This is a genomic window from Nocardia mikamii NBRC 108933, from assembly GCF_001613505.1.
GTDB lineage: Bacteria > Actinomycetota > Actinomycetes > Mycobacteriales > Mycobacteriaceae > Nocardia > Nocardia mikamii.
In genome coordinates, this window is sequence record NZ_BDCM01000007.1 from 56036 (window position 1) to 113706 (window position 57671).

At 68.9% G+C, this 57671-nt stretch carries 47 protein-coding genes (2 of these 47 running past the window's edge); 16 read left to right on the forward strand and 31 right to left on the reverse strand.

Going from position 1 to position 57671, the window contains the following annotated elements; all coding sequences use genetic code 11:
* From NMI01S_RS09750 to NMI01S_RS09810, 13 genes are all read right to left on the reverse strand, one after another.
* Positions 1-2632: the 5' end (the start) of a type I polyketide synthase gene (locus NMI01S_RS09750; protein ID WP_062995800.1), read on the reverse strand. The gene continues 3650 nt to the left of window position 1, outside the view; 2632 of the gene's 6282 nt are visible here — the first part of the coding sequence; its start codon is at positions 2630-2632; its stop codon lies beyond the left edge, outside the window.
* A complete protein-coding gene (locus NMI01S_RS09755; protein ID WP_062995802.1) occupies positions 2629-5934 on the reverse strand; it encodes a type I polyketide synthase in 3306 nt (1101 codons plus the stop codon). Before NMI01S_RS09755 ends, NMI01S_RS09750 begins: the two co-directional genes overlap by 4 nt.
* Positions 5935-5939: 5 nt before the next feature.
* Positions 5940-13580, reverse strand: a complete 7641-nt coding sequence (locus NMI01S_RS09760; RefSeq protein ID WP_062995804.1) for an amino acid adenylation domain-containing protein — start codon at positions 13578-13580, stop codon at positions 5940-5942.
* A gap of 16 nt (positions 13581-13596) precedes the next feature.
* Positions 13597-15393 carry a carbamoyltransferase family protein gene (locus NMI01S_RS09765; protein ID WP_062995806.1) on the reverse strand — a complete coding sequence of 599 codons (1797 nt, stop codon included), beginning with the start codon at positions 15391-15393 and terminating at the stop codon, positions 13597-13599.
* 9 nt (positions 15394-15402) lie between these two features.
* Positions 15403-16227 (reverse strand): class I SAM-dependent methyltransferase, encoded by an 825-nt coding sequence (locus tag NMI01S_RS09770; RefSeq protein ID WP_084512832.1) that lies wholly within the window; start codon positions 16225-16227, stop codon positions 15403-15405.
* A gap of 15 nt (positions 16228-16242) precedes the next feature.
* Positions 16243-17388 carry an acyltransferase gene (locus tag NMI01S_RS09775; protein ID WP_062995810.1) on the reverse strand — a complete coding sequence of 382 codons (1146 nt, stop codon included), beginning with the start codon at positions 17386-17388 and terminating at the stop codon, positions 16243-16245.
* A 2-nt stretch (positions 17389-17390) separates the two neighbouring features.
* On the reverse strand, positions 17391-19049 hold the full coding sequence (locus tag NMI01S_RS09780) for an AMP-binding protein (protein WP_084512833.1): 1659 nt from the start codon (positions 19047-19049) through the stop codon (positions 17391-17393).
* Positions 19019-19276: an acyl carrier protein gene (locus NMI01S_RS09785; RefSeq protein ID WP_030515113.1), complete on the reverse strand. Its 258-nt coding sequence runs from the start codon at positions 19274-19276 to the stop codon at positions 19019-19021. Before NMI01S_RS09785 ends, NMI01S_RS09780 begins: the two co-directional genes overlap by 31 nt.
* 24 nt (positions 19277-19300) lie before the next feature.
* Positions 19301-20266: a ferritin family protein gene (locus NMI01S_RS09790; protein ID WP_062995814.1), complete on the reverse strand. Its 966-nt coding sequence runs from the start codon at positions 20264-20266 to the stop codon at positions 19301-19303.
* Between the two features lie 499 nt (positions 20267-20765).
* Positions 20766-22022 carry a divisome protein SepX/GlpR gene (gene sepX / locus NMI01S_RS09795; protein WP_062995816.1) on the reverse strand — a complete coding sequence of 419 codons (1257 nt, stop codon included), beginning with the start codon at positions 22020-22022 and terminating at the stop codon, positions 20766-20768.
* A 229-nt stretch (positions 22023-22251) separates the two neighbouring features.
* Positions 22252-22902 (reverse strand): GNAT family N-acetyltransferase, encoded by a 651-nt coding sequence (locus NMI01S_RS09800; protein WP_062995818.1) that lies wholly within the window; start codon positions 22900-22902, stop codon positions 22252-22254.
* Positions 22903-22911: 9 nt separating this feature from the next.
* The gene (gene glp, locus NMI01S_RS09805) at positions 22912-24165 is read right to left on the reverse strand and encodes a molybdotransferase-like divisome protein Glp (protein ID WP_036505452.1); all 1254 of its coding nucleotides are present in this window, start codon (positions 24163-24165) and stop codon (positions 22912-22914) included.
* A gap of 68 nt (positions 24166-24233) precedes the next feature.
* The gene (locus NMI01S_RS09810) at positions 24234-25187 is read right to left on the reverse strand and encodes a UTP--glucose-1-phosphate uridylyltransferase (RefSeq protein WP_062995820.1); all 954 of its coding nucleotides are present in this window, start codon (positions 25185-25187) and stop codon (positions 24234-24236) included.
* A gap of 294 nt (positions 25188-25481) precedes the next feature.
* Between NMI01S_RS09810 and NMI01S_RS09815 the strand changes: the two genes are divergently transcribed.
* From NMI01S_RS09815 to mscL, 4 genes are all read left to right on the forward strand, one after another.
* Complete coding sequence (locus tag NMI01S_RS09815; protein ID WP_062995822.1) at positions 25482-26159, forward strand: 5-formyltetrahydrofolate cyclo-ligase; 678 nt, start codon at positions 25482-25484, stop codon at positions 26157-26159.
* 142 nt (positions 26160-26301) lie between these two features.
* Positions 26302-26622 (forward strand): FmdB family zinc ribbon protein, encoded by a 321-nt coding sequence (locus NMI01S_RS34040; protein ID WP_084512834.1) that lies wholly within the window; start codon positions 26302-26304, stop codon positions 26620-26622.
* Positions 26623-26775: 153 nt separating this feature from the next.
* Positions 26776-27510, forward strand: coding sequence for a Flp pilus assembly protein CpaB (cpaB, locus tag NMI01S_RS09820; RefSeq protein WP_084512835.1), 735 nt, complete (start codon positions 26776-26778; stop codon positions 27508-27510).
* Positions 27511-27654: 144 nt separating this feature from the next.
* Entirely contained in the window at positions 27655-28110 is a 456-nt protein-coding gene (gene mscL / locus NMI01S_RS09825; protein WP_062995823.1) for a large conductance mechanosensitive channel protein MscL, read from the forward strand.
* A 33-nt stretch (positions 28111-28143) separates the two neighbouring features.
* Here mscL and NMI01S_RS09830 read toward each other — a convergent pair whose 3' ends face one another.
* From NMI01S_RS09830 to NMI01S_RS09855, 6 genes are all read right to left on the reverse strand, one after another.
* Positions 28144-28839 carry an MspA family porin gene (locus NMI01S_RS09830; protein WP_062995825.1) on the reverse strand — a complete coding sequence of 232 codons (696 nt, stop codon included), beginning with the start codon at positions 28837-28839 and terminating at the stop codon, positions 28144-28146.
* A gap of 210 nt (positions 28840-29049) precedes the next feature.
* Positions 29050-29271 (reverse strand): hypothetical protein, encoded by a 222-nt coding sequence (locus tag NMI01S_RS09835; RefSeq protein WP_062995827.1) that lies wholly within the window; start codon positions 29269-29271, stop codon positions 29050-29052.
* Positions 29272-29278: 7 nt separating this feature from the next.
* A complete protein-coding gene (locus tag NMI01S_RS09840; RefSeq protein WP_081879443.1) occupies positions 29279-29773 on the reverse strand; it encodes a MogA/MoaB family molybdenum cofactor biosynthesis protein in 495 nt (164 codons plus the stop codon).
* 98 nt (positions 29774-29871) lie between these two features.
* Positions 29872-31530 (reverse strand): S1C family serine protease, encoded by a 1659-nt coding sequence (locus tag NMI01S_RS09845; protein ID WP_084512836.1) that lies wholly within the window; start codon positions 31528-31530, stop codon positions 29872-29874.
* Between the two features lie 208 nt (positions 31531-31738).
* A complete protein-coding gene (locus tag NMI01S_RS09850; protein WP_084512845.1) occupies positions 31739-33136 on the reverse strand; it encodes a sensor histidine kinase in 1398 nt (465 codons plus the stop codon).
* Between the two features lie 89 nt (positions 33137-33225).
* Positions 33226-33915, reverse strand: a complete 690-nt coding sequence (locus tag NMI01S_RS09855; protein ID WP_036505531.1) for a response regulator transcription factor — start codon at positions 33913-33915, stop codon at positions 33226-33228.
* A gap of 368 nt (positions 33916-34283) precedes the next feature.
* Between NMI01S_RS09855 and NMI01S_RS09860 the strand changes: the two genes are divergently transcribed.
* The 5 genes from NMI01S_RS09860 to NMI01S_RS09880 all read left to right on the forward strand — a co-directional run bounded on the left by NMI01S_RS09860 (position 34284) and on the right by NMI01S_RS09880 (position 39591).
* Positions 34284-37175: an ATP-binding protein gene (locus NMI01S_RS09860; RefSeq protein ID WP_245716803.1), complete on the forward strand. Its 2892-nt coding sequence runs from the start codon at positions 34284-34286 to the stop codon at positions 37173-37175.
* Entirely contained in the window at positions 37172-37582 is a 411-nt protein-coding gene (locus tag NMI01S_RS09865; RefSeq protein WP_030515097.1) for a roadblock/LC7 domain-containing protein, read from the forward strand. The genes NMI01S_RS09860 and NMI01S_RS09865 overlap by 4 nt, the downstream gene beginning before the upstream one ends.
* An 8-nt stretch (positions 37583-37590) precedes the next feature.
* Positions 37591-37965 carry a DUF742 domain-containing protein gene (locus NMI01S_RS09870; RefSeq protein ID WP_051025076.1) on the forward strand — a complete coding sequence of 125 codons (375 nt, stop codon included), beginning with the start codon at positions 37591-37593 and terminating at the stop codon, positions 37963-37965.
* Positions 37966-38116: 151 nt separating this feature from the next.
* Positions 38117-38740 carry a GTP-binding protein gene (locus tag NMI01S_RS09875; RefSeq protein WP_439956250.1) on the forward strand — a complete coding sequence of 208 codons (624 nt, stop codon included), beginning with the start codon at positions 38117-38119 and terminating at the stop codon, positions 38738-38740.
* 23 nt (positions 38741-38763) lie between these two features.
* On the forward strand, positions 38764-39591 hold the full coding sequence (locus tag NMI01S_RS09880; protein ID WP_062995830.1) for an MHYT domain-containing protein: 828 nt from the start codon (positions 38764-38766) through the stop codon (positions 39589-39591).
* 85 nt (positions 39592-39676) lie between these two features.
* Here the strand turns inward: NMI01S_RS09880 and NMI01S_RS09885 are convergent, their stop codons facing one another.
* Positions 39677-40327, reverse strand: coding sequence for a DUF8020 domain-containing protein (locus NMI01S_RS09885; RefSeq protein WP_062995832.1), 651 nt, complete (start codon positions 40325-40327; stop codon positions 39677-39679).
* Between the two features lie 374 nt (positions 40328-40701).
* On the opposite strand from NMI01S_RS09885, the gene NMI01S_RS09890 reads away from it, so the two are divergent.
* The gene (locus NMI01S_RS09890; protein ID WP_157126116.1) at positions 40702-41145 is read left to right on the forward strand and encodes a hypothetical protein; all 444 of its coding nucleotides are present in this window, start codon (positions 40702-40704) and stop codon (positions 41143-41145) included.
* A 262-nt stretch (positions 41146-41407) separates the two neighbouring features.
* Here NMI01S_RS09890 and rpmF read toward each other — a convergent pair whose 3' ends face one another.
* From rpmF to mrf, 3 genes are read right to left on the reverse strand one after another with little or no spacing between them, the layout of a single operon-like run.
* Positions 41408-41581, reverse strand: a complete 174-nt coding sequence (gene rpmF, locus NMI01S_RS09895; RefSeq protein ID WP_062995836.1) for a 50S ribosomal protein L32 — start codon at positions 41579-41581, stop codon at positions 41408-41410.
* Position 41582: 1 nt separating this feature from the next.
* Positions 41583-41861 carry a type B 50S ribosomal protein L31 gene (locus NMI01S_RS09900; protein WP_062995838.1) on the reverse strand — a complete coding sequence of 93 codons (279 nt, stop codon included), beginning with the start codon at positions 41859-41861 and terminating at the stop codon, positions 41583-41585.
* A 4-nt stretch (positions 41862-41865) separates the two neighbouring features.
* A complete protein-coding gene (gene mrf, locus NMI01S_RS09905) occupies positions 41866-43170 on the reverse strand; it encodes a ribosome hibernation factor-recruiting GTPase MRF (RefSeq protein ID WP_439956251.1) in 1305 nt (434 codons plus the stop codon).
* Between the two features lie 94 nt (positions 43171-43264).
* Here mrf and rpmB point away from each other — a divergent pair, with 94 nt between their 5' ends.
* From rpmB to rpsR, 4 genes are all read left to right on the forward strand, one after another.
* A complete protein-coding gene (gene rpmB / locus NMI01S_RS09910; RefSeq protein WP_062995840.1) occupies positions 43265-43501 on the forward strand; it encodes a 50S ribosomal protein L28 in 237 nt (78 codons plus the stop codon).
* Positions 43501-43668, forward strand: a complete 168-nt coding sequence (gene rpmG / locus NMI01S_RS09915) for a 50S ribosomal protein L33 (protein WP_036505471.1) — start codon at positions 43501-43503, stop codon at positions 43666-43668. Before rpmB ends, rpmG begins: the two co-directional genes overlap by 1 nt.
* Positions 43668-43973, forward strand: coding sequence for a 30S ribosomal protein S14 (rpsN, locus tag NMI01S_RS09920; protein WP_062995842.1), 306 nt, complete (start codon positions 43668-43670; stop codon positions 43971-43973). The genes rpmG and rpsN overlap by 1 nt, the downstream gene beginning before the upstream one ends.
* Positions 43974-44070: 97 nt before the next feature.
* Positions 44071-44325, forward strand: coding sequence for a 30S ribosomal protein S18 (gene rpsR / locus NMI01S_RS09925; RefSeq protein ID WP_062995843.1), 255 nt, complete (start codon positions 44071-44073; stop codon positions 44323-44325).
* A gap of 57 nt (positions 44326-44382) precedes the next feature.
* On the opposite strand, the gene NMI01S_RS09930 is transcribed toward rpsR, so the two are convergent.
* Positions 44383-44946, reverse strand: a complete 564-nt coding sequence (locus NMI01S_RS09930; RefSeq protein ID WP_062995845.1) for a LysM peptidoglycan-binding domain-containing protein — start codon at positions 44944-44946, stop codon at positions 44383-44385.
* Positions 44947-45134: 188 nt separating this feature from the next.
* Here NMI01S_RS09930 and NMI01S_RS09935 point away from each other — a divergent pair, with 188 nt between their 5' ends.
* A complete protein-coding gene (locus NMI01S_RS09935) occupies positions 45135-45596 on the forward strand; it encodes a hypothetical protein (protein WP_062995847.1) in 462 nt (153 codons plus the stop codon).
* Positions 45597-45679: 83 nt separating this feature from the next.
* On the opposite strand, the gene purH is transcribed toward NMI01S_RS09935, so the two are convergent.
* The 6 genes from purH to sucC form a co-directional block, all read right to left on the reverse strand.
* Positions 45680-47299 carry a bifunctional phosphoribosylaminoimidazolecarboxamide formyltransferase/IMP cyclohydrolase gene (gene purH, locus NMI01S_RS09940; protein WP_062995849.1) on the reverse strand — a complete coding sequence of 540 codons (1620 nt, stop codon included), beginning with the start codon at positions 47297-47299 and terminating at the stop codon, positions 45680-45682.
* The gene (purN, locus tag NMI01S_RS09945) at positions 47292-47915 is read right to left on the reverse strand and encodes a phosphoribosylglycinamide formyltransferase (protein WP_062995851.1); all 624 of its coding nucleotides are present in this window, start codon (positions 47913-47915) and stop codon (positions 47292-47294) included. Before purN ends, purH begins: the two co-directional genes overlap by 8 nt.
* 86 nt (positions 47916-48001) lie before the next feature.
* On the reverse strand, positions 48002-49708 hold the full coding sequence (locus NMI01S_RS09950) for a cell division protein PerM (protein WP_062995853.1): 1707 nt from the start codon (positions 49706-49708) through the stop codon (positions 48002-48004).
* A 154-nt stretch (positions 49709-49862) separates the two neighbouring features.
* The gene (locus NMI01S_RS09955) at positions 49863-50978 is read right to left on the reverse strand and encodes a DUF5336 domain-containing protein (RefSeq protein WP_062995854.1); all 1116 of its coding nucleotides are present in this window, start codon (positions 50976-50978) and stop codon (positions 49863-49865) included.
* A 448-nt stretch (positions 50979-51426) separates the two neighbouring features.
* Positions 51427-52341 (reverse strand): succinate--CoA ligase subunit alpha, encoded by a 915-nt coding sequence (sucD, locus tag NMI01S_RS09960; RefSeq protein WP_062995856.1) that lies wholly within the window; start codon positions 52339-52341, stop codon positions 51427-51429.
* 13 nt (positions 52342-52354) lie between these two features.
* Positions 52355-53521 carry an ADP-forming succinate--CoA ligase subunit beta gene (sucC, locus tag NMI01S_RS09965; RefSeq protein ID WP_062995858.1) on the reverse strand — a complete coding sequence of 389 codons (1167 nt, stop codon included), beginning with the start codon at positions 53519-53521 and terminating at the stop codon, positions 52355-52357.
* A gap of 810 nt (positions 53522-54331) precedes the next feature.
* On the opposite strand from sucC, the gene NMI01S_RS09970 reads away from it, so the two are divergent.
* Positions 54332-55450 carry a M23 family metallopeptidase gene (locus NMI01S_RS09970; protein ID WP_084512846.1) on the forward strand — a complete coding sequence of 373 codons (1119 nt, stop codon included), beginning with the start codon at positions 54332-54334 and terminating at the stop codon, positions 55448-55450.
* A 241-nt stretch (positions 55451-55691) separates the two neighbouring features.
* Here the strand turns inward: NMI01S_RS09970 and pcrA are convergent, their stop codons facing one another.
* Positions 55692-57671, reverse strand: partial view of a DNA helicase PcrA gene (gene pcrA, locus NMI01S_RS09975; protein ID WP_084512838.1) — the 3' portion only. 570 nt of this gene lie beyond the right edge of the window; 1980 of the gene's 2550 nt are visible here — the last part of the coding sequence; the start codon falls outside the window, past its right edge; it ends in the stop codon at positions 55692-55694.

The window sequence follows — 57671 nt, forward strand, 5'->3', positions numbered from 1 at the left end:
CGTGCACGTACAACCGGGCGATCAGCTCCAGGATGTCGCGGCGCGCATAGCCGTTGCGTTTCAGGGAACCGGCCACCGCGCCCCGGTCGTTCGAGGCATCGATGCGGGCGCGGATACCGTCGACCAGGACCGGATTCGGCCCGATCTCGACGAAGGTCGCCGGGCCCTCCGCGAGCACCCGCTCGACCGTCTCGTCGAGTCGGACCGTGCTGCGCAGATTGCGGGCCCAGTAGTCGGCGGTCAGCGCACCGGTGGGGACGTAGTCGGACTCGACGGTGGACAGGAATGCGGCCCGGCCGCCCGGGATCGCGGTGATGCCGGCGATCCGTTCGATGAAGGCGTCCAGGTGCGGATCCAGCTGGCGACTGTGCGCCGCCGACTCGATCTTCACCCGGCGAGGGTCGTATCCCGCTGCGGCAAGCGCCTTTTCGAGCCGGTCGAGATCGGCGACCGTACCGGAGACGACGACCTGCGCGGGACCGTTCACCGCGGCGAGGTCGAATTCCCCCTCGATCCGTTCCAGCCAGCCGTCGAGCTCGCCGACGCTCATCGGCACCGACAACATGCCGCCGGTTCCCTCGATCGCCCGCAACGCCCGGTTGCGGTGGACGATGACCGCGGCCGCGTCCGCGAGGCTCAGCGCCCCCGCGACCCGGGCGGCCGCGATCTCACCGACACTGTGGCCGATGACGGCATCGGGGCGGAATCCGTTCGCCGCCAGCAGCTCCGCCACTCCGATCTGCACGGCGAAGGACATGGGCTGGGCGAGATCGATACGGCCGCCGTCGGATTCGCCGGCGGCCAGCAGTTCCGCGATATCGATGCCCAGATGCGGTTCGAACGCGGCCGCGCATCGCCGTACCGCCTCCGCGAAGACCGGATGATCGGCCATGAGCTGGGCGCCCATCCCGGCCCAGTGCCCACCGAAGCCGGCGAAGACGAAGACCAGGGCGCCCGGTTCGCCGCGGCGTCCGCGAATCACGCCCGCGCGGTCACGGTCCTCGGCGATGGCGGTGAGGCCGCGTTGCAGTGCGGCGGCGGTTTCCCCGATCACCACGGCACGATGGTCGAGCGCGGCGCGGCGCGACGCGGTGAAGCACAGGTCGCGCGCCGGAGTACCGGCCGCCGATTCGTCGCGTAGCCGAAGTGCCGTCTCTCGCAGGGCCTGACCGGTCGCCGCCGACAGCGGTAGGACCAGCAGTTCCCGCGCCGTTTCGGCGGCATCCTCTGGTGCCGGTCCGGTTCCGGGCGCCGCGGTGATGATCGTATGCGCGTTGGTCCCGCTGAATCCGAACGCGCTGACCCCCGCGTACACCGCTTCGTCGCCGGGGATCTCCTGCGCGTCGGCGGGGACCACGATCGGCGTGGCATCCCAGTCGATGAGCGGATTCGGTGCGTCGAAATGCAGTGTGGGCGGCACGATCCGGTCGCGGACGACGGTGATGGCCTTGAGCAGTCCGGCGATCCCGGCGGCCGGTTCCAGATGCCCCAGATTGCCCTTGGCCGATCCGACGAGCAGCGGACGGTCACGTTCGGTGCCGAAAACCGCGGACAGCGCGCGTAATTCGATGGGATCGCCGAGCGGGGTGCCGGTGCCGTGCGCCTCGATGTAGTCGATGCGGCCGGCCTCCACCTTGGCCTCGCGCAACGCATCCCGCAGCACCTGTTCCTGGGCGCGGCCGTTGGGGGCGGTGAGGCCGTTGCTGCGGCCGTCCTGATCGACGGCGGTGGCCACGATCGAGGCCAGCACGCGGTCGCCGGCGGCGTGGGCGGCGGATTCGCGTTTCAGCACGACGACACCGCACCCCTCGCCGCGCACCAGTCCGTCGGCGGCCGCAGAGAAGGGTGCGCAGCGATTGCTCGGCGAGGGCGCCCGCAGTTTCGACATCGAGATCATCGACTGCGGGGAGACGATCAGATTCACCCCGGCCACCACGGCCAGATCGCACTCCCCCGAACGCAGGCTCTGCACCGCCAGATGCAGCGCGACCAGCGCGGACGAACACGCGGTGTCGACGACCAGGGCGGGGCCCTGCAGTCCGAGGTGATAGGCGATCCGCCCGGCCGCCACCGACGGCGCCAGACCGGTCGCGGAGTAGATGTCGATCGCCGCCGGGTCGGTGGCCGCGGCGCCGTAATCGTTGGGGCACATGCCGACGAAGACGCCGGTTCGGCTCTCGCGCAGGGTTTCCGGTGGGACAGCGGCGTGTTCGAGCGCCTCCCAGGTGACCTCGAGCAACAGTCGCTGTTGCGGGTCCATGGCCTCGGCCTCGCGCGGTGAGATACCGAAGAAGGCGGCATCGAAATCGCCGATATCGGTGAGGGCGCCCATCTTCGCGATGAAGGACCGGCCGGGTGCGTCGGCATCGGCGTCGTAGTAGTGCTCGACATCCCAGCGGTCCGGCGGGATGTCGACCACACCGTCGCCGCCCGCGCGCAGGAATTCGGCGAATCCGTCCAGCGAATCGACCCCGCCGGGCAGGCGGCAGCCCGCACCGATCACGGCGACCGGCTCACTGCGCTGCGCCAGCGCCCCGCGGGCGGTACGCAAGGCGGCGATGGCGCCGCGTAAGGCCTCGCTGCTGTCGCCGCCCTCGGGCAGCGCACTCGGATTCGTCGCGGTCGGGGTCAACGCAGCACCTCTTCCAGGGCGGCCACTTCCGCGCGAGCCAGCGCGATGAGATCGGATTCGCTCAGCCCGTCGAGCGGAATTCGGGTCGTGCTGACGGGGATGTCGAACGGCGCGGGGTGCGGGTCGGCCGCGTCGTCGTGGTGCTCCGGCTCGGTCGTCGTCGGTGCCGCCGCCGGTGCCGACATCGCCGGTTCCGCAACCGGTGCGGGCGCAATCGTCGGCGCGACGGCCAATCGGGCGGTGAGTTCGGTGATCTGCGCTGTCGCCGTGGGGAATTCGAAGGCGAAGGCCGCCTCGATCGGCAGCGCGAGGGCGCGGCCCAGGACGGTGCGCAATTCGATCGCCATCAATGAGTCGAAACCGAGTTCCTGCAGCGGGGTGTGCAGATCGACGGGATCGGACTCCGGCATCTGGAACACCTGCCGGATACTCGCCACGACGACGGCGCTCACCCGGCGGCGCAGCAGGAACAGGTCCGCGTCCGACCGCGCGAATTCTGCCGCCGCGTCCGGCACGGTCGCACCTACTTCAGCGCGCGCGGGCAATTCGGGGACGGTTGAATCGGAGGCAGCTCCCCCGACTTCGCCCGATGCTGTCGTGGCCGGACGCGACGCGGCGGGCGCACTCGGTTCACCGAGGGCCGAGCCCGCTTCCACCCAGTACCGGCGGCGTTGGAACGGATAGGTGGGCAGCGTGATCCGGGTGTAGTGGGTGCCGTGCAGGTCACGCAGGTCGTCGACGGCTCCGGCCGCGAACAGTCCGGCCGTGCACCGGGTCAGTTCGCCGCGGGTGGTACCCGTGGTGAGCCGGCGGTTCTCCGATTCGGTCAGGCGGTTGCCGCCGAGGTCGGTGAGCGTCGCCCCCGCGACTTCGGCGACGACGGTGCAGTCGAGTTCCCGCAGCGTGCCGAAGGCTCGGTCCAGGTGTGCGGGCCACAGCGGGCGGCTCGACCAGTAGGCGGGATCGGCTGCTTCGCCGCCGAGGCGCATCCCGGTGTGCGCGGAGACGACGGTGAGTTCGGGATCGCCCGGCTGCCCCGGGTCGGGCACGGCCGTTCCCAGGTGATCGCGCAGTTCGGCATGGGTCGTGACGGCGATACCGGCGGCGCGCAGGCGGTGCAGCAGCGGCTCGCGGCCGCCGGGACCGGCCTCCAGCAGGTAGCGGTCGCCGGTCTGACCGCACCGGCGCGCACCGGTTTCGCGCAGCACCGCCTCGAGCAGGACGCCGTCGCCGGTACGTGCCACCGCACGCTCACCGAGCAGGGCCGCGGTCGACACCGAAGCACGCAGTGCCACAGCGGGTTCCAGAATTCCGGTGATCGCGGCGACGACGTACTCGCCCACCCCGACGCCCAGGACGGCAGCCGGGCGCAGTCCGAATGCCAGCAGTTGGCGAGTGATGGCGTAGCGGTGTACGAAGGCCAGCGCATCCGCCAGGCCGGGGACCCGCTGCGCCTGATGGGGTGCGAGCCCCGTGAACAGGGCGGTGCGGAAACTGTCCCGGGACGAGGTCGCGTCCAGGCATTCGTCGACCGCGGCGCGGAAAACGTCGGAGCCGGTGTAGTTCTCGCGGTCGAGCGGCTCCACACCGGGTTCTCGGTGGCCGATCAGCAGGGCGGTGCGCACGGTGCGGCCGCGCGGCACATGGCCGGTCACGACCGCCGGCTGCCACTGCCCTGCGGCACGGGCGTCCAGGGCGGCCGCCATCGCGGTGGTACTCCCGGCCACCACGGCGAGCCGGTGGTCGAACGTATTCCGTCCGAGATTCGCTGTCGCGCAGACCGATTCGAGCTGCTGCGGCTCGGCGGTGCGCAGCGCCAGCGCGAACCGCCGCGCCTGCGCACGCAACGCTTCATCGGTCCGCGCGGACAGCGTCAGCAGGCCCGAGGGCACGGCGGTGCCCGATACCGCGGCCACCGGCGGTTGTTCGACCACCACGTGCGCATTGGTCCCGCTGAACCCGAACGAACTGACACCCGCGATCCGCGACCCCGCCGGCCACGGTGTGGTCTCGGTGACCACCCGCGCCGAACCGGACGCCCAATCGATGCGCGGATTCGGTTCCCGCACATGCAGGGTCGGCGGCATCACGCCGCGTTGTACGGCCAGGGCCGCCTTGATCAGGCCGGCGATCCCCGCGGCCGTCTCGGCGTGCCCGAAATTCGATTTGATCGACCCGACCCACAGCGGCGCGCGCGCGACGCCGAAGACGGAATTCAGCGCGCCGATTTCGATCGGATCGCCCAGGGCGGTGCCCGTGCCGTGCGCCTCGATGTAGTTCACCTGCGCCGGTTCGACATTCGCCGTCCGCAGCGCGGCCCGCACCACCGCCTCCTGGGCACGGGCACTCGGCACGGTGAGCCCGCCGGTGCGGCCGTCGTGATTGACCGCGGAGCCGCGGATCACCGCGTAGATCCGGTCGCCGTCGCGCTGTGCCCGCGACAACCGCTTGAGCACCACCAGACCGGCTCCCTCGGCGCGGCCGTACCCGTCGGCGGAGGCATCGAAGGTTTTGCAACGGCCGTCCGGCGACAACGCGCGGATGCGGCAGCAGAACATCGTCGAGAACGGCGAGAGGATCAGATTCACACCACCGGCCAGCGCGGTCGAACAGTCGCCGTTGCGCAGGCTCTGCACCGCCTGATGCACCGCCACCAGCGACGACGAGCACGCGGTGTCGACCAGCGACACCGGCCCGTGCAGATCCAGCGTGTACGCCACCCGGCCCACCGCGATACTCGGTGTATTGCCCAGTCCCGCATAGGCGTTCATGGCCTCGGGGTCATCGGCGACGGCGACGCGGTCGTAGTCGCGCCAGCTGAATCCGACGAACAGCCCGGTATCGGATCCGCGCAGCCGCTGGGGCGCGATACCCGCGTTCTCCACCGCCTCCCACGCGATCTCCAGCAGGAGCCGCTGCTGCGGATCCATCGCGTGCGCTTCGCGCGGCGAGATGCCGAAGAAGTCGGCGTCGAACATGTCCACGGCGTCGAGGAATCCGCCGCGGGTGGTGTAGATGGTGCCGGGCTTGTCCGGGTCCGGATCGTAGAACCGCCGCACATCCCATCGATCGCCGGGCTGTTCGCCGGTGGCGTCGACACCGCCGGCGACGACGTCCCACAGGCTGTCCGGATCGGAGATACCGCCGGGGAACCGGCAGCCGATGCCGACGATCGCGATCGGTTCCGCCGGGCGCGGTTCGGCCAGCCGCTCGCGGGCCGCGCGCAGGGCCGCGGCGATGCGCTGTTCACGGTCGGGTGTCGCACCGCCGGTGCCGGCGGATTCGGAAGGTGCTGCGGACATATCCCTCACCACTGTGCGTCGCTGTGTAATGCCGCCTCCAGCAGAGCCAGCTCGGCGGCGATCGGATCCTCCGACGGGGGCGGCACGGGCCGGGCCGAAGCCGCCGGTTGCGACTCGGCCGAAGGCGGACCGGTCGGAGTCGCGACAGGGGGGGTCGGCGCGATCGAATCCGCAGCCGGAACCGCAACCGGCGAATCCGGCGCGGACGGGGACGGGGCCGAGGCATCCGAATACGGCCCGGCCGGAGCCGACCCCGCGAGCGGTACGGCGGCGGCGCGCGGTGGTCCGTCCTGCGTCGTCCCGTGTGGCGGACGAGGGGCAACGGCAGCCGTGGCCGGGGACGACGCGCCGACCTCCCCGGAAACGATTGCGGCCGAGAGATATTCGGCCGCCTTCTCGACGGTCGGATAGTCGAATCCGAAGGTCGCGGGCAGCGCGAGTCCGAAGCCGTCCTGCAGGCGTGAGCGCAGTTCGACGACCGCGAGGGAATCCATGCCGAGCTGGGTGAACCCCTCCTCCGGGTCGATCAGATGCCGGTCGTCGAGTCCCAGTACCGCCTTCACCTCGGTGGCCGTCAGATCACGGACGAGGGCCGGCCGGTCGGTCCGGGCAGCGGCCAGGACCCGTTCCCGCAGCGAGGCGGCTGGTCCGGCAGCGGCGGGGGTGGCGGCGATGCTTCCGTACCACGGGTCGCCGCCCGCGGCCGCCGCCAGTTTCGGCCAGTCGAGATCCGCGGCGACGACGGTCGGTCCGGCGGCGACCAGATTGCCGGCCAGCAACCGCAGCCCCTGTTCCGGCGAGAGCGGGCGATAACCGCGCAGCCGGGCCCGCTCGCGCTCCTCGGCGTCGAGACGGGCCGCCATCCCGATCTCCGCCCACGGGCCCCACGCGATGCTGGTCGCGGGGATGCCCTGGGCCCGCAGCACGGACGCGTACCCGTCCAGATAGGCATTGGCCGCGGCGTAGTTGGCTTGCCCGCCCGCACCGACGGTGGCCGTCAGCGACGAGAAGGACACCACGAAATCCGTTTCCGCGCCGATGATGTCGCGCAGCGAACGTATCCCGCCGACCTTGGGCGCGAGGACCTTCTCGAATCGGCCGGCGTCCAGCCCGGCGATCGTCGCATCGTCCAGCACCCCGGCCGCGTGCACGATCCCGCCGAGCGGATGCGGCGCGGCGGCGACCACGCCGGCGAGCGATTCGGCGCCGATATCGGCGGTGTGCACGGTGACCGGGCAACCACCGTCGCGGATCTCGTCCAGCAGCTGTGCGGTCTCGGGATCGGGGGCGGTGCGGCCGACGAGTACGAGGTGGCCCGCGCCCTGTTCGGCCAGCAGCTGCGCCACGCGCGGGCCGATGCCCCGCAGACCGCCCGTGACGAGATAACTGCGATCGGGCCGGATCCGCGCATCCGTTCCCGGCTGTGCACGGCGAAGCCGCGCGACATAGCGATCCTGCCCGCGATGCGCGATTCGCATCTCCGGCGACCACCGGTGGATCTCTTCCGCCAGACGTGCCAGCGACGAATCGGCGTCGTCATCCAGATCGACTGTGCTGCAACGCAATTCCGGATACTCGCGACGCACGACCGTGGCGATACCCCACAGCATGGTCGCGGCCGGATCGGTGACGTCGGCGTCGCCGGTCACCGGCTGAGCGCCACGAGTCGGCCACCACACGCGGACGCGTTCGGACGCCAGTGCCGGTAACGGTCGCACAGCCGCGGCACACCGCTGGGCGCTCTCGCCGACGAACTGCGCGCTCTCGTCGTCCGTCGCGGACAGGCCGCGTAGGTCGACGAAGCCGCGACGATCCGCCGCGGCGAATTCCGCGGGCCACGACCCTATTTCGGCATCGGTGGCGGCGTGGCGGGTGATGCCCGATTCCGGCGGTACCTCCGCGCCGATCAGCACGGTCGCGGCCGGAATCGACCGCTCGCGCAGCACCCGCGCGAACCGGCTCAACCGGTCGGGGTCGTCGTCGACCACCAGCAGCGACACCGGCTCGGCGCCCGCCCCGGCCGCCTCGGTGCGCTGCCAGTGTTGTTCGTGGGTGATATCGGCCGTCTTGTGGGCGAGCGCCCGCTCCACCTGCGCGCGGCTGATGCGCCGCGATTCGAATCCGTCCACGGCGACCACCAATTCGCCGGTGACGTCGTACATCCGGATGTGCGCGGTGAATGCCTCGTCCCCCGCGCCATGTCCGCCCGCCAAGCGGGCGTGGATCCACAGCGGGCCCTCGGTGCGGCGACCGGAGAAGTAGTAGCGGTCGATACTGAACGGAACGTAGATGTTCTCCTGTGCCCGCAGCAGAGCGTTGTCGTATTTCCAGCAGCTGTTGAGCACCTGGAACGCGGCTTCGACCAGCCCGGCGTGCAGCGGTTCCGGTCCGATCTCCACCCCCTCGGGGCGGGTGGTCAGGCACAGTGCCTCGTTGTCGCCCCGCCAGATGGTCTCGATCCAGTGGAAGGAGTTCCCGGTGTCGAGTCCCGGCACCCAGACGTCCCGATAGAACTCGAGTCCGGACAGCTCCTGCGGACAGCGAGCGAGAACATCGCCGCGAGCGGCTTCACCGAAGGTCGAATCCGATTCGGCGGGAGCGCTGTCCAGGGCGGTACGGAACAGCGCCGGCCAGGCCGCGCCCGCACCGGATTCCTCCTCCGCGACGAGGGTCACGTCCCAACCTGAACCGTTCGGGCGCAGCACCAACTGTGCGCGGCGGCTCCCGCCGTCGGACACGGCGAACGGATGGAGGAACAACGTGTCCCGCAGCGCGTACGGCCCGTCGATGTGGTGCGCCGCCGCGGCCAGCGCCATCGCGATATGCGAGGCACCCGGCACCACCGCGGTGCCGAACAGCCGGTGATCGGTCACATACGACGGGGAGTCGCAGGCGAAACTCCGCTCGTAGCGGATCTCCTCCGAGAGCGGCAGATCCACCGGACGGCCGGGCAGCCCCGCGTCCTCGGCGGCGCCGACGGTACGGCGCAGCGCACGTTCCGGTTCGACCCAGAAGCGGCTGCGCTGGAAGGCGTAGGTGGGCAGCGGGATTCGGCGCCCCAGGGCGAACGGCCCCCACGGCGTCGGGCAGATATCCGTACCGACCGCATAGAGTTTCGCCGCAGCGATCAGCAGGGTTCGCTGGAAATCGTGCGGCCCGTCGGCCGCGAGTACGGTGTGCACCCCGTGCCGATCGGCCGCGAGCCGCAGCCGGGCGCGTTCCTCACTGCGCCGGCCCAATACCAGCATCCGGTCGCAGCCCGCGGCGGTCACACACGACTCGACGTCCGAGGCTTGCGACACGAGCCACAGCTCGCGGCGGCCACCATCCGTCGTCAGCGGTGTCGCAGCGGCGGCGTGTCGCATCGCGGTCGCCAGATCCATCAAGCCGGATATCGCCGCCGCCACGTATTCGCCTGTGCCGTAACCGATCACAGCATCCCACTGCAGACCGCACGCCCGCCACACCTGCACCAGGACATACAGCCGGGCCAGATCCGCTTGTACTCCGGTAGGTTCGGCGTCGCCGAGCGCGGCGGTCACCTCCGCCCGCGCCCTCCGCACCACCGAATCCTCGGCGTACAGGTCGAGGAATGCGTCGACGCCGGCTTCGGGAGCCTCGCCCAGGACCAGGCACAGCCGCCGGTCCGCATTCTGTTCCGCCTCGGTGAACAATGCCGCCGCGGGTTCACCACGCAGGTACGCCGCCAGCGCCGTCCGCAACTCCGGCAGCGAGGAGACCACCGCGGCCACGCGACGCTCGTGCTGCTCGCGGCCGAAACCTGTTGTGTAGCAAATATCTTCGATGGCGGTATCGTTGGTCAGCCGATCGAGGTAGCGGTGCGCGAGGTCACGCAGGGCCGCATCGGAACGCGCCGACAACCGGAACAGTCCGGCCCAGCCCGCGGGCACGGCGGTGGCGGTGCGCGGCGGCGCGGCCTCGAGTACCGCGTGTGCGTTGGTGCCGCCGATGCCGAACGCCGACACGGTGGCGATCCGCGGCCGACCCGACGGCCACGCCCGCGACCGCGGCGAAACCTGGAACGGCGTCTCGGACCACGGGATCCGGCTGCTGGGCCGGTGCAGATCGGCCAGTCCCGGCAGGACCGCGTGATCCAATGCCAGTACGGCCTTGACGAATCCCGCTACTCCGGCGGCGGTATCGAGATGGCCGATATTGGCCTTCACCGACCCGACCTCGCACCGATCTTCGCGCGGGCCCCCGAAAGCTTCGGTGAGCGCGGCGATCTCCATCGGATCACCCATCGGGGTGGCCGTACCGTGCGCCTCGACGTATCCGATCTCCGCGGGCGCGACCCCGGCCACCCGGTGCGCCCGGCGGATGACTTCGACCTGGCCGTCGACACTCGGCGCGGTGAAACCGACCTTCGCCGCGCCGTCGTTGTTGATCGCGGTGCCGCGCACCACGGCGAAGATCCGGTCACCGTCGCGCACCGCGTCGTCGAGCCGTTTGAGTACGACCACGCCCGCCCCGTTGCCGAAGATGGTGCCGCCGGCCTGCTCGTCGAAGGCGCGGCAGTGCCCGTCCGGTGAGGCGACCATCCCCTCCTGGTGCAGATACCCGACGCGATCCGGCACTCGCACGGCGACACCACCGGCCACCGCCATCTCGCATTCGCCGCGGCCGATGGATTGGCAGGCCAGATGAACCGCGACCAGCGAGGTCGAACACGCGCTCTGCACGGTGACGGCAGGTCCGTGCAGGTCGAGGCGGTAGGCGATCGAGGTGGGTAGGAAGTCCGGTTCGTTGCCTACCTTGATCTGGTAGTGCTGGGTGGAGGGCAGCCGGGTGAAGTCGTCGGCGAAATAACGATGGAAGTAGCTGCTGGGCAGTCCGCCCACGAACACCCCGGTGCGCGGCCGCTGCGGCGCACCACCGTAACCCGCGTGTTCGAGCGCCTCGACCGCGCATTCCAGCAGCAGCCGGTGCTGCGGATCGGTGACCTGCGCCTCGCGGGCGGTGAAGCCGAAATAGTCGGCGTCGAATCCGGCGATATCGTCCAGGACCGCCGCGGCGCGCACGTAATTCGGCGCGGCGATGCGCTCGGCCGACTCGCCCGCGGCCCGGAGTTGCTCGTCGTCGAGTTCGGTCATCGTCGTGCGGGCACCCGCGATGACATCCCAGAATTCGTCGAGATCGGCAGCGCCCGGCACGCGCACGGCCATCCCGATCACCGCGAACGGACCGCTGTGGTCGGCGGCCTCGTCGGCCAACTCTCGGGCGGCCACCGAGCCGGCGAGGGCCGCGGCCAGCGAGGCCACGGTCGGGTAGCGGAACAGGTCCGTACGCGCGATCGAGATGCCCAGTGCCTCTTCCAAGGCCAGGTGCACCCGGGCGACGAGCAGTGAATTGCCGCCGAGATCGAAGAAATTCGCGGTGGCGGGGACCGAATCGCATTCGAGCACTCGCGCCCACACCGCCGCTATCGCGTGCGAGAGTTCGTTCGGCGACGCCGTGGTCGCGCTGCGCACCGCCGCGACGGGCGCGGGCAAACTCCCGCGGTCGATCTTCCCGGCGGCGTTGCGCGGAAACTCCTCGAGTACAACGATTCTCGCCGGCACCATATACGCCGGCAGCAGAGCACGGGCATGCTCACGCAACACATCGGCCTCGACCATCGCCGCCTCCGCGAGGGTCACGTAGCCGACCAGTTCGCTGCGCTGCGGATCATCGCCGAAGACCGTGACCACGGCCTCGCGCACCCCGTCGGCGGTGCGCAACGCCGCCTCGACCTCACCGGCCTCGATGCGCAGGCCACGCAATTTCAGCTGATGGTCGGCCCGGCCGAGATATTCCAGGCGTCCGTCCGGCAGCCGCCGCACCCGATCGCCGGTGGCGTACAGCCGTTCTCCGGTCCGCCGGTCGGCCACGAAGCGGCCGATCTCGTCGGCGGGATCGACATAGCCACGCGCCAGGCAGACGCCGGCCAGATGCAGCTGACCCGGAACACCGACGGGCACCAGCTGTCCCGCCGTGTCCAGGACGACGGCGCGCACGTTCTCGATCGGCCGGCCGAGGGTGACCCCCGCTCCCGGAAGTACCCGTTCACAGGTGACGTCGACGGCCGCTTCGGTCGGTCCGTAATAGTTGTGGAGCGCGGTATCCGGCAGCAGCCGATGGAATTCGGCGGCCACATCCGGGGGCAGCGCCTCACCGCTGGTGGTCACATAGCGCAGCGAGGTGCACGCCTCGACTCCCGGCTCGGCCAGCCACGTGCGCAACATCGAGGGCACGAAGTGAGCGACGGTGATCTCGTGCGCGCGAATGGTTTCCAGCAGGTAGCGCGAATCCCGATGCCCCTGCGCATCGCACAGCACCGACTGCGCACCGTGCACCAGCGGATAGAACAGATCCCACACCGACACGTCGAAGGTCAGCGGCGTCTTCTGTAGCACCCGATCCGATTCGCCGATGCGAATCGCGTCGTGCAGCAGGCGATTACAGATCGCCGCATGCTCGATCAGCACACCCTTGGGCCGGCCGGTCGAGCCGGAGGTGTAGATGACGTAGGCCAGATCCGTCGGCGCGCCGGCCCGCGCGGGCGCGGGCTCGGCCTGTTCCAGGTCTTCCCAGACTTCGTCCAGATCGATCGCCGCGACGCCCTCGGCCGATAAGCGCCCGGCGATGTCGGCGTCGTCGCACAGCACCACCGACGCGCCGGAATCCGCGAGGATCGTCGCCAGCCGCGCATCCGGATCCGCCGGATCCAGCGGCAGATAGGCCGCACCGGCCTTCATGACGCCCAGCGCCAGCACCGGTACGCGGGGCGAGCGCCGCAGACACAGCGCGACGATCTGCCGGGGCCGCACACCCACGGCGCTCAGATATCCGGCGGCCCGCGCCGCGCGGTCGTCGAGTTCGCCGTAGCTCAGCGAGCCCGCCTCGGATATCACGGCGGGACTGTGCGGCCGGCGCGCCGCTCGTTCGGCGATCAGTGCGTGCAGGGTCGTCGCCGGCCGGGCCGCCGGCGGTCCGGCCGACCACTCGTCGAGGGCCGTCCGGTCGTCCTCCGCCAGCATCGGCAATGCCGCGAGCGCGGTAGCCGGATGCGCGGTGAACGCCTCGATCAGCAGCGCCCACTGCGCGAGAAGCCGGCGCACCGTACCCGGTTCGAACAGCTCCGCATCGTATTCGCAGCGCAGTTCACCGGCGCCGCGATCGTCGACGAAGACCAGATCGCAGCCGACGACGGCCTCGAGCGCATCCTCCGCCGCGTCCGGATCGTGGTCGCCGCTGAGCTCGCAGTAGGCGATCTGGAACAGCGGATGCCGATCGAAGACCGGTGTGGGGCAGAGTTTCCCGATCAACTCGTCGATATCGAAGCCGGCGCGCGCGGCCACCAGCTGCGACCGGGCGGCGTCGACCTCGGTGGCCAGCGCTTCCGCCGTGCGATCCGGTGCGACCGCGATGCGCAGCGGAATCGGCGAATCATCCTCTGGCGCAATCACGCCGAGTGTGACCTCGGCGTGTTCGGAGTACCTGTGGATCAGGGCGATCAACGCCGCCACCGCCGGACCCGGCGGGCCGGGACGATACTCCTCCCGGGCACGCAGATATCGCTGCACCGGTGCGCGGCGGAAATCGGTGGCGATGGCGAGGACGCCGGGAAGAAAGTCGGCTTGCACAGTAACTCGATCCCACTTATCCGGCGCGAACCGGCTCTACCAGGTAATTGCCGATGGCCAGCACATCCAGTCCGGCGGTGACGAAGGTGTCCAAGCCCTCGGCGGGCGTGCACACGATCGGCTGGCCCTTCACGTTGAACGAGGTGTTCAGCAGGATCGGCGTTCCGGTTTCCTGCCGGAAGGCGTCGATCACCGTCCAGAACCGTTCGTTGCGGTCGCGCGACACCGTCTGCACCCGGGCCGATCCGTCGACATGGGTGACCGCGGGCAGACCCTCGCGGAATTCCGGCCGCACCGAGGTGATGAACAACATCCAGGCGTAGGTGTCGACCTCGGCGTCCTTGATGTCGAAATACGTGGTCGCGTATTCGTCGAGGACCGCGGGGGCGAAGGGCCGGAAGCCCTCCCGCTTCTTCACCTTCGCGTTGATGATGTCGCGCATGCGCGGATGGCGGGGGTCGCCGAGAATGCTGCGATTGCCCAGGGCGCGCGGACCGTACTCCAGGCGTCCCTGGAACAGCGCCCCGATCTGCCCGGCGGCCAGCCGGCGGCCCAGTTCGGCGGCCAGCGCCGCGAAGTCGTCGAACCGCGTCGCGGTGCAATCGGTGCGGCCCGCCAGTGCCGCCGCGATCTCGTCGTCGGAGTATTCCGGGCCGTTCAGCGGGGTCTCGATACCCGCGATCGGGGCCGCCTGGTCACGCTGATGGTGGACGTACAGCGCGGCACCCAGCGCGGTGCCGTCGTCGCCGGCCGCGGACTGGATGAACATGCGCTTGAACTGGCGGCTGCGCAGAATCACGCCGTTCGCCGTGCAGTTGAGCGCGACCCCGCCGGCCATGCACAGATTCTTCGCGCCGGTCTGTTTGCGGAAGTGCCGCAGCGTATGCAGCAGCGTCGCCTCGAGGGCCGCCTGCAGGGCGGCCGCGATATCGCGGTGGTGGGCGGTCAGTTCGTCCTCGGGGCCGCGGGCCGGCCCGAAGATCTCCTCGACGGCTTTCAGTGTGCCGCGGTAGGTTTCCCGGTCCAGATCGGTTTCGTTGCGGTACAGGATGGGAATCGTGAAAGTACCGTCCGGCCGCAGATGAATGAGATCCATCATCGCCGCGAAGTGTTTGCGGTGGTCACCGTAGGGCGCCAGCCCCATGATCTTGTATTCGTCGAGGCCGAACGAGAAGCCCAGATAGTAGGTGAAGACGCCGTAGAGAATTCCCAGGGAATTCAGCTCCGAGACCGTCGCGATCGGTTCGATGCCCGCATCCGTGCCGAGCGCGACGGTCGCGCTGTGCTGCTCCCCCATGCCGTCGGCCACCAGGATCAGCGCCGATTCGAACCCGCTCGGGTAGAACGTGCTGGCCGCATGGGCCAGGTGATGTGGCACCTGCACCAGCCGGTCGTCCCAGTCACCGCCGAAGGTTTCCGCGAGTCTGTCCAGCAGCACTTGGCGGGCGAAGACCTCGCGGAAGCGCGCACGCCCGAGTTCGCTGTGGTCGAATTCGGCTCGCAACGGCTCGTAGGAGAAGCCGTGCGCGAGGACGTCGAGCGAATCGACCGAGATTCCGGCCCGCTCGCAGCCGAAACGGATGGCGTGTTCGGGAAAGGCGCCGGTCGCCTTCTCACCGGTGAACCGCTCCTCGGCGACCGCGCTGACCAGCTCACCTTCGTGCAGCAGCGCCGCCGCGGAATCGAAGCCCTGGGTGATGCGATAGTCCCGCCATTCCAGTCCCGGGAAGCGGGCCTGTTTGAACGGCACACTGTTGTGCAGACCGCTGATTCCCATGATCGACTTCGGTTGCGCGGCTGGTGTTCTCACCATGGCGGAGGCTCACAATCTTCGTGCCCGCGGACGTTTGCGGGCGAAATACTGGCTGGTCGCATACAGTTCGACGGCGATGTCGGTATCCGGGACGACGCGCTGCAGGAAGGCGCGATGGGCATCGATGGCCGCCGGGTCGGCGCCGGCGTGTTCCAGGTAGGCGGGCACGCACTGTTCGAAACCCAAGGCGTGCAACATCTTCGCCTCCGGCATGGCCGACACCGGCTGGAAGCGGTCGCGGCGCGCGATGATGAAACCGGCCTCGGTGAGCAGTCGCGGAGTGCGATCGTAGATGTCGTGCGCGGCGCCGCGGGCCCGGCCGAGGGCGAACCACCACTCCCGCCACAGATCCGCGGCCGGATCGTCGGCGGGGACGAATCGCAGTGCCCCGACGTCGGACATCTCGAGCAGCAGCGCACCGTCGTCGGCGAGCATGCGCTCCATCGCGGTGAGCGCGGCAGCGGCGTCGGCCACGTGCATCAGCAGGAAGCGGCTGTACACCCAGTCGACCGAACCGGGTTCGAGCGGTGCGTCCTCGATCCGCGCGTGGACGTAGCGCACCTGCGGCAGATCACCGACCAGCCGGCGGGCGATCTCGAGCTGTTCGGCGGAGGCGTCGACGGCGTAGACGATGCCCTCCGGCCCGACCCGCTCGGCCAGCCAGGCCGTCATCGCGCCGTGCCCGCAGCCGATATCGGCCACCGTCGCACCGGCACAGACACCGACCGACTCGAGGAAGGCCCGGGAACTCGGGTTGTAATGCTGATCCAGCAGGGCCAGGCGCGCCGCGTCGCGATCGCCGACGGCCATGCTGTAGGTCATCGCTGCAGCCATATCGGATTCGTCTCTCTACGATCGCGCGGCCGGTTCGTGCTCGAGCGTGGAGGCCCATTGCAGGCTGTGCGCCCGCTCCGGATCGGGCAGCAGATAGGCCCCGTCCTGGCGCGGCCGGCGGCCCGGTGTCACCAGACCGACCGGCGGCCCGGCGCCGAAATCCAGCCAGGAGGCGGGGATTCGGGACAGATTGCTGACCAGGAAGCCCGACTGCGGCGGATATCCCCACACCCGGTCGAGTCCCGCGATGCCGTGCACCTGCAGGAACGCCTCGAGTTCGGCGATCGCGTCGTCGATGCGTTCGGGCGCGGTGGCGACCGCGTCGCGCACCCAGCCGGCGATCTCGGGAACCGAGGCGTTGCGCACCCGCTCGGTGTCGACATCGACCAGCACCTGCACGAAGGCGTTACCGAAATACGTGGGGCCCAGCTCGCGGACGAAGCGACGGATGTCGACCGGGCAGGCCAGGGTCACCCGGTCGGTGTCCTTGGTCGCCGCGTAGTCGCGAAACAGGCCCGCCGCCACCAGATCCGCGGTCGACAGCCCCGAAACCTCCGCCTGCGCCTCGCATTCGGTCAGGTCGAGCCGTCCGGTGTGGACGTCGAGTTCGGGCAGCTCCAGATCCGGCTCGACGGTGACGAAACCGGCCCGGCGCAACGCATCCGGATCGACGCTGTCGCGTTCGCGGGCCTGCGGCCGCGTCAGCACCTCGCGGTCGCAGCGCGGCGACAGGAAGCGAGCACCGCGTGCCCGAGCCGCCCACGCGGCCAGGAAGAAGAACATGCCGTAGCCGTCCGCCAGGCCGTGCGACATCGACAGCCCGACGGCCGTGCGGTCGCCGCGGGTCACCACCCGGCCGCGTGCGAGCACATGACCCACCCCGATCTCTACCGGGTCGAGGCATTCGCTCAGCGGCACGGTGGATTCGGCGACCGTGGCCCGGATCGCGGGACGCGGGTCGTCGACGTCGAGCGCCAGGGTGCGCTCGTCGAGTTGCACCAGTGCCGCGTCCGCACCGACGAATTCACGGGCGGTCTCGACATAGGCCTCGACGATCCGATCGGCGTCGAGCACCTCGCCGAACTCCACGACGAACTGCAGCGGACCGGCCATATTCGCCGTCCACATGTGGTCGACGGTCGACAGTGGTACCGGCGCCATCGTCAACTCCTCTCCAGGGCGTCGAATTCGCCCTGCAGCAACTGGTTCCACATCACCCGCCGCCGCGGCTTACCGCTGGTGGTGCGCGCGATGAGTCCCCGATCGCCGATGAACAACCGCAGCGACGTCTCCGCTCCGAGCTGCCCGGCCAGGACCTGCCGCAGCCGCACGGCCTCCACCGGCTTGTCCTCGACCAGTACGGCGACGCGAGCGGCGCCGAAGGCGTTGCCGGCCAGCGCGACGACTCGATTGGCGGGCACGCCGAACGCTTCCACCACCGCCGCCTCGATGTCCTCGGCATAGACCGTGCGCCCGCGCACCTTCACCGCGTCGCCGACCCGGCCGATCGGATACACCTGCCCACCCACCAGCAGGCCCGCGTCACCGGTCGCCAGCGCGCCGTCCTCGGCTCGCGACAGGTCGCGAGTACCCTCCGCCGTCCGGTACTCCCGAGCGACGCTGGGACCACCGACGATCAATTCGCCCGGCGCTCCGGCGTATTCGTCGGTCGACGCGGCCCGCACCGTCACCCCGTCCAGCGGCGCGCCGCAGCCGACCAGCCAGCGCCGGCCGTCCTCGAGCGGGGCGGACATCAGGTCGAACGGACCGTCCACGGCACCGGTGTCGGGTGTCACCGCGGCGACCTGCACCGGCTCCGAGGGGCGCAGACCGGATACCGCGAGCGTGCCCTCGGCGAGCCCGTAGGCGGGACACGGTGTGCGCGAATCGAATCCGTAGGGCGCCAGCCGCTCGGTGAAGCCGCGCAGAATCGCCGGATCGATCCGCTCGGCGCCCACGATCATCACCCGCCAGGGATCGAAATCCATTCCCGCCAAGGCTTCGTCGGTCATCTTTCGCAGCAGATACGCCAGCGCGAAGTTCGGTGTCGCCGTGATCGTCGCACCGTCGCGGCCGAAACAGGACAGCCACGACAGCGGATCTCGAATGAAATCGATCGGCGTCATGGCTTGAATGTCCAGATTCAGAATGGTCGGCGTGATGATGCAGCCGATCAGCCCCATATCGTGATACGGCGGCAGCCAGGTGGCGATCCGGTCCGTCGGCCGAAACTCCAGCCACCGGTCGATCGCGGCGCAATTGGCCTCCAGATTCGCCACCGACACCCGTACCGCTTTGGGCGAACCGCTACTGCCGGAGGTGAATTGGAGCAACCCGATCCGGTCGGGCTCGCAACCCGGCAGTTCCGCCACGGCGGGAGTCTCATTCGACGTCCCGACAATCGTGATCCCGCCCAGGGATTCGAGCAACGGATCAACCACCGCGGCAAGTTCTTCGGCCACGATGATCGCCGACGGCGCGGCCGCGGCCAGCAATGCCGATAGTTGCTGCCGATACGCCGACTCGTTCTGCAGCGGTAGCGGCGGCGCCAGCGGATTCGGTGTCGCCCCCGCGGCCAGCACGCCGAAGAAATTCGTCATGAATCGTTCCGGAGCCGATTCCACGATGGAAACCACCGCACCCGGACGCACCCCGGCGTCGATACAGGCCGCGGCCACCCGCCGCACCTGCTCACTCAGCCGGGGGTAGCCGACGCGCCGCCATTCACCCTCGTCGGCGATGGTCCAGCCGCGGTCCTCGCCGTCGTAGGCCAGCCAGTCGAGCAGGCCCGTCACGGCTGTTTCGCCCGCAGCGCGTCGCACACCATCTGCTCGATATCGCCGACGGTCACCACATTCGTCGCACCGGAGTCACCGCCGGCATCGATTCCGAAACGCACCTGCAGGCCGAGCGCGAGTTCGATCAGGGCCAGTGAGTCGTAGCCCAGCTGTTCGGCCAGCACATCATCGGAGGCCAATTCCGCCGAGGGCTGGGGGGCGTGCCGACGGACCAGTTCCCGTACCTGGTCGCGCACTTCATTTTCGTCCACGAAATGCTCCCGAATTGTTTGTGTTCACCGCACGAGGTACGTGATCGGATGTGGTTCGCCGTGTATGTCGGCATATTCTCCGGCGGCCGCCGCGCAGGATTCCCGCCAATTTCCCGCGAGTTCCGAGATGACGTCGCGCGGTATTCCGATCGACGTCATTCTGCGACCGAGAGAACTCTCCGCGAATTCCCATTGTTCGTGAAGTATCTCGGCGCGTTTCTGCAATACCGGAACCAATCGCGGAAACGGATCCCGGGTTTCCGGATCGACCAGAGTCCGGGCCGCCGCCGGAAGATGTCTGCGAATCGTCTCGACAATATGATCGCGATATCCGCCTCGGACTCCGTTGCGCAACGCCAGCACACCGAAGGAAATATGCCGCGATTCGTCTCGGGCGACGTTCGTGATGCCGGTCCGCAGGATGTCGAAGCGCGGCAACGCCCGCACGGTGCCCAGCACGGTGTGCAGGCCGGTCATCGCCACCGCACCTTCGACCAGCAGGTGGTAGACCACCACCCCCTCGTACCAGGCAGCGGTGTCGGCCGGGTCCGCACGCACCCGCTCGACCGCGTCCACGAGCGCCTTCTCGAACAGGTCACCCACCTGATCGACGCCGCTGACCTGCGATAACTCCTCGTTGCCGAGCGTTTCGGAGAGAAAGGCCAGGTAGCGCCGGAAGAAGACGGTATGGCGCGCCTCGTCGGCCAGCTGGGTGGCCAGATAGATCGTGTAGTCGACCTCGGGCGCGGCGTAGGCCAGCGGCGCCAAGGTCTCGGTCACGGTCGTCTCGCCGATCAGGAAGCGGGCGAGGGTGGCCAGCAGCGGCAACCGCGCGAACGCCGGCAGCTGAGTCCACCCCTCGGCATCACGCTCGTATTCCAGGCTCTGCGCCTGCCATTGCTGCATTTCCCAGCGGCGATAGAGATCGAGCGCGGTGACCCGTTCGGCAAGATCGATCTCGATCTCGTCGATGACCGTTGAATTGTTCATCGCGATTTCTCGATCTGTTACGACGGCAGGCCGGTGAAAATCGATAGCAGAATGCTTCCATACACGTCGATCAGCCCTTCCAACCGCCCAGCTACCCCACGCGCAGCGTCCTCACCTGCTGCGGCGTGTCAATACCCGTGACCACGCATCCGTACCGGAAGGATTAAATCCTTCGATCTTGTGGACAGCGATTCTGCACGGTGCCCGAGCTTACTCCCGAAATAGCCCGCGAGCCACTCGTAACGAGCAGATCACAACGGCAAAAGGTTATCTATGAATTTGCCGCCTTCTCGGCACTCCCGGTGAGTGGACACGGACGTTTCACATTCCGGCTGACAGCTCACCACCCCCCACCCCTCGAGTGGGATGCGGGAAGTTAGCCAAAGATGCCTATCCGCCCGCTCGCAGCGGTGGAAAAATCGCCCCATCACGCCGAAACGGCCGCCGCCCGCAGCCCCTGGCTACGATGCGGCGGCCGTCGATGACCGGCTGTCCGCTCCTATTCGCCTGCGGCGCGGCGGATTTCGCCACCCGCGGCCCGGTTCCGGGTGGCCCGGGCCGCGGCGGCGTCGAAGTGCTCCAGATGGTCGAACAGTGGGTCCTCGTCGTCGACGTCGAGCACCACCGCGCGGCGGCGCAGAGCACGCGCGGCGTCACGGTCCATACCAGGGCGCCGCTCGGCCCGGACCTGATCCTGCGCAACGGGTTCGGCCTTGCCGGCCGGGCGCTGCCGCGCCCCGGGCAGCCGCGCGGCGCGACGACGGCGGATGTCCTCCTCGAAGCGCACCTGCCGCCGCAGATACGCCAGATAGGCCCCGAACGCCACCACCGAGAGCGCGCACCCCCACCACAGGGTCGCGCTCACGACGATCGCGAAGGCGCCGAAAAGCAGTGTGCTCAGGATCAATCCGAGCGCGGTGCGCTGCCGGAAGCGATACCGGGCCGCGCGCGCGATCGCGTCGGCCTCCGGATCGAACCCGCCACGACCACGCCGGGACGGGACGAAATCGCGTGCTCCCGAAGCGGGTTCGCCGCCGGCGCGATCGTCGAGATCGTCGGAGTCGTCGAGATGATCGGGGTCGTCGAGATAATCGGAGTCGTCGAGATCGTCGTCGGCATCCACATCGCCGCGCCGGGCCGGAACCGCCGCGCTCGGTGCGGGTGGGATGCGGGCCATGCTGGCCTGCGGGCGATCCTCGGTCTCGGCGGCGGCCGGTACCTCGTCGGCCTGCTCACGATCGTCGGCATCGTCCGGACCGCCGGTGTGGGCGGCTCCGGCGAGGTCACCGTCGCCCTCGCCTCCGGCTGCGCCGTCGACGTCGTCGCGTTCGTCGCCGCCCGGCTCGGCATCGGCGTCGACGGGGGTTTCGGGGGTGTGCTCCTCACCCGCGTCGGCGCGACCGGGCGGATCACCGGCACTCCGGCGGGCCCGCGTCACCTCCGATTCGGCGCGCTCGGGTGCGTTCCGGTCGTCCTCGATGACGGGCTCATCGGCCGATGTCGTCATCCGGTCCTCCGCATCATCGCCGTGGGAAAGCCTTTTCTGCCGAGGGGCCGGCACCCAGTCCGGATCGGTCTCATGTCCGGTGGCCGGCCCTTTCTTCGCACGTCGTCTGGTACCGCCTCGATGCAGCACCCGGGTTGCCAGGGCCACGTCCGTGGTGCGGCGGATCCGCGGATGCCGACCCGCGAGCATCGGGAACAGCACGAAGACCCAGAGCACGACCAGCGCGATCCACAAGATCGAATTCGGCATCGCGCTCCCACCTCCGTCCCCGCCTGACCACTGTCCCTTCTCGACCACTGGGCAGGTTCTCGCCACCTGTTCCGTCCTGGCACCGGACGCACCACCGACGTCCGTAGGTTAATGCGGCGTCACAGGAATATCCCGCAGGCGCGCCGCCCACACCCGTCCCACCCGTCACAAGCCGGTCATCACTCCGCCCGGGCGCGTCGACGCGGAACACGCCGTGTGACAGGGCCACTCACGGCGGCGTGGCACGACCGGAGCGGATAAGGCGATCGACGACCGTGCCGGATACCTCCTCGACGGTCATCGCGACCAGCAGATGGTCCCGCCATTCGCCGTCGACGTCCAGATAGCGTCGCAATGTGCCCTCCTCGCGGAAGCCCACATTGCGCAGGACCGCCTGGCTGGCCAGATTCTCCGGGCGCACCGTCGCCTCCACCCGGTGCAGGCCCACCGGCCCGAAACAATGGTCCAGACCCATCGCCAGCGCGGCGGTGGCGACCCCTTGGCCGCCGACGTCCTTGGCGACCCAGTAGCCGATCCACGCCGAACGCAGGGCCCCGCGCACGATATTGCCGATGGTCAGCTGGCCGCCGAAGGATCCGTCGACCTCGATCACCAACGGCACCATCGCACCCCGCCGCGCCTCGGCCTTCAGACTCGACCACAGCGAGGGCCAGTTGGAGGCGTGATTGCGCGCCTCCCAGCTACCCCGGCCGGTCGGCTCCCACGGCTCCAGATGTTCGCGGTCGCGCAGGCGGATGCGCGACCAGGCGGCCGCGTCCCGCAGCCGGATCGGGCGCAAGGTCACCCGTCCGCCCGCGACGCGAACCGGACCGAGATGTGCGGGCCAGCCGGGATGCTGGGCGGCCCGGAATACGTTCATGTCCACCGATCACCCGCGCTGTGCGAGAAATGCGACCTGGACCTCGTCACCGGTGCGAATATCGGTGACCTCCGGGTCGATGACGATCAGGCTGTTGGCCTCGGCAAGGGTCGAGAGCAGATGCGACGAGCCGTTGACACCCAACGGCTGAACCAGGTACTCGCCGGTCTGCTCGTCACGCATCAACTGCGCGCGCAGATAGCCGCGGCGGCCCTCCATCGAGGTGATCGGCATGATCGTGCGGGCCCGCACCACGCGGCGCATCGGATGCCGGCGACCCAGCGCGATCCGGATCAGCGGCCGCACCATGATCTCGAAAACCACCAGCGCGCCAACGGGATTCGACGGCAGAAGGAACGTCGGGACCTCGTCGCGGCCGAGCCGGCCGAATCCCTGCACGGAACCCGGATGCATCGCGACCCGATCGATGGTCAGCTCACCCAGTCCCTCCAGGGCCTCACGGATCTGATCGGAGGCCCAGCCGCCGACCGCGCCCGCGATCACGACCACCTCCGAACGCACCAGCTGTCCCTCGACCACATCGCGCAGGCGCTTGGGATCGGCGCTGACGATACCGACCCGATTCACATCGGCGCCGGCGTCGCGGGCGGCGGCGGCCAAGGCGTAGGAGTTCACGTCGTAGACCTGTCCCGGACCGGGCGTGCGGTCGATGTCGACCAGTTCGCCACCGATCGAGATGACCGACAGTCGCGGCCGCGGATGCACCAGCACCTTGTCCCGGCCGACCGCCGCCAGCAGGCCGACCTGCGCCGCGCCGATGATGGTGCCCGCCCGGACCGCGATATCGCCGGGCTGCACATCGTCACCGATGCGCCGCACGTAATCGCCGGACCGGACCGGCTCGTAGATCTTGATCCGGGCCCGGCCGCCGTCGGTGAAATCCAGCGGCAGCACCGCATCCGCCAGCGTGGGCAGCGGCGCACCGGTGTCGATGCGCACCGACTGCCGCGGCTGCAAGCGGATCGGCTGGCGCGAACCGGCGGCGACCTCGCCGACCACCGGCAGCGTCAGATCGATCGGATCACCGTCCTCGGTGCGGATGTCGGCGCCGGCGCCCTGCACATCCACGCTGCGCACGGCATATCCGTCGATGGCGGCCTGATCGAAGCCGGGCAGCGGACGCTCGGTGACCACATCCTCGGCACACAGCAGACCCTGGGCCTCGGAAATCGCGACCCGGACCGGCCGCGGGGCCACGGCCGCCGCGGTCACCTTGATCTGCTGGTCCTCAACCGAGCGCATGCCGCCCTTCCCCTTTACTCCGACTGATCACCCGGTCCCGCGGTGACGGGACCCGGCCGACCCCGCCGTCACGACGAGATCAGCTGCGGGTTCCAATCCGGAGCAAGCCGACGCTGCAACCACTCGCGCAAGGCGGGGCCGTATTCGTCTCGCTCCAAAGCGAAATCGACCGCAGCACGAAGATAACCGCCAGGGTTGCCGAGGTCGTGGCGCGACCCACGGTGGACGACGACATGAACCGGATGTCCCTCCGCGATCAGCAGCGATACGGCGTCGGTGAGCTGGAGTTCACCACCCGCACCCGGCTCGATGCGGCGCAGCGCGTCGAAGATCGCGCGATCGAGCAGATACCGGCCCGCGGCGGTGAAGGTCGACGGCGCCTCCTCGAGCGCCGGCTTCTCCACCATGCCGACCACGCGCAGCACGTCGGGGTTCGTGCTGTCGGTCACCGGCTCCACGTCGAAGACGCCGTAGGCGCTGACCTCCCGCTTCGGGACGTCGATCGCGCAGAGCACCGTGCCGCCGCGTTTGCGCCGGACGCGACTCATCACGTCGAGGACGCCGCACGGCAGCACCAAGTCGTCGGGCAGCAGCACCGCGATGGCGTCCTCGTCGGGATCGAGGGCCTGCTCGGCCTGGGCGACGGCGTGGCCCAGACCGAGCGGCTCGTCCTGGACGACCGAGGTCACATCGAGCAGGCCGGGAGCCTTGCGCACCTTCTCCAGCAGCTGGAACTTCCCGCGTTCGGCGAGCGTGCTCTCCAGCACCAGATCCTCGACGAAATGGGCGACGACCCCGTCCTTACCGGGCGAGGTCACGAGGACCAGCCGTTCGGCGCCCGATCCGGCGGCCTCGGCGGCCACCAATTCGATACCGGGCGTGTCCACCACCGGCAGCAGCTCTTTCGGCACGGTCTTGGTCGCGGGCAGGAACCGTGTCCCGAGTCCGGCCGCGGGAACCACCGCGGTGCGGAAGCAGGAACTCACGGCCTGCGTCGCGTCCGATCCGGCGTCAGCTGTCATAAGTGCACACCCTATCCATCGCTCTTGTCGTCGGACCGGCTCAACACCGGCCCGGCATCTGGGAAGCCTAGGCGGCCGCGGCGGCGCCGTCGCACCGAAACGGTGCGGCAGCAACCCTTCCGTGGTCCACCGCCGGCTCTCTCGACTACCCGTCGGAGAACCGGCCGCAACCGTCGTTTCACCGCGTTACCAGCGAGTTCGTGATACCGCGTCGGGTCAGCGATTCCCCGTCGAGGGCATCTGGAAACACGGGAGCGGGCAAACTCACCGTTCGCCCCACCTAGGGTGAGGCCTGTGGAGATCGCCGGTCAGCGGGACAAGGGGCGGTGGCGAGCGGAATTGCTCGCCGCCCGGGCGGCGGTGCCGCCGGAGACCAGGGCCGCGGAGGCCGAGGCGCTGAGCCGGTCCGTGTCGCGGGTACTGGACCTCGGCGCGCGGATCATCGGCGGTTCCGGCGTCCCCCGGCCTGGGGGCGAAGACGGATCGGGCCCCGCTTCCGGATGGGTGGCCGGGTACATCCCGGTCGCGGGTGAGCCCGGTTCGGTGGCGATGCTCGAGACCCTGCGGGCCGCGGGGGCACGGGTGATGGTCCCCGTGACAGGGCCGCCCGGACCACTGGACTGGGCGGAATACACCGGCGTCGACTCCTTGCGGCGGGCCCGCTACGGATTGCTGGAACCCGACGGGCCCACCTTGGGTGCGGCGGCGATCCGGTGGCCGGAGGTGATCCTGATCCCGGCGCTGGCGGTCGATCGACGGGGTGTGCGACTCGGTCGGGGCGCGGGCTATTACGACCGGACGCTACCCGCGGCGCGGCCGGACACGCGCCTCGTGGCCGTGGTCCGGGACACGGAACTGCTGGATGTGCTGCCGGAGGAACCGCACGATCGCCGGATGGGGTGGGCGTTGCTGCCGGAGGCCGGATTGTGCAGGCTCGATGCCGGCGATCGCGAGATCGGCGCCCATCGCTGACCGTCCGTAGCGGACGTCGGGTCCGCCCGGGCTCCGTGCGCCTCGCCGACCTCACGGGCACCATGGGAATCAACACCGGATTGGCACTGTTGGCACTGTCGGCTGTAGAGTGCTAAAAGACGAAAACCGTGGAGGTTCGCAGGTGCCTACTTACTCGTATCAGTGCACGCAGTGTGGCGACAAGTTCGACATCGTGCAGTCGTTCTCCGATGACGCCCTGACCACCTGCGAGAAGTGCAACGGCAAGCTGCGCAAGCTGTTCAACTCGGTCGGCATCGTCTTCAAGGGCAGCGGCTTCTACCGCACCGACAGCCGCAACGGCTCGTCGTCGGCCAGTGAGCCCGCCGCGAAGTCGAGCGAATCCAAGTCGAGCGATTCGGCCGGCTCCAGCAGTTCGTCCAGCTCGTCGAGCAGCTCGGGTTCGTCGTCGAGTTCCTCGTCGACCAGCACCGCCGTCGCCTGACCCCATTCACCGGGCGGCCACGCACCGCCCGGCCGGTCATTCCCTCCGCCCGCGCCGGCCGCAGTTGTCCACAGTCATTCCGTTATCCACAGAAAAGTTCTGACCTGCTCTTTCCCGGATGACCGAACGGCCGTGCGCCCTACGGTGGCCGGTATGGCGACCTTGCGATTCGATCGGCTACGCGCCGTCGATACCGATCTCGGCCGGGCACGGGGCACCGAATTCCTGTCTCGAATACGGCCACCCTGGCTCGACCTGACCCTGATACGCCGGCTGTCGGCCGTCGGACTGGCCGCTGCGGCAGCCGTCGTCGCCCTGCGCGGTGACCCCGCCGGGCATCGCACACCGGTGGTGGTCGCGGCCCGGGACGTGCAACCAGGGCAGGTGCTGGCTCCCGCGGATCTGCGGTACGCGGATCTGCCGCCGGAGGCGGTACCGGAAGGCGCAGTCACCGATCCCGCGACGCTGCTCGGCGCGACCTCGACCGGCGCGGTACACGCCGGGGAAATACTCACCGATCTCCGGATCGTCGGCCCACGCCTGGCAGCCGCGGCGACCGGCACGCCGAATGCCCGGATCGTGCCGATGCGGCTGGCGGACAACGCAATTGCCGACATTCTGCGACCCGGCGACCGGGTGGACGTGGTCGCCGCGGAAGACACCGAGGCACACGGCGATCCGGAGGCGATCGCACCACGAGAGCGTTCGCCGTCCGCGCACACGCTCGCCACCGATGCCGCGGTCGTCCTGATTTCCGGTGCCGCCGACACCGGCGCCCGGACTCGCGCGTCCCCCGAACGAATCGTGCTGCTGGCACTCGATCCGGGGCATGCGACCACCGTCGCGGCCGCCTCGTTGCACACCGCCCTGACCGTGGTGTTTCACTGACGTTCGCCGTGTTCGCCAAGCATTTGCCGCAACTGTCCGTTAGCATCCCGAGAACCTCATTCGATAGCAGAAAGCAATCGCATCGAATGCCACGACCAGACCGAACGGCGAGGCGCGGGCACGCCGGATGAGACAGGAGCCGCAATGCTGAAAGGTTTCAGGGATTTCCTGCTCCGCGGGAACGTGATCGATCTGGCGGTCGCGGTCGTCATCGGTACCGCGTTCACCGCGGTCGTCACCGCCATCGTGACGGGAATCGTCAATCCCCTGTTGGATTTGTTCGGCGGGGCGAACGAACACGGCTGGGGCTTCTATCTGGATTCCAGTAAACCGTCCACATTCATCGCACTCGGCCCGATCGTCACCGCCGTGGTCAACTTCATCCTCATCGCGGCGATCCTGTACTTCATTCTGGTGCTGCCGGCGGGCCGGCTCATGAAGCGCTACGGCACCGAGAAGGAAGCCGTGATGACCGAGGTGGCGCTGCTCACCGAGATCCGTGATCTGCTCTCGGAGGGCAGCAAGAGCGCCGACGGCCGGCACGAGTTCGCCGACGTCGATTCCCTGCGCCGACAAGGGGATACGCAGCGAAGCCGGTGACGGCAGCAGCCCTTGCCGCGTATCCGGAACAGCTCAGCCCAGGCTGAACGGCTTCCCCCACAGCGTCACCCAGGAAATGACATTGTCGGTCTCGACCTCGACGCTGACGAATGCGCGCGCCTGCGCGTAACCGCCACATCCGGTCAGGCCGATGGTCTCGTCGGACCAGGACACCGAACCGCTGTCACCCTGGAACTTGTTGCGGGTCTTGCGCACGTCCTGTCCGAAGTCGTCCTTCTCCTCGATGTCGAGGACGTAGAACGACTTCGCCTGGCCCGGACCGAGAGTCAGGTTGCCGCCGATATTTCCGCCGGCATCCGGCTTGGCGTTCTCGCCGTCGCTCCAATCCATGCTCGCGCTGGGGCCGCCGTCGACGCCGCCGCCGGAGATATCGACCTGGCAACCCACGGTGTATCCGGGGTAGATGCTGCCGCCCACGGCGGTGGTGTCGCCGGACAGTTCCACATGGGCGTCGCCGGAGACCCAGGCGTTGCGGTGCACCGGCGTCGCGCCCAGCGACGGATTGATATTCGCGGATTCGCCGTCCAGCCACACATGCACGACGGTGCCGTCGGACAGCGTCTTGGACAGGTCACCGCCGGGCAGCGCGACGAAGGTGTCGGCGTTGGCGGCGCCGGTAGAGCACAGGCCGAGCGCGACGGCCGCCGAAGCGCCGAGGCCCGCGATGCGCGCACCCCACCGCCGACCGTTCGCACGGTTCGTATTCATATGTCCCCTCATCAGGTTCTTGCGGTCGGCCTCGACCTCCGAGACCGAGACCCGGGCGGCGCGACGCGCGCGCCTACCCGGAGCCTTCGAGAACCGCAGGTAGATCAGCCCGAACGGGACAATAAACGGCCCGCATCACCGCTGCCAACATCAGACGGTGAAATGTCTCGTGATCCGCCGGGCGATCACCCGGACGACGACGGTGACGGGCTATCCGTGATGAGGGGGCACCTGCGCGCGCAGCCAGTCGTCCGAGGAGCGGGGTAGCTCACCGTCGGGGGCGCGCTCGTCGCTGCTGGTGCGCGGCAGCGTCTCGCCGAAGACCCGCGCCAAGCGCGCGGCCTCCGCGGCCGATCGGGCGCGGCCCTTCGCCGGGCGATCCGCGGAGTGCGAATCGCCCGGACGCTGCGCCCCCGCCGGCCGGTCGGTCATACCGTGATCATTCCGCCAAGCCGGACAGTTCGTCGACGACCCGGCTCACCAGCGGGCCGAGCGTCGCCATACCGTCGCGCACGGCATCGCGGGTGCCGGGCAGATTGACCACCAGGGTGCTGCCCGAGACCCCGGCCAGACCACGCGACAGACCGGCGTCGAGCGAACCGGCCGCGAGCCCGGAGGCACGCAGCGCCTCGCTGATACCGGGCAATTCGCGATCGAGCACCTCGAGGGTCGCCTCCGGGGTGACATCGCGCGGCGACATACCGGTGCCGCCCACCGAGATCACCAGGTCGACCCCGCCGATCACGGCGGTGTTGAGGGCGTTGCGAATCTCGATCTCGTCGCCGGCCACCGACACCGTGGCGTCGACGAGGAAGCCGAATTCGGTGAGCAGTTCGGTCACCAGCGGCCCCAGCGAGTCCACCCCGCCATGCGCGGTTCGATCGTCCACGACCACAACAAGTGCCCGGCCCGCCACGGGAGCATCGATTTCCATATTGCTCACCGTAGCGTCCGTGGGCGACAACCACTCCGGTCCCCCGGGCTCGTCGGCGTCGGGTGTCGGGAGCACTGTCAAAGGACGCGGTTCACGGATCATCGGCCACCCTCCGCCGGTGCGGCGCCGAGGGTCACCTCGACGGTTTTCGGATTCTGTCCTTGTGGATCGGTGTAGGTGACCTTCACCTTGTCACCCGGTTGGTGCGACCGCACGGCGGCGATCAGCGAATTGCCCGAGTCGATGACCTGATCGTCGACCCGGGTGACGATCACACCCGACGGAATGCCCGCCTTGGCGGCCGGACCGTCCGGTGTCACGTCCAGGACCCGGGCGCCGTTGACGTCGTCCTGCGCGCGCACCGAGATCCCGATCTGAGCATAGGTGGCATGGCCGGACTTGGTCAGCTCATCGGCGACGCGACGGGCCTGATCCACCGGAATCGCGAAGCCCAGGCCGATAGAACCGCTCTGCGAACCGGGCATCTCCGAGGCGCCGAGGGTGGCGATCGCGGTGTTGATGCCGATCAGCTTGCCGTTCGTATCGACCAGCGCGCCACCGGAATTGCCGGGGTTGATCGCGGCATCGGTTTGGATCGCGGAAATGACGGTGCCCTGCGAGCCGGCCTCACCACTGGTCGACACCGGGCGGTTGAGCGCCGACACGATGCCGGTGGTGACGGTTCCGGCCAGGCCCAGCGGCGAGCCGACGGCCACCACGGGCTGGCCGACCATCAGGTTGCGCGAGGTGCCGAGTTCGATCGGCGTCAGGTTGGTCTTGCCGGCCGCTTTGATGACGGCCAGATCCGATACCGGGTCGACGCCGACGACCGAGGCGTTGGCGGTCGTGCCGTCCTGGAAGGCGACCTCCATCTTGGCGTTGGGGCCGGCCCCGCTGGCCACGTGGTTGTTGGTCAGGATCAGCCCGTCCGAGGACAGCACCACACCCGACCCCTCGCCCTCCGCGCGGGCGCCCGCGACGCGGATCATCACGACGCTGGGCAGCACCTTCTGCGCGACCGCGGGCACGGATCCGGGCGGTGCGCTCGCCGAGGCGGGATCGACCGGCGCGGGCGCGTTCAGGGCGTTGCCGACCGGAGCGTTGTTGTCGTCCGAGCGCGTGGCGAGGGTGCCGACCGCACCGCCGACACCACCCGCGACGAGCGCCAGGACGACGGCGCCGGCGAGCAGGCCCGCGCGGCCGCGGCGGCGCGGAGCCCCGGCGTACGCGCCGGTGGGCTCGGCGCCGGGACCGGCGGGATACGGTTCATCGGCGCGGTGCTCGCCGGTGGCGTAGGGCGTCCCGGAGGGGTACGAGCCGGGCTGCTGATAGCCCTGCCCCACGCCGTACGGGTTGTACGGCGGCATCGGCGCGGTGTGACCGGCCGCGGGATCGGTGGCCGCGAACCCCGGATGCTGTCCCGGTCCATACCCTTGTCCCGGACGGTCGGACCCGCCCTGCTCGGGATTCGTGAACTGCTCGGTCCGATGCTCGCCGGACGAGTGCGCGCCGGGCTGTCCCTGCGGTCCCCCACTCGGCCCGGCCGGTCCCGATCCCGGCGACTGCGCACCCGCGCCGGCCTGCGACGACGGCCCCGCCCACTGCGACGGCTGCCCCCACCCGCGCGAGGCGTTTCCGGCATCCCCCTCCGGCGAAGCGGTTCCGGAACCTGTCGACGGCGGAGTCGGCTCGGCCCCGCCCGACTGGGGAGTCGAACCGGTCGGCTCGTCGCGCCTGTCCCTCGAATCCTCGGTCATATCTCTCGTTTCTCCTCGAGTCTGTCGCCCAGCCTGGTGACAGCGACTGAGAGCGGACTGAGACCGTGCTTTCAGTTCTCCGTGACTCCGTGTCGTATCCGGGGTTTCCGCGGTGTCGTATCAGGGTTTCCGCGGGAGCGGGACGCCGCACGGGTCACAGTTTATGGGGCGCCCCTGCCCGCGCTCGGTGATTCGGGCTCGGCGGTGATCACGCCCGGCGCTCCTCGGCGACCGGCGGTTCGCCGGGAAGGACGATGCGCACCAGTGTGCCGCCGCGCTCGGAGGTGTCCACGGTGATCGTGCCGCCGTGCTTGGACACCACCTGTTTCACGATCGCCAGCCCCAGCCCGGAGCCGGGCATCGATCGCGACGCCGTGGTGCGGTAGAAGCGTTCGAAGACCAGTTCCCGTTCCTCCGGCGGAATGCCCGGCCCGGCATCGTCGATGGCGATTTCCATGAGCCCGGGTCCGGTTTCGCGCATGGTGAGGATGACCTGTGCCTCCGGCGGACTCCACTTCGCGGCATTGTCGAGCACGTTGAGGATGGCCCGCTCCAGCCCGGCATCGTGACCGTAGACGAACCACGGCCGCAGCCGCGCCGAGAATTCGACGTCCACACGCCGCCGCCGCACTCGTTCCACCGCGCGCTCGGCGACCTCGCCGAGATCGACCCGCTCGTAGACGGTTTCGGGCGCGTCCTCGCGCGCCAGATCCACCAGGTCTCCCACCAGCGTGGACAGTTCCTCGATCTGGGCGATCACATCCGCGCGCAGCCCGGCCATGTCTTCCTCGGGAATCGGCGGCGCATCCGGTCGCGAGGAGGCGATGAGCAGTTCCATATTGGTGCGCAGCGAGGTCAGCGGGGTGCGCAGTTCGTGTCCGGCGTCGGCCACCAGTCGCCGCTGCCGATCGCGAGATTCGGCCAGCGCCCGCAACATCAGATTGAAACTCTCGGTGAGCCGCGCCAGTTCGTCGTCACCGGTGACCGGAATCGGCGCCAGATCGTCGGTGCGCGCGACGCGTTCGGTGGCCGCGGTCAATCGCGCGATGGGCCGCAGGCCCGTTCGCCCGACCGTCGCACCGGCGGCTCCGGCGACCAGCACGCCGCACCCGCCGATCGTGAACAGCAGCCACGCGAGCCGGTCGAGCACTTCACGGGTGGGTTCCAGCGACCGCGAGATAACCAGCGTGGCACCGGATTTCGTGCGCCGGGCGAGCACGCGCTGATTGTTCGCGGTCCGCAGCGAGACATCGGCCTTACCGTGCGCCACCGCCATCTCCGCCGGGCCGATCGGCGGATCCATCGGCTGCGGCGGGGCATAGGGCACATCGACGTCGGGATAGATCAGCGCGATGCCGATATCGTTGGAGTACAGGCTGCTGAACATGATGATCGCCTGAAAACCCTGCAGGTCGATGTTGTTCTTGACCATCACCTCCGAGCGGCTGCGCAACTGACTGTCCACATCGGCGTACAGGGCGCGGGCGACCAGTGCGTAGGCGGCGATCGAGGTCACCGCGACGGCAATGGCCACCACCGAGGCGGCCAGCAGCGTCACCCGCCAGCGCAGCGACACCGATCGGGTCAGCGGCATCGGCGGGCGCATTTCGTGCGGATCGGGACGCGGCCCCAGCCGGGCCACGCGATCGGGACGGCCACCGTGCCCCGGATGAGCTCTTGCCACGACGACCCGGCCTACGGAGGTGTCTCGCGCAGCACGTAACCCACCCCGCGCACGGTGTGGATCAATCGTGGCTCCCCCTCGGCCTCGGTTTTGCGGCGCAGATAGCCGATATAGACCTCGAGCGCATTACCGGAGGTGGGAAAGTCGTAGCCCCAGACCTCTTCCAGAATGCGGCTGCGCGTCAACACCCGGCGCGGATTCGCCATCAGCATTTCCAGCAGCGAGAATTCGGTGCGGGTCAGGCTGATGGCGCGCTCACCGCGCGATACCTCGCGCGTCACCGGATCCAGGGACAGATCCGCGAAACGCATCGTCTCCGAGGAATCGGCGGCCGGGTCGGCGGTGGTGCGGCGCAACAGCGCGCGCAAACGGGCCAGCAATTCCTCGAGCGCGAACGGTTTGGGCAGATAGTCGTCGGCGCCTGCGTCGAGGCCGGCCACTCGCTCCGACACCGAATCCCGGGCGGTGAGTACGAGAATCGGCAGATCATCACCGGTGCTGCGCAGGCGGCGGCATACCTCAAGGCCGTCCAGCCGCGGCATCATCACATCGAGCACCAATGCATCGGGCCGGGACGCGCTGACCTTCTCCAAGGCGTCGACGCCGTCGACCGCCAGCTCGACGGAATATCCATTGAAGGTGAGCGACCGGCGCAGCGACTCGCGCACCGCGCGATCATCGTCGACTACCAGAATGCGCATGGCCTCCAGTTTGACCGGATCGACTGAGAGTCGACTGAGAACCGACCATTCGACACGCCGCACATCCACAACAGGTGACCTGCGGAATCATCGAAAATACTTCCGAGAAGTATGTGTTGCACACGAAAGTTGTTGCGCCGAGCCGATTTAGACTGTTGTCGCTGGACCCCTCCAAATTGCCGCGAACGTGTTCTCGCGGTATGTTGCCTGCGGTAAAAGTAAACCTCTAGTTGGTTCTCAACCCGTTGGACCCGAACGGCCAGACGCGGGCGGCGGCCGGAACCCGGGGCACGTGCGCGAGCGGAGGCGACGGAAGCGGGATGGGCACTGCACCGCGGCCATGGCAGAGGAGTCTGTCCAATCTGTCCGTGACTAGCAAGGTCGGCATCGTGCTACTGCTGCCGGTCGTGCTGGCATCGGCATTCGCCGTTCTTCGAATCAAGGACGAACTCGGCACCATCTCACAGCTGAACACGGCCAGTGAGCAGGCGCGGATCATTCGGCCGACCCTCGACTTCGGTTCGGCGGCCAACAATCTCGCCGTCACCCTCGGCAACGGCGAACACGTTCCGCAGTCGGCGCTGGACCAGGCCGCGGCCCGGTTCGACCAGGCCGCTGCGGATCTGCAGACGGCGCTGCAGAATTCGGCGGCCGACAAACGCGTCGCCACCGAACTCACCGAGGCGCTGGCGGCCGGGCGCACCCTGCGCAACAGCCTGCACGGCGGTGCGCCGCAGGAGGTCGTCAAACAGGCGAGCGAGGTGAACGGCCACGTCAGCAACGCCGTCTCATCGCTGGCGACGCCGAAGGAGACCACCCTCGAGCGTTATTACGTGCAGATGGGTGTCATCGCGATCGCGCGCCAGATGTTCACCCAGCAGCAGCTGGCGCTGGAGAGCGGCGAGATCGGCAACAACCCGGCCGTGCTGGCCCAGGTCCTGACGGCCACCGGCGCCGAGCTGACCATGATCAACCAGTACGCGGTCGTGCAGCCGGAATCGGCGCTGAAGCCGGATGTGCTGCTGGGCGCGCTGCAGACACGTATCGCGGCGATGAGCCAGAACGCGGTCGAGCCGATCAACGTGCCCGGCGTCGTGCAGTCGCTGCAGACCAGTACCGACACCTACAACGAGGCCACCAACCATCTGGTCGACCTGATCGACTCCGGACTGTCGGACCGCTCGGTCGACGCGCGCGGCACGGTCCTGCGCGATGTGGCGCTGGTGGTCGTGACCCTGCTGGCCGGTCTGGCCCTGGCGCTGGCGGTCGCCCGCTCGCTGGTCGTCCCGATTCGCCGTCTGCGCCGCGATTCGCTGCAGGTCGCGCACACCGACCTGCCCGCCGAACTCGCGGTCGTGCGCGGCGGCGGCGCGACCCCGGAGATCGTCCCGGTCGACGTGCAGACCACCGAGGAGATCGGTCAGCTGGCCCGAGCGGTCGACGACATGCACCGCCAGGCGTTGTTCCTCGCCGCCGAACAGGCGCGCCTGCGCCTGCAGATCAGCAATATGTTCGAAACGCTCTCGCGGCGCAGCCAATCCCTGGTCGAACAGCAGCTGTCGCTGATCGAGGATCTGGAACGCGACGAGGACGACTCCGATCGCCTGCAGAGCCTGTTCCGCCTCGACCACCTCGCCACCCGCATGCGCCGCAACGGCGACAACCTGCTGGTGCTCGCCGGCACCGCGCTGCGCCGCGGTCATCTGCCGCCGGTGCCGCTGTCGGACATGCTGTGGAGTGCGGTCTCCCAGGTCGAGGATTATCAGCGCGTCGAAATCGGTTCGGTGCCCGACGGTATCGTCGCCGGTGAGCCCGCCGTCGACATCGAACACCTGCTGGCCGAGCTGATCGACAACTCGCTGCGCTACTCGCCGCCGAACACGCCGGTGGCGGTCTCGGTGTCGCGCGCGGTGGACGGCGGATATCTGATCGAGATCACCGACCGCGGACTCGGCATGTCCGCCGACGATATGCGCGCGATCAACGAGCGCCTGGCCTCCGGTGGTGAGGTCACCATCGAAACCGCCCGCCGCATGGGTCTTTTCGTGGTGGGCCGCCTGGCGGCACGGCACACCATCACGGTCGGCCTGCGCCGCACCTCCACGATGGCACAGCAGCCGGGTATCACGGCCAGCGTGCATCTACCGGGTGCGCTGGTCTCGCCCACCGAGGCCGTAGTCCCGCCGGCCATCTCGACGTTCACCACACCGGCCGCGGACTTCCCCTCCCCGGTCACCGAATTTCCCGCTCCCGGCCGCACCCTCACCGCGGTGCCCAATCCGCCGGAACGGTTCGGGGAGACTTCGGAGCCGGCCCGATTCACCAGCGCCGGATTGCCGCAGCGCCGCCCGGCCGGCCAGTCGGATTCCGAATCCGCGGCCCCGGTCACCCGGCTCACCCCACTGCCGGACGTCGCCGAGAACGACAACCGCGCACCGGAACCGCTCGACGACGGCGTGGCGCGCGGTGCCGAGACCGTGCGCGAGAACGCCTTCCACGACGACCGCGCCGAGGAGAATCACCGCGACGATCGCGCCGAGGCCGAGGAGGCCGAGAACGCGAGTCGCGGCGAGAATTTCGCCCCGGCCTCCGATCCGTGGAACCCGGTGACCGACCGCGATCTGGAACAGATCGTGCCGCCCCGGCGTCTCGCCCCGGCCGATCCACGGCCGCAACCCCAGCCCCAGCCGCAGCCCCAGCCCATCGATATCTGGGCCGAAACGGCGATCATGACCCCGGCACAGCGCACCCCGGACCGCGAACCGGCTCCGCTGTCCCGCCACGGCGCGACTCTCGCGCCACCCCGGCCCGATGCCTATCAGCACGATGCTCCTCAGCAGGATGCTCAGGCGCCGGCCAAACCGGAATCCCCCACGCCGATCTATCAGCGCATGGTGTCCGAATGGCTGGTCGAACCGTCCTCGAACGCGCCGACCGGCGCCTGGTCGTCTCCCGCCGACGAGGGCTGGGCGGCGGCCGCGGACGCCAGCACCCCGACCGCGACCACCCGTACCACGGGTGGCCTGCCCATCCGCCGGCCCGGTGCGCAGCTGGTGCCCGGCGGAGTGACGCAGGACGATGCCGTCGAGGCCCGGGATCCGGAGGAAATCCGCAACAACTTGTCCAGGCATTTGAGCGGCGTCCGCAGCGGACGCGTCAGCGTCCGAGACAACACGGCCCAGTACGACCCTGCCGACACGGCCGGGTACGACCGGGCCGAGCGGAACAACGCTCAGCAGAACGACGGAGGCTTTGCATGACCGACACTGCGCAGAACAGTACGGACGAGAATTTGAACTGGCTCGTCACCCGATTCACCAGAGAGGTGCCTGGGGTCTCGCACGCGGTGCTCGTCTCGGCCGACGGCCTGCTCCAGGCGACCAGCCCGCACCTCCCGTCCGATCGAGCCGAACAGCTCTCCGCGGTGACCGCCGGTCTGGCGAGTCTGTCGGCGGGGGCGGCGCAATTGTTCAACGGCGGCAAGGTGATGCAGTCGATCGTCGACATGCAGCGCGGCTACCTGCTGGTGATGAGCGTCGGCAACGGCTCGCATCTGGCGGTCCTGGCCAACAAGCAGCACGACATCGGCCGCATCGGTTACGAGATGGCCCTGCTCGTCGATCGAGTCGGATCGGTCGTGCAAGCCACGGCCCGTTCGGCGGTCTGACGATTGCGATGTCCAGTTCGTTCGGAGCCGGGTCCGGCCGGCCAACCACTCGCGTCCGTCCTTATGCGCTGACCGCTGGGCGCACCGAACCCGCGGTCGAACTGCCCCTCGAGGCGGTCGTGGAAACACTGCCCTACGCCAATCAATTCGATTGGCCCGCAGGCGATATTCGAACAGATATTCTGCGTCTGGGCGCGGGGCGGCTCTCGGTCGCCGAAATCGCCGCCCATCTGCAACGTCCCCTGGGCATGATCCGGGTGGTGATCGGCGATCTGGTGGTGGCCGGCACACTGCGGGTGCACACCACGCTCAGCGAGGACGCCACATTCGACGAGCGGCGATCCCTGATGGAGAGGACCCTGCGTGGACTCCGTGCCCTTTGACACCGCGGCACCGCCCCTGCACACCGCGGCACCCTCGACGGCCGAGCGGTATCCGCCCGCGCCGCAGCCCGATTCCGCGCAGATCGGACCGCTCGGACCCAATTCCCCGGGCTCGCACCCGCAATCGCCGCTTCCATACCAGAATCCCCCCATGCACTTTCAGAATTCGACGGCTCCGATGCCGCCCCACCCGGAGGTCGACAGCCGCACCGCCTCGACCAAAATCGTGGTCGCGGGCGGGTTCGGCGCCGGGAAGACCACCTTCGTCGGCGCGGTCTCGGAGATCGTGCCGCTGCGCACCGAGGCCATGGTGACCGGCGTATCCGACGGCATCGACGACCTGTCCGCCACCCCGGGCAAGGAAACCACCACGGTGGCCATGGATTTCGGCCGCATCATCCTGCCCGGCAACCTGACGCTGTACCTGTTCGGCACGCCCGGGCAGCGCCGGTTCTGGTTCATGTGGGACGACCTGATCCGCGGTGCGATCGGCGCCGTCGTGCTGGTCGACACGCGCCGGATCGAGGACAGCTTCGCCGCGGTCGATTTCTTCGAGGCGCGCGGGCTGCCGTTCCTGGTGGCGGTCAACAGGTTTCCGAGCGCACCGCGTTTCCCGGTCGCCGAACTGCGAGAAGCGCTGTCGATCCGCGAGGGCGTGCCGGTGGTCGATATCGACGCCCGGGACGCCGGGGAGGTTCGGCGGGCGCTCGCCGCGGTCACCGAATACGCGATTCAGCGGTTGACCGCCACCCACGCGACGGTGGGACAGAGCTGAGCGGTGCGAGCTGAGGGGAAGCGATGAACTACTTCACCATGGGGTACTGGGTGCTGGGCCTGGCACTCGGGGTTTCCGCGGCCGGCGCGGTCGTCGGACTGGCCTGTGTTCGCCAGTCGACGCTCTCGATCACCGCGCGGTTCCGGATGGTGTGGCTCACCGCGGCGGCAGTGTCCATCGGCGGCGTCGGCACCTGGCTGGCGGTGTACGTCACCATGCTCGGCGTCGGGGTGTCCTCCGGTGAGATCCGCTACGACATCGCACGGATGGTCGTGGCGACGGTCGTCGCGGTGGCGGGGGTCCTGGCCGGTCTGGTGATCACGGGCAAGGTGAGCACGCTGGTGCGGGTGATCAGCGGCGGCGTGGTGATGGGCCTCGGCATCGGGATCATGCACCTGCTCGCCATGGGCGCGATCCGGGTGCAGGGATCGGTCGACGTGAACATCTGGATGTCGCTGAGCGCGGGGGCGCTGGCCGTCGCGGCCTCGATCGGTGTGCTGTGGGCCACCACCCGCTTCCACGCGATGCTGCCGCTGGCCGGGGCGGCCGCGCTGTATGCGCTGGCGGTCACCGCGGTCCACTACCTCGGCCAGGCCGGGGTGCACGTACATCTCGACTCCGCGGTCGGCCTGCCCGACGGTGACGATCTGTTCACCCTCTTCGTGCCGGTGTTCGTGATGGGGACGCTGTCGCTGGCGGTACCGATCACCGCGGTCCTGGTCGCCCCCGACCGCACCGGAACCACCCGCTCGCGGCAGTTGGCACAGGCCGCGAATTCCCCTGCCGGACAGATCGCGTCGCCGGCCGGCAAGGCGCGAGCGGCCGCTCGGGCACCGCAGCCGGTGAGCTGAGCGGCTTCGCGGCGGCGGGGCCGCGCACAGACGAGAATCGGGGCGGGCCGTGCGGCCCGCCCCGATCGCGTTGCGCTACTGGTGATTACGATTCGGCGGGCGCGTTGATCCGGTTGAAGTACTCGATCGCGACGAGCACGCCGGAGATGCCGCCGACACCGACCAGACCGGCGGCGGCACCCAGCGGGGCGCCCAGGGCGGCACCGGTCAGGCAGCCGCCGATCCAGCCCGGAACGACCAGGAACGGGGTGCCGAGGACCGCACCGAGCGCACAACCGCCGGCCAGGCCGATGGCGGTGCCGACGAGGGTGCCGATGCTGGTGGCGATACCGAGCTCGTTGATCGCGCTCTGGTTGGCCGCGTCGAGATCCGAACGGCTGGCCACATCGTGCAGCATCGGCGCCGGGTGGGCGGCGGCGCGGTCGGTGCTCGGAACCAGGGTGGCCTGGTTACCGTCGATCTGCGCGGCGATCGGGAACTCCAGACCGTCGTGCTGATAGCTCAGCGGAAATCCGGCTACCACCTTGCCCTGGTTATCGCGGACCTGGAACTCGTTGCCTTCGGTCGTCAGCGATCCGGCGTCGGTCTTCACCACCACAGATTTGTCGACAACGTTTGCCGTGTAATGAATATCGGGGTTGGCGGCCGGAGCCGGAGCTGCGAATGCGGTGCCGGTGGAGATCCCAAGAGCAGCGATGACCAGAGCCGATGTTGCGGCGAACTTCCTGAGCTTCATTCCCTCATACACTTTCTTCAGCGGTTTGCGGCGCCGATACCCTGGCGCCTGAGCTCGAAATCGAAACCCTTAGACAGGCTGTCGTGCACCCATTACGAACACGTAACAAAGGCCGTTAATAAGCCGCCAAGAAGATGCCAGGAATGTTAAGAAGCTGAAAATTCGGACATTTTCCGGTCGATGAGCACGCGTCGGCAAACCTGCAGCCTTCCACGCATCGACGTCTCGGTCCCCCTGATTCGCGGCACCCGCGAACCGACCGGCAGCCGCACGGAAATCGCTTCCCCGGGCGTCACCGCCCCGATCTCGGCGCACACGGGAAGGGCTCCGCGAATTACAGTGTGGAGCAGGCATTTCGGCCCGCGGCGGGAGCGATGAGAGAGGTACCGGATGTGACTCCGGAGCAGGAAGCGATATTGCGCGATGTACAGGTTCAGCTGCGCGGTCCCGGTTTGGCGGGCTGGCCTCAGCTGGGCGACGACGACGGCGCGGACGGCGGCGCCATATCGGAACGGACGGTCGTGGAGGCGCTGGGCGCCGCCCTGCGGCAGATCGCCGAGCTGCGGACCGAGATCGCCGACCTGGAGACGACCGTGCTGGAATCGACCCGGCAGGCGCCGCCGGCGGCCGAACTGCCGTGGCCGCTGTCGCTGGTGGCCGCCCTGCTCGAGAACCCGGCGGCGGTGATCGGTGAGCAGATCGCACGCTGGGAGTCACTGCTCGAGACGTTGCGGCCGAGGCCGGACGATGCGCCGCAATCCGGACAGCGAGCCCTGGAAGCGCCGCGCCTGTCGCACGATAGGAGTGAACAGCCCTGAAAGTGGCGATGAGCGGGTTCTCCTGTTGCCAGGAGAACCCGCCCTCAGCCCCGAGGGTACCTGGGCCGACTCGGGAAAACAGCGTTTCCGCTGGACTTTTTCCGGCGCCAAAAACCAACCAGCAGTTGGCAATTCACATTCCAGCTACCACCTCGCAAGCGCGATGACGCTGATATCCCTGCTGACTCCGATTTATTCGATAACCAATTGGTCGCTCGATTCAGGCAAACGCCACATAATTTCGGCGACCGAAACCCGTGTCCTACAGCCGGGTCGGGTCGATCAGGCCACGCTGGACGGCGGTGACCAATCGGCGCGGGATCTTGTGGACGACGCCCCCGACGCTGACCGGCACCAGGTCGGGGGGAGTCGCCTTCCAGTTCGAACGCCGGCTGTGGGTGTTGGCGCGCGACAGTCGTCGCTTCGGCACCGCCATCTCAGTTCTCCCCTCGCACAGAACCGGGACGCGGTGTGCGCCTGCCGTATTTGCGTTCGAACTTCTCCACCCGGCCCTGGGTGTCGAGGACGCGATGCGCCCCGGTCCAGAACGGGTGGGAGTCCGCGGTGACGTCGACGGTGATCAGCGGATAGCTGTTGCCGTCGGACCATTCGACGGTGCGGGTGCTCGTCACCGTCGATCGGGTGAGAAAGCGTTTGCCGGTGCTGACATCCTCGAAGACCACCGGGTGGTACTCCGGATGGATCCCTGATTTCATCGCCCTACCTTTCGTTCGGCCGGGATTCGACGCCGCGGCCGCCTGAGTTGTCGGATTCGGTTGTCTCGCAGGGGTCCTCGTGGAACTCGCCGAACGGATCGCCCCAGTGCGCGACCAGATCCGGCGCGTTGCGCAGCACGATCATCTCGGCCTCGTCGAGCAGCGCCCAGTGCAGCGCGGTACGGATCTCGTCCGGATCGGCACCGCAGGTGAGGATCACCAGCGAGATGTCGCGGTCACCGAAATCCTCGTCCCAGCGCAGCGCCGCCAGGGCCCGCCGATCGGGGTCGACCGATTCCCGTTCCGCGGGACTCATCGCCGCCAGCCAGGTTCCGGCGTCACCGACCCGCACTCCGCCGCCGGCGGATTCCAGCCACACCACACGCTCGGGTTGAGTCGCCAGCCAGATCCGCCCGCGCGCGGTGACCACGCCGTCGAACAGCACATCCATCGCTTCGTGCAGGCGGGTCGGATGGAACGGGCGATCGGTGGCGAATTCGATCAACGCCACACCGTTCTCCTCCGCCAGCGGTGGCCGGCCGCGCAACAACGGCGCGTGCGCGTCGAAGATGCGGCCGCGCCGGGAATCGGCGGGAATGCGGTCGAGCAGCATCTCGATGCGCGCCGCGCCGATATCCCGCCCGTCGCCGGCCCAGATCGACGGAGCCCTGGGCGCCAGCCGCTCCACGACCGACCGCACCACGTCGCGCTCACCGTCGCCCACTCGGTCCGCACCGAAAACCACGAGCGCGTCGGCGAATTCAACCTGTCCGACGGCGAGTTGCGCCACCGTACGGTCGTCGTCACCGGGGCCACCCGCCCGTTCGTCGATCGTCTCGTCGCTCAGCGCGTCCGGCAACCAGCTGCGGGCATCGAGCCCGGTCACCACCGCCTCGATGCGCACATCGCGAGCCGCCGGGCCGTCCACGCGACCCACCAGGTCGACCACGGGCACATGGCCGATCGCATGACACACGGCTTCCGCCTCGAAGGCCGGATCGAGCGCGATCACGATGCGGTGCACCGAATCTCGCGCCGCCAACCGGCACAGCAGCGGCAGCAGATCGGCGCGCAGCGTGCAGGAGACGCAGCCGTGCGCGAGTTCGTGCACGCTCGCCGTCTCCCGGCCGTCGAGGCGCACCCGGCGGCGCACCACACCTTCCCGCAGTGAGCTCAGATCGTGACGCACGACGACGGTGCCGGGCGCCGTGCCCAGCAGTCGCGCGAGGTGATCCATACCGTCCGCGACCGGCCCCTGGAAGCCCGCCAACAGCACCACGGGCGTGCGGCGGTCGGGATGTGCCAGCACCGGAACCCCTTTCGACAATGATTTTCATTTGCTCCAGGCACACGGTACAGTCTGCGACGACCGTTGTCGAAAATGATTTTCAGAAAGGAGCCCCATGTCGGCCCACTGCCAGGTCACCGGCCGCAAGCCGGGCTTCGGTAAGTCCGTGTCGCACTCCCACGTCCGAACCAACCGGCGCTGGGACCCGAACATCCAGCGCAAGACCTACTTCCTGCCCAGCGAGGGCCGGCGCATCACCCTGCGCGTCTCGGCCAAGGGCATCAAGACCATCGACCGCGACGGGATCGAAGCGGTCGTGGCTCGCATCCGTGCGCGCGGGGAGAAGATCTGATGGCGCGCAGCAACGAGATTCGCCCCATCGTGAAACTGCGCTCGACGGCCGGCACCGGCTACACCTACGTGACCCGCAAGAACCGCCGCAACGACCCCGACCGCATGGTGCTGCGCAAATACGATCCGCTGCTGCGCCGGCACGTCGACTTCCGCGAGGAGCGGTGATGGCGAAGAAATCCAAGATCGCACGCGACGAGCAACGACGCGCCGTCGTGGCCCGCTATGCCGAACGCCGGGCCGAGCTCAAGGAGTTGATCCGCGATCCGGCCACCGCCGACGATCGCCGGGCGGCAGCACAGCTCGCGCTGCAGCGACTGCCGCGCGACGCCAGTCCGGTACGATTGCGCAATCGGGACGCCACCGATGGCCGCCCCCGCGGTCATCTCCGCAAGTTCGGACTATCCCGGGTACGTATGCGCGAGCTGGCCCACCGGGGGGAGCTGCCCGGTGTACACAAATCGAGTTGGTAGACCATCGCAGATCTCGTCGGAAGGAACCGGCAGGAGCGGTCGGGGCGCCCACGCGGCAGCGTAGGACCAGAGCTCACGCCGAGAAAGGATGGCCCACATGGCAGTCAAGCGAGCACCGTCGAAGCGGGTCCGCGCCGAACAGGCCCGGCGGCCCAAGAAGAATCCGCTGATCGCGGCCGGCGTCGAAACCGTCGACTACAAGGATGTGAACCTGCTGCGCACGTTCATCTCCGACCGCGGCAAGATCCGCAGCCGCCGCGTCACCGGGCTCACCCCGCAGCAGCAGCGGCAGGTGGCGGTCGCGGTGAAGAACGCGCGCGAGATGGCGCTGCTGCCGTTCACCAGCAGGTAGCGAACGAACACGAACGCCCCCGGTGCCGCGGCGCCGGGGGCGTTCGGTCTTTTCCGGTCACGGAATGGTCAGCAGCTGACCCTCGTTGATGACATCCGGGTTCTCGATGCCGCTCGCCCCGGCGATCTCCAGATAGCGGTTGCCGTCGCCGTAGAACCGTTCCGCGATCGCCCACAGCGTGTCGCCGGACTCCACGGTGTAGGTGCGAGGTTCCGGCGCCGGCGCCGGCGGCGGCGGCACCTGTTCGGCGGCGGGTGCGGCAACCGGCTCCTCGACCACGATCGGGTTGTCGGTATTGGTGCCCGACGCCCACAGCGAGGCGCCGTCGCGGCCGTACAGGACGAGGTTGCGGTCCGGTTGCACGATCAGATGATCGGCAGCCTGTCCGTTGGTGTCGGTGGCCCACACAGGTCCACTGCCCGAGTACAGCACGAAGTTGCCGTCCTCCTGCAGGACGGCACGCTCGACGCCACGCTCATGCGTCATGGTCGCCCACACCACCGTGCCGTCGGGCTCGGAAAGCACCAAGTTGCCGTCGTTTTGGAGAGTCAGCGTGTACGCGCCGCCCTGAAGGGCCTGACCCAGGCCCAGTTCCTCGCCTACCTGCAACGTGTCGCCCACGCGGTGGATCCTTTCGAGAAGAGGTCGTGTCGATCGGTGATTCGATGGCGCAGAACCGCATTCGCTCATCGTTTGCGAACACTACTTGCACTGCCGCGGATTTCGCAGCTGTTACGCGCCGGCGTTCGCAGAATGTTCACTGGGACGTGCATCACAGCCGCCTCACCCCCGCAGATAGGGTGAGCCTTATGGACTCCATCCCCGGACGACGCCGCATCACAACGGCGGCAATCGCGCTACTCGCACTACCGGCCCTGCTGGTCACCGCATGCGGGAACTCCGACGACGGTGGGGCACAAGGGAATACGACCACAGCGGCGGTCAGCACACCGACCGAGCAGAACCCGCCGCAGCCGGGCCGGATGTTCACCGCCAACTCGACGATCACCAATCCGCACCCGCTGCCGTTCGACAGCTGGAGCCGGGTGGCGCCCGACCGGATCGCGGTGAACTTCCAGATCGGCTCGCCGGAGTGCTACGGCGTGGACGCGACCACCACCGAAACCGACACCACCGTGACCGTCGCCCTGAAGGCCGGCACCCTGCCCGAGGCGGCCGGGCGCATGTGCACCATGATCGCCGTCTTCGGCACCCTGGAGATCCCGCTGAAGAAGCCGCTGGGCGATCGGAAGGTGTTGAGCGCGAACTGATTCGCGGGGCCCGCGACCGGACCCGTCGAACGACGTCGCCGCCCGCCGGCGCACCGGCGGACGGCGACGTTCGTGATCACCGATCAGTGCGCGAAGTGGCGCGCCCCGGTGAGATACATCGTGACCCCGGCCTCCCGGCAGGCATCGATGGTCAGCTGGTCGCGCACCGAACCACCCGGCTGCACAATGGCTTTCACGCCCGCGGCGATCAGCTGCTGCGGACCGTCGGGGAACGGGAAGTAGGCGTCGGAGGCCGCCACCGACCCCTTGGCGCGGTCACCGGCGCGCAGCACCGCCAGATGTACGGCGTCGACGCGGTTGACCTGCCCCATGCCGACACCGACCGAGGCGCCGTCGTGGGCCAGCAGAATCGCATTCGATTTCACGGCACGGCATGCGCGCCAGGCGAATTCGAGATCGGCGAGGGTTTCGGCATCGGCCGGCTCACCGGTGGCGAGCGTCCAGTTGGCCGGGTCGTCACCGTCCGCGTCGACGATATCGGTCTGCTGCAGCAGCGCGCCGCCGCTGATCGGGCGCAGTTCGACGCCACCGCGGCGCGGTTCGTCGGCGATCAGGATGCGCACGTTCTTCTTACGCTGCAGCACCTCCACCGCGCCGTCGGCATAGCCGGGGGCCACGATGACCTCGGTGAAGATCTCGGCCACCTGTTCGGCCATCTCGACGGTGACCTCGCGGTTGGCCGCGATCACGCCACCGAACGCGCTCACCGGGTCACACGCGTGCGCCTTGCGGTGTGCCTCGGCGATATCGGCGCCGACCGCGATGCCGCACGGATTGGCGTGCTTCACGATGGCCACCGCGGGTTCGGCGTGGTCCCACGCGGCCCGCCAGGCGGCGTCGGCATCGGTGTAGTTGTTGTACGACATCTCCTTGCCGTGCACCTGCTTCGCCTGCGCGAGCCCGGCCGGGGCGGAGTCGTTGCGATACAGCGCGGCGGCCTGGTGCGGATTCTCGCCGTAGCGCAGCACCGCGTCGCGGGTCCACACGCCGCCCATCCACGACGGGAACTGCTCGCCCGCAGCCGAATCCGCGGCGTCCTCGGCGGTCAGCACGTTGGTCATCCAGCTCGCGACCGCGACGTCGTAGCTCGCGGTGTGCTGGAAAGCCTTGGCGGCCAGCACGGTTCGCTCGGCCAGGGTGAAACCGCCGCCGCGCACCGCGGCCAGCACCTCGTCGTAGTCGCCGGTGTCGACCACGACCGCGACCGAGGGATGGTTCTTCGCCGCGGCGCGCACCATCGACGGGCCGCCGATATCGATCTGCTCGACGCATTCGTCCGGAGTGGCGCCACTGGCGACGGTCTGCGTGAACGGATACAGGTTCACCACCACCAGCTGGAACGCCTCGACGCGCAGCTCCACCAGCTGATCGAGGTGCTCCTGCTTGCGGGTGTCGGCGAGAATGCCGGCGTGCACGCGGGGGTGCAGCGTCTTCACCCGGCCGTCGAGGGTCTCCGGAAAACCGGTGAGGTCTTCGACCTTCGTCACCGGAATGCCGGCGTCGGCGATGCGGGCGGCGGTCGAGCCGGTCGACACCAGCTCGACGCCGGCGTCGTTCAGCCCGGTGGCCAGCTCGATGAGCCCGGTTTTGTCATAGACGCTCACCAACGCCCTGCGGATCGCCCTGCGTGCACCCGTGTCTTCGGGTCGTTCGCTGCGCTCACTCACCGGGGCCTCACTCATCTGGGATTACTGCCTTTCGTCCGTCGCAGACAATGCCTCGCGTGGCGACGGCGGCGACGGTGTCCGCCAGCAGCCGACGCTCCACAACTTTGATGCGCTCGTGCAAGCTCGCCTCGTCGTCGCCGGGCAGTACCTCGACCGGCTCCTGAGCGAGGATCGGTCCGGTGTCGACGCCCGCGTCGACCAGATGCACGGTGGAACCCGTCACCCGCACGCCGTAGGCCAGCGCGTCGCGCACGCCGTGCGCGCCCGGGAACGCCGGCAGCAGCGCGGGATGGGTGTTGATGATCCGGCCCTCGAATCGCTCCAGGAATTTCGGGCCGAACAGGCGCATGAATCCGGCCGACACCACCAGGTCGGGTGCGTAGGCCGCGACCGCGTCGGTGAGCGCGATATCCCAGGCGGACCGATCGGGATGGTCGGCGGGGGCTACCCGGAAGTCCGGGATACCGGCCCGGACCGCGTGCTCGGTCGCCGCGCAGGTCCGGTCCACGCCCACGGCCGCGATCCGCGCCGGATAGTCCGGCCGCTCGGTCGCCGCGATCAGCGATCGCAGCAGCGATCCCGTGCCCGAGGCGAGAACGACGAGGGTCGCAGGCGCGGTCGGAGGGACCAACTGGGCGGGCGGGGTGGTCAGCGCTCTACTCCCTGTGCGTCGGGGCTGCCGGAGGGCGGCGAACCCGAGGTCCGCCGGGTTAGAGCCTAACGACCGCCCCTGCCGGGGCTCTCCGGCAGGTCACCCTCTACCACTTCGGCGTCGACGATGTCGGAGTTTCCGGCGACGAATTCGGCGTCCGGATCGGCGCGCGCGGGCGCGAGGTCGTCGTCGAGCAGTTCGCCGTCGACCTCCACGACCTCGGTGGAGGCGTTGCGGCGGTAGGCCGGCCGCGGATAGTCGTCCTCGACGGCGACATCGTCCTCGAATTCGTATTCGACGTAGCGTGGGTCGTCGTACAGCTGGTCGATGTAGCCCGGTTCCGCGCGGTCGCCGCGGTCGTCGTAGTAGTCGCGATCGGCGGCGGGGTCGTAGCCGTGATCCCCGTACTCGTCCTCCTCGTATTCGTCACGAGAGTAGTCGGTGGGAAGGTACCGGCCGCGACGTCCGGAGCGCCCGCCGAGATCCACCTCGACCACAGCGGGCGGAATTCCGAGAAACCGTCGCCCGCACAGCAATCCGAGATATCCGGCGACGGTCAGCCAGGCGAAGGTGAGCCCCGCGGTGACCAGCACGCCCGGTCCGATCTCCCCGAACGATCCGACCGTGCCGCCGGCGAACAGACCCAGCAGCAACAGAGCGAGCGCGGCGAGCGCCGCCGAGAACACCGTCGCCCACGGACTGCGCACCTCGTCGGCCGATTCGCGCGCGCAGTCCAGGCCGCCCCGCACGCCGACAGCCGCCGGCACCAGCAACAACACCGGCCACCAGCCCGCCGCGGGCCCGCTCGGCACCGACGCGAGCACCGGCAATGCGGGCACCGGCGCCCCGGCGACCGAGAAGACGCTCAGCGCCCCGGCGCCGATGTGTACGTCCGCGCCGATCAGCACGCTGGTCGCCGCGATCACGACATTCGGCAGATAGGCCAGCGACAGCACGGTCAGGCCGACGAAACCCGCGATATCGCCCGCGGCCGCGTAGGTGTCACCGATCACCGACCAGTGCAGCACGAACGACACCAGCGTGAGGATCGCCCCGCCGAGCAGCAGGCGCCACAGCGCCCGCGCCGCCGCCCGTGCCCCGGCGAAAACCCAGTCCGGCAGAGCGGAGGCGATCCGGTCGCGCAGCGCATTGGGCCGGGTGGCGATCCCGGTGACCGCCGCGAGCAGGTGCAAGCCCCCCACACAGCAGAAGGCGGTGAGCGTCTCGGGCGACTGCAACGGCACCGCCGTCGCGGCATCCTCGGCCACGGCCAGGCACACGGCGGTGACCAGCAGCGGGCCCGCGAGCGCGGCGCCGACGATCCAGCCCAGATCGGCCCGCGAGGAGCGCGGCGAGACGGCATGCGCACAGTCGCGCATGGTCAGCCACAACACGCCCGCGGTCGGCAGCAGCGGCAGCAGCCCGAGCGAGGTCTTGCCGACCACGACCGGCACCTGATGCACGGCCAGCCAGCCGGCCGCGATCGCGCCGGACGCGCCGGTCATACCGCTGCCCGCGGCCATCAGTGTGATCAGCACGAGCGCCACGATGGCGACCACGGTGAAACTCGACGCCCGAGCCGCGATGACGAGCAGCACCTTGGCCCGCTCGGGACTCAGTGAGAGGAATACCGGATCCTCGGGTCCGTCGGCGCCCGTGCCGCGGTGACCGCTCCGCTGCTGGGACGCATCCGGGTTCGGGCGAGCCTGCGCCGGTCTCGTGCCGGCCCGCTGTTCGCGAAGGTCGGCCCATCGGACCAGTGCGGACTTCATAGAACTACCTCGCGGGATCCTGGTTGACTCGTCCGGTTGACTCGCCGAAGCACGACACGACCACCGACATGACAGGGTCTCAGCTGAAAAGGGATCGGCGAGTCAGGCGCGCCGTGAAAAGCGCCTGACTCGCCGATCGCCGCGTCGAGCGGATCTACTTCTGGTCGTCCTCGGGACGGAAGGCCTTGGTGGCATCGGCGGCCGGGTTACCGGTCTGCTCGCCACCGAACGGCTGCGCGCCGGGCTGGCCCGGCTGTCCTTGCTGGCCCTGCTGTCCGAAGTTCAGCGAACCGTACTGCTGACCGGACTGGCCGGGCTGCTGGCCCGCGGCGCCGAAGTGCTGGGTCGCGGCCTCGTCACCACCGGTCTGCGGGCGCTGACCGTAGGGAGACTGCGCACCTTGCGCGCCGTAACCCTGCTGCGCCTGCTGACCCTGCTGGCCGTAGGGCTGCTGGCCGTACGCGGAGGGCTGCTGACCGTACTGGCCCTGGCCGTACTGCTGACCGTACTGGCCGTAGGCGGCCTGCTGCTGACCCTGCGCCTGGGCCTGCCCCTGCGCCTGGCCGTACTGCTGGCCGTACTGGCCGTAGGCGGCCTGCTGGCCGGCCTGGGCCTGACCGTAGGACGGCTGCTGCCCCGGCTGGCTCTGGCCGTAGGAGGACTGCTGACCGTAGGCGCTCGACCCGCCGGCGCCCGGAGCGGCGGCCGCCGCGGGCTTCGCCTCGGGCGCGGAGACGATTCCGCTCTCGAACAGCAGCGCGACCACGGCCGCGGCGACCTGCACCAGCGCCAGGAAGACCAGGACCCAGGCGGTTCCCGCGGTCTTGTACAGCGTCGGCGTCACGAACGCCTGGAACAGGACACCGAGGAAGCCGGCCGCCGAAGCCGCCGCGACCACCGCGTTCTTGGCCTCCTGCTTGGGCAGCAGGGCGATACCGGCCACCAGACCCGCGAACAGCAGGAGCAGCAGCGGCGCCGTGCCGCCTTCCTGGAACAGGCTCATGCCCTTGTCGGGCTCCTTGGAGCTGTTCATCGCGCCCTCGTCGAAGGTCGAGAAATCGAGGAAGCCCAGGAAGAAGTTGATCACGCCCAGCGCGGCGATTCCAACGGTCAGGTAGAACGTCAGCCCCTTGGCGCTCAACGCCGAAAGCCCCGAACCGCCGCCGGTGCTACCTGTCGGCTGCTGGCCGAAGCTGGGCGCGGACGAGGGTGTGGGCGAGGGCGTCTGATTGGGCGCGTTGTACCCGGATCCCCCGGTCGGGTAGGACATGTGGTCGTCTCCTATCGAGTCCTTCATCGGCTTTCAGGCTGAATGCCCTTGACGCTACTGCACTCGAGCGCACCGGTCACGGCCACGACGCCACTGGCGGCAAGCTCGAGAATTCACTATGAACCGCATACCCGTCTCGACCGTGTTGTCACCGAAGACGATCGGAGGTATCGGATGGACGTTTCGGAAATGTTCTGCACGGTGGTGCGTGCGCTGGGCCTGTGCCACCTGTTCCCGGCACCCTGAACGACGGTTGTTCCCTGCCCACGACAACCGCTGCTGACCTGCCCGCCACAGTGAGCTGTGACCTGCCCACCTGACCTGCCCGTCACGGCGAGCTGTGACTCCCCAGCAGCGAGCTGCTGACTGCCCAGCAGCACGTCGTTCACCTGCCGAGATGAAAGAAGGCCGCCTTGTCGAGACAAGGCGGCCTTCGCAATACCTGCGATCAAGCGGTGATCGAAGCCTTCTCCAGGATCTCGCGCGCCAGGGCGGCGGTCTCGGACGGGGTCTTGCCGACCTTCACGCCCGCGGCCTCGAGGGCCTCCTTCTTCGCCGCGGCGGTGCCCGAGGAACCGGAGACGATGGCGCCGGCGTGGCCCATGGTCTTGCCCTCCGGCGCGGTGAAGCCCGCGACGTAGCCGACGACCGGCTTGGTGACGTTCTCCTTGATGTAGGCGGCAGCCCGCTCTTCGGCGTCGCCGCCGATCTCGCCGATCATGACGATGAGCTTGGTCTCCGGGTCCTTCTCGAACGCCTCGATGGCGTCGATGTGGGTGGTGCCGATGACCGGGTCGCCACCGATGCCGATGGAGGTCGAGAAGCCGAAGTCACGCAGCTCGTACATCATCTGGTAGGTCAGGGTGCCCGACTTCGACACCAGGCCGATCGGGCCCTTGCCGGTGATGTTGGCCGGGGTGATGCCCACCAGCGACTCACCCGGGGTGATGATGCCGGGGCAGTTGGGGCCGATGATCCGGGTCTTGTTGCCCTTCTCCACGTTGTAGGCCCACGCGTAGGCGGTGTCCTGCACCGGGATGCCCTCGGTGATGACCACGAGCAGCGGGATCTCCGCGTCGATGGCCTCGATGATGGCGTCCTTGGCGAACTTCGGCGGGACGAAGGCGATCGACACGTCGGCGCCGGTCTCCTTGATGGCCTCGGCGACGGTGCCGAACACCGGCAGCTCGATGTCCGAGCCGTCCTTGGCGGTGTGCGAGACGGTGGTGCCGGCCTTGCGGGCGTTGACGCCGCCGACGACCTGGGTGCCCGCCTTCAGCATCAGCGCGGTGTGCTTGGTGCCCTCACCGCCGGTGATGCCCTGGACGATGACCTTGGAGTCCTTGTTCAGGAAGATAGACATGTTCTTCTTGTCCTTACTTGGCCGCAGCCAGTTCGGCGGCCTTGTCGGCGCCTTCGTCCATGGTCTGGGCGAGGGTGACCAGCGGGTGGTTGGCATCGACGAGGATCTGGCGACCCTCCTCGACCTTGTTGCCGTCGAGGCGGACGACCAGCGGCTTGTTCGCCTCCGACCCCAGGATCTCCAGGGCCTTGACGATGCCGTTGGCCACCGCGTCACACGCGGTGATGCCGCCGAACACGTTCACGAACACGCTCTTGACCTGCGCGTCGTTGAGGATGACATCGAGACCGTTGGCCATCACCTCGGCCGAGGCGCCACCACCGATGTCGAGGAAGTTGGCCGGCTTCACGCCGTTGTGCTTCTCACCGGCGTAAGCGACGACGTCCAGGGTCGACATGACCAGACCGGCGCCGTTGCCGATGATGCCGACCTCACCGTCGAGCTTGACGTAGTTGAGGTCGTTCTCCTTGGCCTTGAGCTCCAGCGGATCGGTGGCGTCACGATCGGCGAACTCGGCGTGGTCGGGGTGGCGGAAGTCGGCGTTCTCGTCCAGGGTGACCTTGCCGTCCAGCGCCAGGATCTCGTTCTCCGGCGTGCGGACCAGCGGGTTCACCTCGACCAGGGTCGCGTCTTCGGCGACGAAGACCTCCCACAACTTCTGAATGGTCACCGCGGCGGCGTCCAGAACGTCGGCGGGCAGGTGGCCCTGCTCGGCGATCGAGCGCGCGAAGGCCAGGTCCACACCCTTGACGGCGTCGACCGGCACCTTGGCCAGGCGGTCGGGCTTGGTGGCGGCGACCTCTTCGATCTCCATACCGCCCTCGACCGAGCACATGGCCAGGTAGGTGCGGTTGGCGCGATCGAGCAGGAAGGAGATGTAGTACTCCTCCGCGATGTCCTTGGCCTCGGCGACCAGGATCTTCTTGGTGATGTGGCCCTTGATGTCCAGGCCCAGGATGTTGTTCGCGTGGGTGAAGGCGTCGTCCGGGGTGGCGGCGTACTTCACGCCACCGGCCTTACCGCGGCCACCGACCTTGACCTGCGACTTGATCATCACAGGCTTGCCGATTTCGGTCGCGATGGCACGGGCGTCCTCGGCCGAGTCCGTGACGCGGCCCTCCGACGAAGGCACTCCGTGCTTCACGAAGAGTTCCTTCGCCTGATATTCGAAGAGATCCATGTACTCACCGTCTCGTCTGCGTTGTTGTGACAACGACTTTGTTGGCGGCCCGTCGTCGGAAGCGGGTCGAGTCGGACTCTAATCAGTTCGATGTCGCCGAAATCAGCCGCATACAGCCTAAGTGGCGCAGGTCACGAGCGGGCATCCGGCCGGGCAAAACCGCTGGCCAAGGCTACTGGCGAGTAGCTTGCTGACACGCCGCCAGGTAGGGCGGACGATGGCCCGAATTGCCAGATTGACTACTACATAGTGTAGTTGTCTGTTCTCACTCGCGTGCCCAGTGGAACGTGAGATATTCCGCGTGCCAGACGTGATCAATGTCACAAGTACCCCCTTATCGAGCGGAGCGCTTGCCCACCTGCAATCGTTTCGTTACCGTCGATGCGGTCGATGTCACAGCCAGATCACAGGCGCGACGGGAATACTCGTCACTCGGTCACGAGGCCCAGCTGGTAGAACACATCGACAGACCCACCCGGATGAGGCCGCGTACACCGCACCGATCAGGAGGACGGCAGGCTTGTTGCAGCACAGTGCTCCGCAGGTAGCGAGCCGTCCTACCGGCGCACCGCGTCCCGCGTCTTCCGGATCCCCCGCGTTACCCGGTCTCGGAGTCCGCCGATGAGCCACGGTCGCCTACAACCTGGGCATCGGCCACAGTCCGCTCGCCGTTACCGCGGCGACGGAGAATCCCTCGACCAACATCCGTACTTCGGTGGTAACCAATCTTTCGGCGGTTACACCGGTTCCCGTTCCGAGGAGCCCGCAGCCCCGCCCGCGCACAGTATGCCGGGACGTGCCGACAGCTGGATGTCCGCCGGCGCCGGTGCGGCGGGCGCGACCGTCGTCGGCCTCACCACGACCGCCGGGAATGCCTGGGGGGCAACCGGTTCGGAGGATTCCGGGCAGTGCCGGCCCTGGGGAGCCCAGGCGCAGCCCGACGGTGACTGGACCGCCGATCCGCAGTGGCCGCGGACCGACGAATGGGCCGCCGCCGACCCCGGTTTCGACGACGGCCGCGGTGTGCACTACCCCGAGGGTCCCGCCGACTACGACGCCGCCCACTACGACGCCGCCGGCGAATACGACGAACCCACCGGCAACGAACCGTTCAACCTGGCCCGGCTGCGCAGCTCCTGGAAGCGTGACAGCGCCGAGGCCGACGAGGCCGGCACCGACGCGGAAGGCCCCCGGCGCTTCAGCGGTGCGCACCGCGTACCGACCCCGCCCGCCGCGCTCAAGGGCCGCGCCGCCGTGGTGGCGGTCGCCGCCGGCGCGGTGGTCGCCGCCGGACAGGCCGGAATGGAGTCCGGCAGTCAGCACCACACCGCGACCGCCGACTACGACGCCGCCGGTCAGGTCCACGAAATCGCGGCCCAGGCGGTCAGTACCCAGGCGGGTAATCCGCAGTCGCCGCAGGTTCTCAATGTCGCGCCCGTCGCGGATCTCAGTCAGTTCCAGGACATCCTGCAGCACGGTCAGGAATTCGCCGCCGGACTCGCGGCCCAGGAATCGGCGAAACTGCGCCCCCTGTTCTCCAAATTCGCCAACGGCACCTTCACCTCCGGCTTCGGTAGCCGCTGGGGTGTGCAGCACCTGGGTGTCGACATCGCCGCCCCGATCGGTACCCCGATCTACGCGGTCGAGGACGGAGAAGTGATCAGCGCCGGCCCGGCCTCCGGTTTCGGCATGTGGGTCCGCCTGCGGCACGCCGACGGCACCATCACCGTCTACGGCCACGTCGACACCGCCACCGTCTCGGAAGGCCAACACGTGCTGGCCGGCGACCAGATCGCCACCGTCGGCAACCGCGGCTTCTCCACCGGCCCGCACTGCCACTTCGAGGTGTGGCTCAACGGCCAGGACAAGATCGACCCCCTCCCCTGGCTCGCCTCCCGCGGCATCTCCCTCGGCCCCGAACGCGACTGACACCCTCGAGCGGTGAGCTGCCGAGAGCCGCTACACCGCTCTGCGACTCGACGTCTTCACCGACAACCGGCATGCCATCGCGCTGTACCGCCGCAACGGATTCGAATTCGAGACTGGGCCCGGCGACGGCGCCGAAGGGTTCCAGCGCACCGATCTCGACTCGGACGACCGCGTGGAACTCGTCATGGTCAAGGCCGTGGTCCCGGCACGCCGCTGAGCGCGAGCCCGCCGGGACGGCCGCTCAGAGCTTGACCAGGGTCCGGCTGTACTGCGGGATCAGGCGGATCTTGCCGGCGGTGCCGAAATCGATGGTGACCGTGGCGAGGGCGCCGAAGCCTTCGGCCGCGACCACGCGGCCGAGGCCGTACTTGTCGTCGCTGACGCGGTCGCCCACGGCGAGGACCAGGCCGGAGTTGTTGTGCTTGGCGGCGGGCCGCGCGGGGCTGCGGTCGCGCAGGCCGGGGCGCTGCTGGGACCAGCCGTCACCGCGGGTCCAATCGCGTTCCAGGCCGTCGTCCTCACCGCGGCGGCGGAAACCTCGTCCGCCGGACGGCGGAGTCGGTTCCAGCCGCTGCCAATCCATCAGATGCCCCGGAATCTCCTGCAGGAAGCGCGACTCCGGATTCGACACCGCCTGTCCCCAGCCGGAGCGCACCACCGCGCGGCTCAGGTACAGCCGCTTCCGGGCACGGGTGATGCCGACGTAGGCCAGGCGGCGTTCCTCGGCCAGTTCGGCCGGATCGCCCAGCGCGCGCATGTGCGGGAACTGGCCGTCCTCCCAGCCGGTCACGAACACCACCGGAAATTCCAGGCCCTTCGCGGTGTGCAGGGTCATCAGGGTGACCACGCCGGAACCCTCGTCCGGGATCTGATCGGTATCGGCCACCAGCGAGACCCGTTCCAGGAACGCCGCCAGGGAACCGGGGTCCGGCTCGCCGTCGGCCGCCTCGGGCAGCAGGCCCTCCTCGCGGGCGGCCTCCACATTGTTGCGCGCCTCGGAACTGAATTCCCTTGCCACGCTGACTAATTCGTTCAGGTTGTCCAGCCGGGCGCCGTCCTGCGGATCGTCGGAGGCCTCCAATTCGGCGCGGTAGCCGGTCTTGTCCAGGACCGCCTCGACCACATTGCCCACATCGGGGAATTCGGTGTCGTCGGTGACGCCGGCGGCGCGGATCTCGTCGAGCAGATCGAGGAAGCCGGCGATCGCGCGCTGGGCGCGGGTGTTCAGCAGTGCCACCTTGCCGTCGGCGGCGTCGCGCAGCGCGGCCGCGAAGCCGATGTCGCGCTGTTCGGCGTGCACCGCCACACACGCCTCGGCGCGGTCACCGATCCCCCGGCGCGGAGTGTTGAGAATGCGGCGCAGGCTCACCGCGTCGTCGGGATTCTCCAGCACGCGCAGGTAGGCGACCACATCGCGGACCTCCTTGCGCTCGTAGAACCGAACGCCGCCGACCACCTTGTAGGGCAGTCCCATGCGGATGAAGATCTCTTCCAGCGCCCGCGAGTTGTTGTTGGTGCGATAGAACACCGCGACATCGCCGTAGTTGTAGTCGCCCTGTTCGACCAGCCGGTCGATCTCGCGCGCGACGAACGACGCCTCGTCGTGTTCGTTGTCGGCGACGTAGCCGACGATCAGATCGCCCTCACCGGAATCGGTCCACAACTTCTTGTCGCGCCGATTCTCGTTGCGGGAGATGAGCGCGTTGGCAGCCGAGAGGATGTGCTGAGTGGAGCGGTAATTCTGTTCCAGCAGAATCGTTTCCGCGTCCGGGAAATCGCGCTCGAACTCCTCGATATTGCGGATGGTCGCCCCGCGGAACGCGTAGATGGACTGGTCGGCGTCACCGACCACACACAGCTCGCTGGGTGGCACCGCATCGGCGCGGCGTGCCGGGCTGAATTCCGGATCGGCCGCCGCGGCACCCGCGTCGGCGTCGGCGAGTTCGTCGGCCGCCGGTCGCACATGATGGCCGACCAGTTCGCGCACCAGCACGTACTGGGCGTGATTGGTGTCCTGGTACTCGTCGACCAGCACATGCCGGAAGCGACGGCGGTAGTACTCGGCGACCTGCGGGTGGCTCTGCAGGAGCGCGACCGTCTCGCCGATCAGATCGTCGAAGTCGAAGGCGTTGGCCGCGCGCAGCCGGCGCTGATATTCGGTGTAGACCCGGGCGACGATGCCGGGCAGTTCCGTCTCGTCGGATTCCGAGTCCGCCGTGGC

Bases quoted from the DNA above. Each gene is read 5' to 3' on its own strand.
- NMI01S_RS09755 (WP_062995802.1), bottom strand. From the start codon at position 5,934: ATGTCCGCAGCACCTTCCGAATCCGCCGGCACCGGCGGTGCGACACCC.
- NMI01S_RS09765 (WP_062995806.1), bottom strand. From the start codon at position 15,393: ATGGTGAGAACACCAGCCGCGCAACCGAAGTCGATCATGGGAATCAGC.
- NMI01S_RS09770 (WP_084512832.1), bottom strand. From the start codon at position 16,227: ATGGCTGCAGCGATGACCTACAGCATGGCCGTCGGCGATCGCGACGCG.
- NMI01S_RS09775 (WP_062995810.1), bottom strand. From the start codon at position 17,388: ATGGCGCCGGTACCACTGTCGACCGTCGACCACATGTGGACGGCGAAT.
- NMI01S_RS09790 (WP_062995814.1), bottom strand. From the start codon at position 20,266: ATGAACAATTCAACGGTCATCGACGAGATCGAGATCGATCTTGCCGAA.
- sepX (WP_062995816.1), bottom strand. From the start codon at position 22,022: ATGCCGAATTCGATCTTGTGGATCGCGCTGGTCGTGCTCTGGGTCTTC.
- NMI01S_RS09800 (WP_062995818.1), bottom strand. From the start codon at position 22,902: ATGAACGTATTCCGGGCCGCCCAGCATCCCGGCTGGCCCGCACATCTC.
- glp (WP_036505452.1), bottom strand. From the start codon at position 24,165: ATGCGCTCGGTTGAGGACCAGCAGATCAAGGTGACCGCGGCGGCCGTG.
- NMI01S_RS09810 (WP_062995820.1), bottom strand. From the start codon at position 25,187: ATGACAGCTGACGCCGGATCGGACGCGACGCAGGCCGTGAGTTCCTGC.
- cpaB (WP_084512835.1), top strand. From the start codon at position 26,776: ATGGCGACCTTGCGATTCGATCGGCTACGCGCCGTCGATACCGATCTC.
- mscL (WP_062995823.1), top strand. From the start codon at position 27,655: ATGCTGAAAGGTTTCAGGGATTTCCTGCTCCGCGGGAACGTGATCGAT.
- NMI01S_RS09830 (WP_062995825.1), bottom strand. From the start codon at position 28,839: ATGAATACGAACCGTGCGAACGGTCGGCGGTGGGGTGCGCGCATCGCG.
- NMI01S_RS09835 (WP_062995827.1), bottom strand. From the start codon at position 29,271: ATGACCGACCGGCCGGCGGGGGCGCAGCGTCCGGGCGATTCGCACTCC.
- NMI01S_RS09840 (WP_081879443.1), bottom strand. From the start codon at position 29,773: ATGGAAATCGATGCTCCCGTGGCGGGCCGGGCACTTGTTGTGGTCGTG.
- NMI01S_RS09845 (WP_084512836.1), bottom strand. From the start codon at position 31,530: ATGACCGAGGATTCGAGGGACAGGCGCGACGAGCCGACCGGTTCGACT.
- NMI01S_RS09850 (WP_084512845.1), bottom strand. From the start codon at position 33,136: ATGCGCCCGCCGATGCCGCTGACCCGATCGGTGTCGCTGCGCTGGCGG.
- NMI01S_RS09855 (WP_036505531.1), bottom strand. From the start codon at position 33,915: ATGCGCATTCTGGTAGTCGACGATGATCGCGCGGTGCGCGAGTCGCTG.
- NMI01S_RS09865 (WP_030515097.1), top strand. From the start codon at position 37,172: ATGACCGACACTGCGCAGAACAGTACGGACGAGAATTTGAACTGGCTC.
- NMI01S_RS09870 (WP_051025076.1), top strand. From the start codon at position 37,591: ATGTCCAGTTCGTTCGGAGCCGGGTCCGGCCGGCCAACCACTCGCGTC.
- NMI01S_RS09875 (WP_439956250.1), top strand. From the start codon at position 38,117: ATGCACTTTCAGAATTCGACGGCTCCGATGCCGCCCCACCCGGAGGTC.
- NMI01S_RS09880 (WP_062995830.1), top strand. From the start codon at position 38,764: ATGAACTACTTCACCATGGGGTACTGGGTGCTGGGCCTGGCACTCGGG.
- NMI01S_RS09885 (WP_062995832.1), bottom strand. From the start codon at position 40,327: ATGAAGCTCAGGAAGTTCGCCGCAACATCGGCTCTGGTCATCGCTGCT.
- NMI01S_RS09890 (WP_157126116.1), top strand. From the start codon at position 40,702: ATGAGAGAGGTACCGGATGTGACTCCGGAGCAGGAAGCGATATTGCGC.
- rpmF (WP_062995836.1), bottom strand. From the start codon at position 41,581: ATGGCGGTGCCGAAGCGACGACTGTCGCGCGCCAACACCCACAGCCGG.
- NMI01S_RS09900 (WP_062995838.1), bottom strand. From the start codon at position 41,861: ATGAAATCAGGGATCCATCCGGAGTACCACCCGGTGGTCTTCGAGGAT.
- rpmB (WP_062995840.1), top strand. From the start codon at position 43,265: ATGTCGGCCCACTGCCAGGTCACCGGCCGCAAGCCGGGCTTCGGTAAG.
- rpmG (WP_036505471.1), top strand. From the start codon at position 43,501: ATGGCGCGCAGCAACGAGATTCGCCCCATCGTGAAACTGCGCTCGACG.
- rpsN (WP_062995842.1), top strand. From the start codon at position 43,668: ATGGCGAAGAAATCCAAGATCGCACGCGACGAGCAACGACGCGCCGTC.
- rpsR (WP_062995843.1), top strand. From the start codon at position 44,071: ATGGCAGTCAAGCGAGCACCGTCGAAGCGGGTCCGCGCCGAACAGGCC.
- NMI01S_RS09935 (WP_062995847.1), top strand. From the start codon at position 45,135: ATGGACTCCATCCCCGGACGACGCCGCATCACAACGGCGGCAATCGCG.
- purH (WP_062995849.1), bottom strand. From the start codon at position 47,299: ATGAGTGAGGCCCCGGTGAGTGAGCGCAGCGAACGACCCGAAGACACG.
- NMI01S_RS09950 (WP_062995853.1), bottom strand. From the start codon at position 49,708: ATGAAGTCCGCACTGGTCCGATGGGCCGACCTTCGCGAACAGCGGGCC.
- NMI01S_RS09955 (WP_062995854.1), bottom strand. From the start codon at position 50,978: ATGTCCTACCCGACCGGGGGATCCGGGTACAACGCGCCCAATCAGACG.
- sucD (WP_062995856.1), bottom strand. From the start codon at position 52,341: ATGTCTATCTTCCTGAACAAGGACTCCAAGGTCATCGTCCAGGGCATC.
- sucC (WP_062995858.1), bottom strand. From the start codon at position 53,521: ATGGATCTCTTCGAATATCAGGCGAAGGAACTCTTCGTGAAGCACGGA.
- NMI01S_RS09970 (WP_084512846.1), top strand. From the start codon at position 54,332: ATGTCCGCCGGCGCCGGTGCGGCGGGCGCGACCGTCGTCGGCCTCACC.